The organism is Rothia sp. HMSC068E02 (assembly GCF_001813565.1).
GTDB lineage: Bacteria > Actinomycetota > Actinomycetes > Actinomycetales > Micrococcaceae > Rothia.
The window spans coordinates 518,593-576,263 of record NZ_KV812882.1; the positions used below are offsets into that span (position 1 = coordinate 518,593).

At 62.0% G+C, this 57,671-nt stretch carries 39 protein-coding genes and 4 tRNA genes (1 of these 43 running past the window's edge); 33 read left to right on the plus strand and 10 right to left on the minus strand.

The annotated features are described in order from the left end of the window. Positions 1 to 560: 560 nt before the first annotated feature. The 18 genes from HMPREF2919_RS03815 (at position 561) to HMPREF2919_RS03900 (ending at position 23,681) form a co-directional block, all read left to right on the plus strand. Positions 561 to 632 (plus strand) — tRNA-Gln (locus tag HMPREF2919_RS03815). 22 nt (positions 633 to 654) lie between these two features. Further along, positions 655 to 727 (plus strand) — tRNA-Glu (locus tag HMPREF2919_RS03820). Positions 728 to 1,239: 512 nt separating this feature from the next. After that, positions 1,240 to 1,314 (plus strand) — tRNA-Val (locus HMPREF2919_RS03825). Positions 1,315 to 1,422: 108 nt separating this feature from the next. Continuing rightward, positions 1,423 to 2,271, plus strand: a complete 849-nt coding sequence (locus HMPREF2919_RS03830) for a PD-(D/E)XK nuclease family protein (protein WP_070642970.1) — start codon at positions 1,423 to 1,425, stop codon at positions 2,269 to 2,271. A 341-nt stretch (positions 2,272 to 2,612) separates the two neighbouring features. Continuing rightward, positions 2,613 to 3,200, plus strand: a complete 588-nt coding sequence (gene def, locus HMPREF2919_RS03835; protein WP_070666299.1) for a peptide deformylase — start codon at positions 2,613 to 2,615, stop codon at positions 3,198 to 3,200. 6 nt (positions 3,201 to 3,206) lie between these two features. Then, positions 3,207 to 4,175 (plus strand): methionyl-tRNA formyltransferase, encoded by a 969-nt coding sequence (gene fmt, locus HMPREF2919_RS03840; protein WP_070666302.1) that lies wholly within the window; start codon positions 3,207 to 3,209, stop codon positions 4,173 to 4,175. Beyond that, positions 4,172 to 6,175: an RsmB/NOP family class I SAM-dependent RNA methyltransferase gene (locus HMPREF2919_RS03845; protein ID WP_070666305.1), complete on the plus strand. Its 2,004-nt coding sequence runs from the start codon at positions 4,172 to 4,174 to the stop codon at positions 6,173 to 6,175. Before fmt ends, HMPREF2919_RS03845 begins: the two co-directional genes overlap by 4 nt. Before the next feature lie 54 nt (positions 6,176 to 6,229). Continuing rightward, positions 6,230 to 6,931, plus strand: coding sequence for a ribulose-phosphate 3-epimerase (rpe, locus tag HMPREF2919_RS03850; RefSeq protein WP_070593436.1), 702 nt, complete (start codon positions 6,230 to 6,232; stop codon positions 6,929 to 6,931). A 345-nt stretch (positions 6,932 to 7,276) separates the two neighbouring features. After that, positions 7,277 to 8,350, plus strand: a complete 1,074-nt coding sequence (locus HMPREF2919_RS03855; protein ID WP_070593435.1) for an ABC transporter substrate-binding protein — start codon at positions 7,277 to 7,279, stop codon at positions 8,348 to 8,350. A gap of 126 nt (positions 8,351 to 8,476) precedes the next feature. Continuing rightward, the gene (locus tag HMPREF2919_RS03860) at positions 8,477 to 10,504 is read left to right on the plus strand and encodes a peptidase (protein ID WP_070666308.1); all 2,028 of its coding nucleotides are present in this window, start codon (positions 8,477 to 8,479) and stop codon (positions 10,502 to 10,504) included. Between the two features lie 196 nt (positions 10,505 to 10,700). Then, the gene (locus HMPREF2919_RS03865) at positions 10,701 to 11,747 is read left to right on the plus strand and encodes a plasmid partitioning protein (RefSeq protein ID WP_070666312.1); all 1,047 of its coding nucleotides are present in this window, start codon (positions 10,701 to 10,703) and stop codon (positions 11,745 to 11,747) included. A 145-nt stretch (positions 11,748 to 11,892) separates the two neighbouring features. Then, positions 11,893 to 12,960, plus strand: a complete 1,068-nt coding sequence (locus HMPREF2919_RS03870) for a FecCD family ABC transporter permease (protein WP_080974469.1) — start codon at positions 11,893 to 11,895, stop codon at positions 12,958 to 12,960. Next, entirely contained in the window at positions 12,960 to 14,066 is a 1,107-nt protein-coding gene (locus HMPREF2919_RS03875) for a FecCD family ABC transporter permease (protein WP_049337913.1), read from the plus strand. Before HMPREF2919_RS03870 ends, HMPREF2919_RS03875 begins: the two co-directional genes overlap by 1 nt. Next, positions 14,066 to 14,908 (plus strand): ABC transporter ATP-binding protein, encoded by an 843-nt coding sequence (locus tag HMPREF2919_RS03880; RefSeq protein WP_049349016.1) that lies wholly within the window; start codon positions 14,066 to 14,068, stop codon positions 14,906 to 14,908. The genes HMPREF2919_RS03875 and HMPREF2919_RS03880 overlap by 1 nt, the downstream gene beginning before the upstream one ends. A 575-nt stretch (positions 14,909 to 15,483) precedes the next feature. After that, complete coding sequence (locus HMPREF2919_RS03885; RefSeq protein ID WP_070666314.1) at positions 15,484 to 16,872, plus strand: enterochelin esterase domain-containing protein; 1,389 nt, start codon at positions 15,484 to 15,486, stop codon at positions 16,870 to 16,872. Positions 16,873 to 17,121: 249 nt separating this feature from the next. Next, positions 17,122 to 18,822: a (2,3-dihydroxybenzoyl)adenylate synthase gene (locus HMPREF2919_RS03890; RefSeq protein ID WP_049360349.1), complete on the plus strand. Its 1,701-nt coding sequence runs from the start codon at positions 17,122 to 17,124 to the stop codon at positions 18,820 to 18,822. Positions 18,823 to 18,888: 66 nt separating this feature from the next. Beyond that, complete coding sequence (locus HMPREF2919_RS03895) at positions 18,889 to 19,116, plus strand: phosphopantetheine-binding protein (RefSeq protein ID WP_005507422.1); 228 nt, start codon at positions 18,889 to 18,891, stop codon at positions 19,114 to 19,116. A 242-nt stretch (positions 19,117 to 19,358) separates the two neighbouring features. Then, on the plus strand, positions 19,359 to 23,681 hold the full coding sequence (locus HMPREF2919_RS03900; RefSeq protein ID WP_210395313.1) for a non-ribosomal peptide synthetase: 4,323 nt from the start codon (positions 19,359 to 19,361) through the stop codon (positions 23,679 to 23,681). Between the two features lie 199 nt (positions 23,682 to 23,880). Here HMPREF2919_RS03900 and aceE read toward each other — a convergent pair whose 3' ends face one another. Then, entirely contained in the window at positions 23,881 to 26,613 is a 2,733-nt protein-coding gene (gene aceE / locus HMPREF2919_RS03905) for a pyruvate dehydrogenase (acetyl-transferring), homodimeric type (RefSeq protein ID WP_049352774.1), read from the minus strand. Between the two features lie 480 nt (positions 26,614 to 27,093). On the opposite strand from aceE, the gene HMPREF2919_RS03910 reads away from it, so the two are divergent. Both HMPREF2919_RS03910 and gndA read left to right on the plus strand, forming a co-directional pair. Further along, positions 27,094 to 27,166, plus strand: a tRNA-Val gene (locus HMPREF2919_RS03910). Between the two features lie 196 nt (positions 27,167 to 27,362). Continuing rightward, complete coding sequence (gene gndA / locus HMPREF2919_RS03915; protein ID WP_070666318.1) at positions 27,363 to 28,835, plus strand: NADP-dependent phosphogluconate dehydrogenase; 1,473 nt, start codon at positions 27,363 to 27,365, stop codon at positions 28,833 to 28,835. Positions 28,836 to 29,055: 220 nt separating this feature from the next. Here gndA and epsC read toward each other — a convergent pair whose 3' ends face one another. From epsC to HMPREF2919_RS03950, 7 genes are all read right to left on the minus strand, one after another. Then, positions 29,056 to 29,640 (minus strand): serine O-acetyltransferase EpsC, encoded by a 585-nt coding sequence (gene epsC / locus HMPREF2919_RS03920; protein WP_005505599.1) that lies wholly within the window; start codon positions 29,638 to 29,640, stop codon positions 29,056 to 29,058. A 298-nt stretch (positions 29,641 to 29,938) separates the two neighbouring features. After that, positions 29,939 to 30,874 (minus strand): cysteine synthase A, encoded by a 936-nt coding sequence (gene cysK / locus HMPREF2919_RS03925; RefSeq protein WP_005505601.1) that lies wholly within the window; start codon positions 30,872 to 30,874, stop codon positions 29,939 to 29,941. 400 nt (positions 30,875 to 31,274) lie between these two features. Continuing rightward, entirely contained in the window at positions 31,275 to 32,045 is a 771-nt protein-coding gene (locus HMPREF2919_RS03930) for a DUF6318 family protein (protein ID WP_049356643.1), read from the minus strand. 117 nt (positions 32,046 to 32,162) lie between these two features. Next, entirely contained in the window at positions 32,163 to 33,137 is a 975-nt protein-coding gene (locus HMPREF2919_RS03935) for a DUF6318 family protein (RefSeq protein WP_070666321.1), read from the minus strand. Between the two features lie 106 nt (positions 33,138 to 33,243). Continuing rightward, complete coding sequence (locus tag HMPREF2919_RS03940; protein ID WP_070666324.1) at positions 33,244 to 34,071, minus strand: DUF6318 family protein; 828 nt, start codon at positions 34,069 to 34,071, stop codon at positions 33,244 to 33,246. Between the two features lie 285 nt (positions 34,072 to 34,356). Continuing rightward, positions 34,357 to 35,544 carry a DUF6318 family protein gene (locus HMPREF2919_RS03945; RefSeq protein WP_070666327.1) on the minus strand — a complete coding sequence of 396 codons (1,188 nt, stop codon included), beginning with the start codon at positions 35,542 to 35,544 and terminating at the stop codon, positions 34,357 to 34,359. A gap of 268 nt (positions 35,545 to 35,812) precedes the next feature. Continuing rightward, complete coding sequence (locus tag HMPREF2919_RS03950; RefSeq protein WP_239663294.1) at positions 35,813 to 36,634, minus strand: DUF6318 family protein; 822 nt, start codon at positions 36,632 to 36,634, stop codon at positions 35,813 to 35,815. Positions 36,635 to 37,280: 646 nt separating this feature from the next. On the opposite strand from HMPREF2919_RS03950, the gene HMPREF2919_RS03955 reads away from it, so the two are divergent. Next, positions 37,281 to 39,227: a dynamin family protein gene (locus HMPREF2919_RS03955; RefSeq protein ID WP_049349028.1), complete on the plus strand. Its 1,947-nt coding sequence runs from the start codon at positions 37,281 to 37,283 to the stop codon at positions 39,225 to 39,227. Between the two features lie 47 nt (positions 39,228 to 39,274). After that, positions 39,275 to 41,167 (plus strand): GTPase, encoded by a 1,893-nt coding sequence (locus tag HMPREF2919_RS03960; protein WP_070666330.1) that lies wholly within the window; start codon positions 39,275 to 39,277, stop codon positions 41,165 to 41,167. Positions 41,168 to 41,279: 112 nt separating this feature from the next. Here HMPREF2919_RS03960 and HMPREF2919_RS03965 read toward each other — a convergent pair whose 3' ends face one another. Beyond that, positions 41,280 to 42,176, minus strand: coding sequence for an IclR family transcriptional regulator (locus HMPREF2919_RS03965; RefSeq protein WP_371326255.1), 897 nt, complete (start codon positions 42,174 to 42,176; stop codon positions 41,280 to 41,282). 410 nt (positions 42,177 to 42,586) lie between these two features. Here HMPREF2919_RS03965 and leuC point away from each other — a divergent pair, with 410 nt between their 5' ends. Together leuC and leuD are read left to right on the plus strand one after the other, a co-directional pair. Continuing rightward, complete coding sequence (gene leuC, locus HMPREF2919_RS03970) at positions 42,587 to 44,029, plus strand: 3-isopropylmalate dehydratase large subunit (protein WP_070666333.1); 1,443 nt, start codon at positions 42,587 to 42,589, stop codon at positions 44,027 to 44,029. Between the two features lie 26 nt (positions 44,030 to 44,055). Further along, positions 44,056 to 44,649 carry a 3-isopropylmalate dehydratase small subunit gene (leuD, locus tag HMPREF2919_RS03975; protein ID WP_005505627.1) on the plus strand — a complete coding sequence of 198 codons (594 nt, stop codon included), beginning with the start codon at positions 44,056 to 44,058 and terminating at the stop codon, positions 44,647 to 44,649. Between the two features lie 203 nt (positions 44,650 to 44,852). On the opposite strand, the gene HMPREF2919_RS03980 is transcribed toward leuD, so the two are convergent. Continuing rightward, on the minus strand, positions 44,853 to 46,304 hold the full coding sequence (locus HMPREF2919_RS03980; RefSeq protein ID WP_070666336.1) for a transcriptional initiation protein Tat: 1,452 nt from the start codon (positions 46,302 to 46,304) through the stop codon (positions 44,853 to 44,855). Positions 46,305 to 46,996: 692 nt separating this feature from the next. Between HMPREF2919_RS03980 and murA the strand changes: the two genes are divergently transcribed. The 9 genes from murA to HMPREF2919_RS09020 all read left to right on the plus strand — a co-directional run. After that, positions 46,997 to 48,430: a UDP-N-acetylglucosamine 1-carboxyvinyltransferase gene (gene murA / locus HMPREF2919_RS03985; RefSeq protein ID WP_070666339.1), complete on the plus strand. Its 1,434-nt coding sequence runs from the start codon at positions 46,997 to 46,999 to the stop codon at positions 48,428 to 48,430. Then, the gene (locus HMPREF2919_RS03990; protein ID WP_070599808.1) at positions 48,430 to 49,287 is read left to right on the plus strand and encodes a lysophospholipid acyltransferase family protein; all 858 of its coding nucleotides are present in this window, start codon (positions 48,430 to 48,432) and stop codon (positions 49,285 to 49,287) included. Before murA ends, HMPREF2919_RS03990 begins: the two co-directional genes overlap by 1 nt. 102 nt (positions 49,288 to 49,389) lie before the next feature. Beyond that, the gene (locus HMPREF2919_RS03995; RefSeq protein ID WP_070666342.1) at positions 49,390 to 50,508 is read left to right on the plus strand and encodes an NAD(P)H-dependent glycerol-3-phosphate dehydrogenase; all 1,119 of its coding nucleotides are present in this window, start codon (positions 49,390 to 49,392) and stop codon (positions 50,506 to 50,508) included. Positions 50,509 to 50,649: 141 nt separating this feature from the next. Further along, the gene (locus HMPREF2919_RS04000; RefSeq protein WP_141752172.1) at positions 50,650 to 51,099 is read left to right on the plus strand and encodes a hypothetical protein; all 450 of its coding nucleotides are present in this window, start codon (positions 50,650 to 50,652) and stop codon (positions 51,097 to 51,099) included. Positions 51,100 to 51,214: 115 nt separating this feature from the next. Then, positions 51,215 to 52,333, plus strand: coding sequence for a D-alanine--D-alanine ligase family protein (locus tag HMPREF2919_RS04005; RefSeq protein ID WP_005505639.1), 1,119 nt, complete (start codon positions 51,215 to 51,217; stop codon positions 52,331 to 52,333). A gap of 605 nt (positions 52,334 to 52,938) precedes the next feature. Further along, on the plus strand, positions 52,939 to 54,609 hold the full coding sequence (locus tag HMPREF2919_RS04010; protein WP_246824046.1) for a hypothetical protein: 1,671 nt from the start codon (positions 52,939 to 52,941) through the stop codon (positions 54,607 to 54,609). A 78-nt stretch (positions 54,610 to 54,687) separates the two neighbouring features. Further along, positions 54,688 to 56,055, plus strand: coding sequence for a thiamine-phosphate kinase (locus tag HMPREF2919_RS04015; RefSeq protein WP_070666348.1), 1,368 nt, complete (start codon positions 54,688 to 54,690; stop codon positions 56,053 to 56,055). A 244-nt stretch (positions 56,056 to 56,299) separates the two neighbouring features. Continuing rightward, the gene (locus HMPREF2919_RS04020; protein ID WP_070666351.1) at positions 56,300 to 57,604 is read left to right on the plus strand and encodes a DAK2 domain-containing protein; all 1,305 of its coding nucleotides are present in this window, start codon (positions 56,300 to 56,302) and stop codon (positions 57,602 to 57,604) included. Further along, positions 57,601 to 57,671, plus strand: the 5' end (the start) of a protein-coding gene (locus tag HMPREF2919_RS09020; RefSeq protein ID WP_083311120.1) for an ATP-dependent DNA helicase RecG. The gene runs 3,637 nt beyond the window's last position; 71 of the gene's 3,708 nt are visible here — the first part of the coding sequence; the start codon lies at positions 57,601 to 57,603; its stop codon lies off the right edge, out of view. Before HMPREF2919_RS04020 ends, HMPREF2919_RS09020 begins: the two co-directional genes overlap by 4 nt.

A 57,671-nucleotide genomic window follows, 5' to 3' on the forward strand; every position in this document is an offset into this window, starting at 1 on the left:
TGGATGTCGCGAGTTCAAGTCTCGTCAACCGCTCCGCTCAAGCCCCGAGGTTCGCCTCGGGGCTTTTTTGTTGTCTCTGGGGTTTTATTGTCTCCGGGGTTTTAGTTTTTGGAGGTGCGGGGGGCGGGGTCCTGTGATCTTTCCCGAGGCGGTTGCTTGGGTGGGTTGACTGCCAGACTATCTGACTACCTGGCTACCTGGGTGCTGGCTGCCGGGCTATCTGACGACCTGACTGTCCGGTCATCTGGCTATCGGGAGGCAATACAGGAAAAATCTTCAAAAAAATTTGGGATGCAAAGCGTGCGGGGGAGAGGTTAAAGCCACTCTCTGAGCCCCTTGGAAGCTGCTTTGAGGGGTGAAAATCGGCCCCAAAACCCTCCTTTTGAAGAAATTTAAAAAACTTTTTAACCCCAAAAACCCCGGAAACACGCGGAAGTAGCGGGCATAAAACCGTGAATGTGAGGCGGCTCTCTAGATTTCGGCTTGCACGCCTCCAGAAAGACCCGTATAGTTATTACTCGTTCCGGTGATAAGTCGAAAGGCGAGAAACGGAACGGTAATGGGATATGGTGTAATTGGCAACACGAAGGTTTCTGGTTCCTTTGTTCTAGGTTCGAGTCCTGGTATCCCAGCTAACCTCCTCACGGAGGTTGCGGCCCCATCGTATAGCGGCCTAGTACTCCGCCCTCTCACGGCGGCAACACCGGTTCAAATCCGGTTGGGGTCACACTAGGAATAAAACCTCAGTCTTCTGGCTGAGGGTTTATTTGTTTATCCGGTAAAGACTGGTTTTAGATTCTACGGTGCCGCCGTGAGCCTCTCACGGCGCCGCTCCTTACGTCGCGGCACTCCGGGGCATGATGGATTTCCTCGCGCGCTCGGCATCATGCCCCTCCGTCACCGTTACAAACCGGTTGGGGTCACACTAGGAAAAAAGCCTGGTTTCTTCGGAAGCCAGGCTTTTTTGTTTATCCAGTGAAACCGGACTGAGATTCGGTAATGACTTAGCGACTTCAGCCATGGTTAAAAGCTATCCCTCAAAACGCTAACCCAGCCCCAAAGTCCGTACCTCATGACCAGAGTCCATAAGTCATTACTGAACCTGCAGTCACCTCTGGTGGGATGATCTTTTAGATTCCATGGTGCCGCCGCATACTCCTCGAGAAGGGAACGGGAAGAAAAAAAGGGGAGCGCAAAATTTGACCTTCACGCCAAGCCTCGGTATAGTCTTATCCGTAAGCGTGATTGGCGCAGTGGTAGCGCGCTTCGTTCACACCGAAGAGGTCACTGGTTCGAACCCAGTATCACGCACCAATAACCCCCGTTTCAAGGAACGGGGGTTTTATTATGCCCACCGGTATTTGTGTCCACAAGCAGTACAAACCCAGCCGCGGACACAACCACCCGAGAATGAGGTACCCCGTGACAACACCCGAACTCGCCGCAGCCACCGACTACGGACGCATGTACGCGCGCGTCCGCGGAGGAGAACCCCTCGTCCCCTCCATCACCACCGTCATCGGGCAGCACGCCAACGACCTCAGCGGCTGGCACGGGTACATGGCCGCCAAAGCCGCCCTCGAAGACCAGCGCGCCTACCGCGCCACCGGATCCCACGGCCTCAAATTCGCCATCATCCGCGACGCAGCCAGCGCCTCCGAACGATACCGCGACGCAGCCGCCGCCCGAGGCGACCGCGTCCACAACTACGCCGAAGCCGTCGCCCTACGCGCCATGGGCCGCGAACACAACCTCGACGAAAGCCGCGAACAGCTCATCATCAACGGCGAACAAGCCTACGCCGACCGCTTCGACGAATGGTGGGAAGCCTTCAAGCCCCGCCCCCTCGCCGCCGAAGTCACCATCTGGAACGACACCGTCGGCTACGCGGGAACCCTCGACCTCGTCGCAGAAATCGCAGGCCGAACCTGCATCATCGACTACAAAACCAAAGGCACCGACAAACGCGGCCGCGTCAAAGCACTCGACGAAAAAGTCGTCATGCAGCTCGTAGCCGGACTCAAAGCCGAAGAATCCCTCCTCGACCCCGACGCAGGCACCTGGGAACCCTGGAAATACGGCGACGCACCCGTCCTCATGGGCGTGGCCCTCGGCGAAACGCAGGTGCTGCCGCAGCAGGCAAATCCCGCCGTGCTCGAACGCAACTGGTACAAGTTCTGCGCCCTGCGCCGCGTCTGGGAATTCGACCGCCAGGTCCAAGAATTTGAAGACCCCGCGCTCATGCCTGTAGTACCGCCGCCCGCGGCATAGATGAGTACCCCTGCCCGCGGTATAGGGAAGTGTCGGGCATAGGGGAGAAGCTCAAACCCCTGGGGAAGTGAGCCCAGGGAGGCGAGGCTCAGCCCTCACCCTGCCGCCTCCACCCCCAGCGCCTCGATTCGTTCTAGATTCGCGCTACTGAATCGGCGACAATAGAACAATAGGCAGAACGGCGCCCGCGCACCTGCTGTGAAGAACCCGCTACTGGGAGAACCCTCCTGCCGAGAGAGTCCGCCAGCGCGGTTTCACCCGCGAGGTTCTACCAGCGCAGTTCTGCCGCCATATTGAAATCCGTAAGCACATTCCCGGCACCCCGCCGGCAAAGGAGGACCATGACCATCCTGAGCATCCGCACCGTAGGCGACCCGGTGCTGCGCAGCGTCTGCGACCCCATCACCGTCTTCGACGACGACCTGGCACGACTCATCGACGACATGCTAGAAACCATGTACGACGTGGGCGGCGTGGGCCTTGCCGGCCCGCAGGTTGGCATCTCCAAGCAGATCTTCACCTTCGGCGGCATTGACGACCGCGAAGGCTACATCATCAACCCCGTGCTCGAAGTCGGCGAAGAAGACCAGGAAGGCGGCGAAGGCTGCCTGTCCGTGCCCGGTCAGAAGTCCGCAACCCCGCGAAAGAACTGGGCGCGCGTGACCGGCGTGGACCGCCACGGCGAACCCCTCGTGCTGGAGGGTGAGGGCCTGTTCGCGCGCATGCTACAGCACGAAACCGACCACCTGCACGGCAAGCTGTTCATCGACCGCCTCGTGGGAGAAGACCGCCAGCGCGTGATGCGTGCCCTGCGCGCCGCAGACTACAACAATGTCGCCGCGAAGACCGTGACCGAGCGTGCAACCCGCGTGGGTGGTGCGTTCGGTGCAGGCTCTGCCGGTTCCTCCTTCGGTAGCTTCGGAAAGTAGGCTCACATGCTCAACATTATTTACGCAGGCACCCCCGACGTTGCCGTGCCCCCGCTCGACTACCTGGCGAACTCCGATAAGGTTCGCGTGGTCGGCGTGCTCACCCGCGAAGACGCCCCCGTGGGCCGCAAGCGCGTGCTCACTCCCTCCCCGGTCGCGCAGCGTGCCGAAGAGCTCGGCCTGCCCATCGTGAAAGCAAACCGCTGGAACGACGAAGCCGCCGCAGCCATCGCTGAGCTGAACGCTGACGCAGCCGCCGTGGTCGCCTACGGCGCCCTGCTGCCGCTGCCCGCGCTCGAATCCCTGCGCTACGGCTGGGTCAACCTGCACTTCTCCAAGCTGCCCGCATGGCGCGGCGCCGCCCCCGTGCAGCGCGCCCTCATCGCCGGTGAGCAGGAAATTTTCTCCACCACCTTCCTGCTCGAAGAAGGCCTGGACACCGGCCCCACCTTCGAGCAGGAATCCACCCCCGTAGCCGCCGACGACACCGCAGGCACCGTGCTGATGCGCCTCGCCACCAGCGGCGGCGCACTGCTTGAACGCACCTTCGAACGCCTCGAAGCGGGCGAGAACGGCACCGTGCAGGTCGAGGACGAGTCGGTCAGTTACGCCTCCAAGATGAGCATTGCCGACGGCCGCCTCACCTGGACCGAACCCGCCGAGCAAATCCTGGCACGCTTCCGCGGCGTGACCCCCGAACCCGGTGCATGGTGCGAACTGGGCGAAAACCGCTTCAAGATCGGTGGCCTGGCGGTTGCCGACGAGCGCCTGGTGCAGTCCCTGACCGAGGCGAACGGCGGCCCCCTCGCACCCGGTGCGGTGCGTCTGCACGCAAAGAAGGTACTGGTCGGCACCGGTACCGAACCCCTGATGCTGCAGCAGGTTCAGCCTGCCGGTAAGAAAATGATGGATGCGCCCGCGTGGGCTCGCGGCGCTGGCAAGGACATGGCGGAAGGCCTGGTGGTACTCGCATGAGCAACGAAAAGCGCCCCTACAAGGGAGGACACGGCAAGTCCGGTCACGCTGGCAATGGCAAGCCCGGCAACGGCAAGTTCAGCCAGGGTAGCGGTCAGGGTAAGTTCAATCAGGGCGGCGGTCAGGGTGAGGGCGGTGCGAAGCGTAAGCGTCGTCGCCGCTCCGGCGCTGGCAACGGCTCGAGTTCTGGTGTGAGCGAGCAGAACCGCCAGCAGTCCCAGAATTCCCAGCGCGCTCAGAACCAGCGCTCGCAGAATCAAAGCTCGCAGGGCCGCCCGCAGAAGTGGGACGACAACTCCCGCAGCGAATCGCGTACCGGCCGCCGCTTTGACGGCCTGACCAGCGTCGAACGCGCCGCACGCCGCGCCAAGACCGAGCACGACGACACCAAACGCGGTGGCGGCGGCACCTCCCAGCGCAATAAGAGCGGCCACGAACGCAACCGCCGCTCCATGTCCGCCCGCGAATTCTCCGCGGCGGCACCCTCCGCACGCTCGCGTACCGCAGACACCGCACGCGCAACCGTCTTCGACGTACTGCGCTCCGTGGCGGAATCTGACGCCTACGCGAACCTCGTGCTGCCCAAGGCGATTCGTAGCCACCGCCTCGACCACCGCGACGCAGGCTTTGCAACCGAGCTGACCTACGGCACGCTGCGCCACCAGGGCACCTACGACGCAATCCTCAGCCGCTGCGTAGACCGCCCCATCGAGAAGGTCGGCACCACCACCCTGATTGTGCTGCGCATGGGCGTGCACCAGCTGCTGAACATGCGCGTTCCCGCCCACGCGGCACTGAACCAGAGCGTGTCCCTAGCACGCGAAAAGATCGGTGCGGGCCCGGCAAGCTTCATCAACGCGGTGCTGCGCCGTGTCTCCGAGCGCACCCCCGAAGAGTGGTACGAACTCATCATCGAGGACGCGAAGGACGACACCGAACGCATGGCGCTGCTCGCCTCGCACCCCGGCTGGATTGTGCGTTCCATGCGCCAGGCACTCGTCGCGCACGGCCGCCCCGCCTCCGAAATTGAGCAGCTGCTCGAAGCGGACAACCTCGCCCCCGTGGTGAACCTGGTTGCACTGCCCGGCCTGGGTAGCCTCGACGAGGCACGCGAACAGGGCGCCGTCGACGGCGAGCTGGTTGAAGGTTCGGCGCTGTACGCCTCCGGCGACTTGGCGCGCCTGGAATCCGTGCGTGAAGGCACCGTCCGCGCGCAGGATGCTGGCTCCCAGCTGGTGGCACGCGCGCTCGCCGCAGCACCCCTGGACGGCACCGACACCGCATGGCTCGACCTGTGCGCAGGCCCCGGCGGTAAGGCGGCGCTCCTCGGCGCGCTCGGTATTCAGCGCGGCGCATCCCTGGTCGCCAACGAGGCGGCACCGCACCGCGCGCAGCTCGTGGAATCCTCCATGCGCCCCCTGCCCGAGGACAGCTACACGGTACTCACCGGCGACGGCCGCCAGATCCGCGAAACCCTGCGCAAGAATGCCTCCGACCTGCCCGGATTCATTGAACCCGGTCAGCTTTTCGACCGCGTCATGGTGGATGTGCCCTGCTCCGGTCTGGGTGCCCTGCGCCGCCGCCCCGAGGCGCGTTGGCGCAAGTCCCCGCGCGATATTGCCGAGCTGCTGCCCCTGCAGCGTCAGCTCCTGGACGCAGCCATTGAGGCGACCCGCCCCGGCGGCGTCATCGCCTACGTGACCTGCTCCCCGCACGCGGCAGAAACCCAGAACATTGTTGCCGAGGTGCTCGAAAGCGGCGCGGTCAGCCTGCTCGACTCCGCCGCAGCACTGCGCGAAGTTGCCCTGCACACCGAAGGCGCGAACGGCGAACCCGTGAGCGTGCTGGCGGGGGAGAAGGACCCCGGCCACACCCCCGAGATCAAGGTCAAGAAGGGTGCGCCGGTCGTGAAGGCTTCGGAGAACCCGACCACCGCGCAGCTGTGGCCGCACGTGCACGGAACCGACGCCATGTTCCTCGCCCTGCTGCGTAAGAACTAGCCGCTTCACCGCCTAGCATCACTGGCCATACGGCACGGATTTGAAAGGAACCCCATGGGTATTGCCATTAACCCGTCGATTCTCTCGGCGGATTTCGCGAACCTGCAGCGCGAGCTGGAGCGCATTTCCACCGCAGACGCCGCGCATATTGACGTGATGGACAACCACTTCGTCCCCAACCTCACCTGGGGCCCGCCGGTGGTCAAGCGTCTGCGCGAAATCTCCCCGGTGCCGTTCGATGTGCACCTGATGATTGAGGACGCCGACCGTTGGGCACCCGAATATGCCAGCATGGGCTGCGAATCGGTGACCTTCCACGCGGAGGCGGCTATCGCCCCCATCAAGCTGGCGCGCACCCTGCGTGCTGAGGGTGCGAAGGCGGGTATGGCGCTGCGTCCGGCAACCGCCGTGGAACCCTACCTGGACATGCTCAGCGAACTGGACATGCTGCTGATCATGACCGTGGAACCCGGCTTCGGCGGCCAGGCGTTCCTGGACGTGACCCTGCCGAAGATTGCCCGCGCCGCCAAGGCGATTGAGGGCGCGAACCTGCCGGTGACCGTGCAGGTGGACGGCGGCATCACCGAAGAGACCATCCTGCGTGCCGCGGAGGCGGGCGCAACTTGCTTTGTTGCCGGTAGCTCGGTCTACGGTGTGGACGAGGCGCTCGGCGGTCCGGAGGCGGCAATCGCCTCCCTGCGTGCGGCGGCCGCATCGGTCAAGCGTTCCGGCGCCGGTTGCGGTTGCGGCCACTAGCGGTGCCCCGCCGGTAACAGTGCCCAGTCACTGCCCGCATCTATAAAACCTCAACGCCCCGTTGTGAAGTCTGCGCCCCGTCGCGGCTCTTCGCGGCGGGGCGTTTTGCGTACCAGGCGTTCTCAACCGCCGCAGATTTATAGCAAGGTAACAGCAGGGGAGAGGGCCTGTTTAAATGACATAGTGTCAGCAAGACTATGACAAAGCGTGATATATGTTACCCCGCGCAATTCCGCGGCAAAACCGGGTATCCTGGCGGTCAGAGAAGGCAAACAGAACACATCTTGATGTAACACTCAGATATCTGTAAGGTTAGGTATAGTTTAGTCATATCTAGGGGGAACTATGTCTTTCAACCGAACCGAGCTGACCGACGCCGAAAACCACGGCGCATCGGGCGTTAACCGCCGCGCATTCTTCGGCCTGGCGCTCGCCTCCTCGGCTGCTCTCGCCCTCGCGGCATGCAGCAGCGAGACCACCACGACCACCACTTCCGGCGGTTCCACCTCCGGTGGCAACAGCGGTACCCGCACCATCAAGGACATTGACGAGGAGAACGTAGAAGTTCCCGCCAACCCGCAGAAGGTTATCGTCCTCTCTGAGCCCACCCTCGACGGCCTGCTCGCCCTCGGCGTGACCCCCGTCGGTTCCGTCTCCGGTCGCGGCCAGTCCGGCGTGCCCAACTACCTTGCCGACCGCGCCAAGGGCGTGCAGATTATCGGCACCGTCGCCCAGGTCAACTACGAGCAGATTGGCAACCTTGATCCCGACCTGATTCTGGTCGACTCCACCGGCGTAGACAAGCGCTCTGAGGCCTTCGAAACCCTCAAGAAGATTGCTCCCGTCGTCTACTGCGGCTACGCGGGCGGCGACTGGCGCATCAACTTCCGCAACGTCGCCAACGCTATGAACATGGTCGACAAGGGCGAAGAAGTCATCAAGGCATACGAGTCAAACGCCGCAGCGCTGAAGGATCAGCTCGCCCCCAAGTACGGCGACAAGACCTTCTCCATCGTCCGCTGGGCAGGCAACGGCCCCGCCCTGATCCTCAAGGAACTGCCTGCCGGCCAGGTACTCAACGACCTGGGCCTCAAGCGCCCCGAGGCGCAGGACCGCAACGGCCAGGGCCACTCCGAACCGGTCTCTCTGGAGAACCTGGCAACCATCGACGCGGACTACATGTTCCTCGGCACCCTCGGCGGCGCAAGCCAGAAGAACCCGAACGCACAGGGTACCGCAGGTCTGCAGGGCGCTGAAGAAGCACTGAATAAGGCGAAGGAAACCTCCGGCTTCACCAACCTGAAGGCAGTCAAGGACGACCACGTGATTCTCGTGGACGGCTCCAAGTGGACCTCCACCGGCGGCCCGCTGCTGCTCGAGGGCATTATCGAAGACGTCAAGAAGGCGCTTCCGCTCTAAACGCCCCGCTCTAAATACCCTGTGAAGCAATCACCCGCTGAAGCTTCCGCCACCCTTCCCACCGCGACCTAAAAACCGCGGCGGGAAGGGGATGCACGACCCACCACACCATCCTCAAGGACCACCATGACCGAAACTCGACCCGTGCGCACCGCAGCCCGCTACGGTGCCGTCGTGGCTCTCGCCGGCGCGCTCATCACCCCCGGAGCAGCGCTGACCGGCACCACTCTCGCATTCGCGGATACCCCCGCCGCCACCCAGCAGGAAGCTAAGGCTGCCGTGACCATCTCCACCGAGAAGTGGCGCGAAGGTAAGCTCGTGCTGCGCGGCACCGGCTTTACCAGCACCGCACCCGGTCGCGGCGCAGTGTTCGCAGTGAAGTTCCTCGACGCCCTGCCGGATGAAGCGCACCAGGCGATTAACCCGCTCACCAAGCAGGGCGGCAACTCGCCCGCGAACTTCATGGCAATCGCCAAGGAGGACGGCACCTTCGAGGTTGAGGTCTCCCTGCCGACCCCCGAAAACACTGGTCTGACCGCTGAACAGCTCAAGAACAAGGGCTGGACCGTGGAAGGCACCAGCCACCGTATTCAGGTGCTTTCCGGTTCCCTGGGCGGTACGGATGCGGACGGCAACACCTACGACCGTCGTGCATCTGTGTCGCAGAATATTACGTTGAGCGACCCGGCTCCGAGCCCGGCACCGACCGCGGATCCCTCTGCTACCGCTGAGCCCAGCGCAACTGTAGAGCCTTCTGCGACTGCCGAGCCTACTGCGGAGCCCTCTGCTACCGCTGAGCCTTCTGCGACTGCCGAGCCTACCGCGGATCCCTCTGCTACCGCAGAACCCACCCCGGCACCTACTGCAGACCCCACCCCGGCACCCAGCGAAGACTCGAAAACCTGCACCCCCGCTGACGGCTCCTTCACCCCGCGCCTGAGCATCGAGAACCCCAAGGCGGTTCAGGGCGGCAAGCTGCACCTGACCGGTGACGGCTGGTGCAACCCTGAAGACAAGAAGGCATCCGTTATCGGTCTGAAGATTGACGACGGCAAGGTATCCCGTAACGACGCCACCGCGGTCAACGACAACCGCACCATCTGGGCTGTCATCACCCCCGATGAGAACGGCCATATCGACGCCTGGATTGACCTGCCCACCCGCGACAACGCAGCCTTCAAGAATGACGAAGACGCCGCCAAGTACGCCTCCGGTGAGCACACCCTGCGCCTGCTGACCGGTAGCCTGCGTGAGGGCGACCGATCCGGAACCTACGGCGGCGCCAACAGCCAGGGCGGCATCAACACCACCTTCACCATCGGTGAGTACGCCCCCGTTGATGCACCCGAGCCGGTCAACGCCTCCGAACTGACCGCTGGTAATGGCGTGCAGGTGAGCCGTGACGGCTCCACCGTGACCGTGACCGTGCCGAACGCTGAACCGGGCACCTGGGTGTACGCCGCAACCTACCTCGGCAACTCCCCGCAGACCCTCTACGGCTCCGGCTGGAAGCGCCTGGATGGCAACCGTAGCTTCAGCTACGAAACCAGTGTGAGCATGCCCGCCGCAACCTACCGCGTGGTCGTGCACAACGGCAACCAGGGCGCTGACAATGCGGTGCTCGGTTTTGCTGACATGACCGTGGAACGTGCTGTTACCCCTCGTCAGGACGTTTCCCGCGATGAGCAGGACGCCACCGACCAGCTGGTCGAAGAGCTGAACGAGAACCCCGCAACCGCAACCTCCACGGCACCTGTGCCCATGCGTAACGCGGGCGGCCGCATCAGCACCCGCGCCACCGACGTGGACGCGTCCCTCGCCGCGCTCTCGCAGAGCACCGCCCCGGTCGTGAACCGCGTGCAGGCTAAGGCGAAGGTTCAGAACGCGCAGAAGTCCCTGGCTACCAGCCTGCAGAAGACCGAAGCCAACGCGAAGAAGGCTGCGAAGGCAGCCGCTGGTTCGCAGGGCTCGCAGAACACGCAGGGCTCCCAGAACTCCGCCGCAGGCACCAAGGCTCAGGGCCCGGTCATTGAGGGTACTGAGCTGACCGGCCTGACCAAGTGGGTGGTCAACAACGCCAACAACCTGCTGCTTTCGGCGGCTGGCCTGGTGGTTTTGGCTGCGGCTCTGATTCTGCGCACCTCCAAGAAGTAAGCTCTCTGACCACACATTCACATCGGCACCGGTCCACGCTCCACACTTTTGACCCTGCACCCTTGAACAGGGGCGTGGATCGGGTGCCTCCAACCATTCGGGTCACGACCCGCTGAACTGCACCGACCTACTGAACTTCACCTACACGAACCCGGTAGCGTTCAGCTTCGACCCCGGTAATTTTGAAAGGACCACCATGCGTGCACCTTTTTCGGGAGCCCCGAAGGCATCCCTGACCTCTAAGGCGCTGACCGCCTGTGCTGCCGCAACCCTGGCGCTGGGCTTGGGCGTTGGCACTGCATCCGCTCTGCCTCCGGGCGGTGCGAAGGCATCTACCCCCGGCACCTCTTCGACTGTTTCCTCCTCTGTGAGCGAGCACGGCGTGATTTCCTTTAGCGTGAGCGGCTTCCCCGCAAACACTGTGGTGTCCGTGAAGGTGGACGACGGTAACCTGTGCCCCTCCGATGCGGCACAGGGCGCTTGCGTGGTGCACCAGCAGAAGACCGATGGCAACGGTAACGTCTCCGGTTCCTTCGTTCTGCCGGATGTTGGCGCTGGCACTCACACTCTGCGTTTCCTTGCAACTGGTGAGAAGCGTGACAAGGACGGCAAGTACCTGGGCACCGAGGCGTACAGCAACCGTAGCCCCGAGTTCACCGTGGTGGGTGAGGGCGGTTCGGATAATTCCTCCTCGAACTCTTCGGGTTCTTCCTCGAACCGCGGCTCTTCCAGCTCGAAGAGCAACGGTGGTTCCTCGAACGGCGGCTCGAACTCTAACAACTCAGACTCTGCAGACGAGGCTCAGGGCTCTAACGATTCCAACGAGTCCTCGTCCAATGGTGGTTCGAACGGCTCCTCGAATGGTTCTGCAGGTGGCGCGGCTGAGGCTGAGACCGTGTACACCGACGCTGAGGGCAACACCATCACTAAGGAGGAGTACGACCGCCTGAACGCGGAAGCTGACTCTTCCGGTACCTCCGGTACCTCTGGCTCTTCCGCTGCGCCTGCTGCTTCGGCTTCTGCAAATGCCCAGAAGAAGGCGACCGCTTCGGCGAGCGCATCTTCTTCGTCTTCTGCGCGCGGTACTGCGTCGAACCCGAGCGCTTCGGCTTCGAACTCCGCTAACACCGCATCCACCGTTCAGACCGTGACTTACGGTGCTGCGTTCCCGTGGATTGGCGTGGTGGTTCTGGGCGTAAGCATTGTGGGTGCCGCTGCGCTGCTGCTGACCCGTAAGCGCTAAGACTTAACGTCGGATGCGGGTGGGGGAGTAACCCGCCCGCTCCGGCGTTTCTCTCATTATCTACCGGTGTGCCGGGTGCCCCTCGCGTGGTGTGGGTGCGCTGGGTGCGCCTCCCCGTTTTCTTGTATCGAACATAAGGAGCATAGTGGCCCGCACGAGCTCATTGTCCCGAGATGTTCAGCAGGAGAGTACGTCCCGTCAGGGTTCTGTGATTCAGGGGCAGAAGTTGGGTAAGCGCCTGGCTTTTCTGTTCTTGTTTGCGGTGCTTTTGGTGGGGGCTGTGGCTGCTTCTTTGCTGTTCGGGTCGAATAATCTTCCGCCGGATCAGGTTCTGGCTGTTTTCAATGGCACTGCTTCTGAGCAGGCGCAGACGATTGTGATGGAGCAGCGTATTCCGCGTACCCTGGTGGGTCTTGCGGCGGGTGCGGCGTTGGCTATTGCCGGTTCTCTGATGCAGTCGTTGACTCGTAACCCGTTGGCTGAGCCCGGCCTGATGGGTGTGAATGCCGGTGCTGCGGTGGCTGTGATTGGCTCCGTGGTGGTTTTTGGTGTGATGGGTATTTGGCAGTACATGGTTGCTGCGACGATTGGTGGCGCGTTGGCTGCGGTGCTGGTGTATACGCTGGGTCGTGGTCGTGACGGGTCGATCGTGAAGCTCGCTCTGGCGGGTGTGGCGATTTCTGCGGCGCTGTCGGCGATTGCGCAGGGCCTGATTTTGGCTGATCAGGATGCGTATAACGAGTTCCGTGTGTGGGTTGCCGGTTCACTGGAGGGCCGCGGTATGGATATCGCGTCGACGGTGGGTCCGGTGATTGTACTGGGTATGCTGGTGGCGTTCTTTGTGGCTCCTGCGATTAATGCTCTGAGTATGGGCGAGGAGGCGGCGACCAGCCTCGGCGTGAGCGTGCGTACGACCCAGAACTTGACGTTGCTGGCGGTGACGGTGCTTGCCGGTGCGGCGACTGCTGCGGTGGGTCCGATTGGTTTTGTGGGTTTGGCGGTGCCGTTTGTGGTGCGTGCTTTGCTCGGTAATGATGTGCGCTGGGTGAATTATGGTTCGGCACTGTTGGGTCCGGTGTGGCTGCTGTGTGCTGACGTGTTGGCGCGTGTGCTGGTGGCTCCGCAGGAGACTCAGGTGGGTATTGTGGCGACTCTTGCCGGTGCCCCGGTGTTCTTGTTCTTGATGACTCGTCGTAAGGTGGAGGCTCTCTAATGTCGAATTCTTCCGCTCTTTCGACGGCAACTGCCACCAGCCCCGCTAATCGTTCTGCACGTCGTCGCGGCCGCGATTTGGGCGGCCGCCCGGTGTTGACTGTGCGCGGTCCGCTGAGTGCTCAGGTGCCGTGGCGTGTGCTGATCCTGAATGTGGCGTTGGTGGTGCTGATTGCGGCGCTGGCGTTTTGGGGCATGTTGCAGGGTGACTACAAGATCGCCCCGGAGAAGGTCATTCCGGCGTTGATGGGTGAGGGTAAGCAGATTGCTGTGACTTTCGCTCAGCAGCGTGCGGCGCGTATTGTGGCGGCGCTTCTGGTGGGTGCGGCGCTTGGTCTGTCGGGTGCGATTTTCCAGGTGATTTCGGGTAATGCCCTGGGTTCGCCGGATATTATCGGTTTCACGAATGGTGCCGCGACCGGTGCGCTGTTGCAGATTATTGTCTTCAATTCCGGTCCCGTTGAGGTTGCTCTGGGCGCTGTGGTTGGTGGCTTGGCGACTTCGGTGCTGGTGTGGTTGTTGACGCGCCGTACGGGTTTGCATGGCTTCCGCCTGGTGCTGGTCGGTATTGGTGTGGGTTCGACCCTGGCGGCGTTCAATGCGCTGCTGGTGGTGCGTGCTTCGCTGACTCAGGCGCAGACCGCGGCGTCTTGGCTTGCCGGTTCGCTGAACGACATCACGTGGGAGCGCACCTACGCACTGCTGGGTCTGCTGCTCGTGGTGACTCCGCTGCTGCTGATGCTGGTCCGCCCGCTGGGCGCGATTCGTTTTGGTGACCAGGTGGCATCCGGTTTGGGTGTGAGCGTGAATGCGTACCGTGTGGCGGCTCTGTTTATTGGTGTGCTTCTGGTTTCGCTGGCGACCGCGACGACCGGCCCGATTGCTTTTGTCGCCTTGGCGGCACCGCACATCGCGAAGACCCTGTCTCGCAGTGGCGGGGTGGGTTTCACCTCCGCGGCACTTATGGGTGCGCTCATGGTGCTCGGCTCTGACCTGATTGGCCGATTCGCTGTTCCCGGACGCATCATTCAGGTGGGTGTGGTGACCGGCGCGATTGGCGGCCTGTACCTGATTTACCTGATTTACCTCGAAAGGAAGAAGAGCTAGTGAACGCTAGTGTGACGACCCGCCTTGAAGGCGAGAACATGGTGGTTGCCTACGGTGAGCATACGGTGCTCAACGGGGTAGATTTTCAGGTGCCGGAGGGGGAGCTGACCGTTATCCTGGGCCCGAACGCCTGCGGTAAGTCGACCACCTTGAAGGCTCTTGCCCGCGTGAACCCGCTCAAGGAGGGTGAGGTTCGCCTGGACGGCACCCCGCTGCCGCAGATGAAGTCCCGCGCTATCGCCAAGATCCTGGCGATGCTGCCGCAGACCCCGGAGGCGCCTAGCGGCGTGACCGTGGCGGATGTGGTGGCGCGCGGCCGCTACCCGCACCAGTCGCTGCTGCGTTCCTGGTCTGATGAGGACGAGCGCGCCTGCGTGGAGGCGATGCAGGCGGCGAACGTGCTGGAGCTTGCTGAGCGTCCCATTGAGGCGCTCTCGGGCGGTCAGCGTCAGCGTGTGTGGATTGCCATGACCCTGGCGCAGCAGACCCCGCTGATTCTGCTGGATGAGCCGACCACTTACCTGGATATCACGCACCAGATTGAGGTGCTGAACCTGACGAAGAAATTGCATTCCGAAGGGCGAACGGTAGCCGTGGTTTTGCATGACCTGAACCTCGCTTTCAGGTATGCTACTCATGTTGTGTTAATGAAGCAGGGCCGGATTATCGCTCAGGGCGATCCGCGTGCGATAATTACACCGGAACTCATTCAGGAAGTTTTTGACCTGCAATCGGTCATTATTCCTGATCCATGCACTGGTACCCCTTTGGTTATTCCGAAGGAGAACCAAACAATTCATATTGCCGCTGACGCTATTTCGGCGGCCCGCGAAAGCGAATAGTTTTCGCCCCTAAGCCGCGTGGGAGTTAGCACCAACCGTCTCAGTACGGGTGGAAAAGCTCGGCATTGCGCCAAGCAGCGAACGCTAGGATCTGAGGGACCCAGGATCCCCTGCGCGTAGGGCGCCTACCCGGTGCTCGCCCGTCTTTGACGCATGAACGGATCCGAGCACTGGGTAGGTTCCATTTTGGGAACCCGTAGATGAGGCACCGAGACTGCCGCATGAGACTTTGAAAGTTGCGACTTGAGAGGTTTGATGCACGGTCTCGGTGCCTCATCTCTTTTAACTTCTGGGCTGGGTCTGGGCTGGTCTTAGGTGGGGCTGGGCCGGGTTGCTCTGAGCCGGTCTGGGCGGGGCTGTGCCGGTCTGGGCGGGGCTGCGGCGGCTTCGTGCTTGGGTTTTAGCAGCGTGTGTTCGCTGTCATGAATGTCATCTTTTGGTTCTTTCGTTTTTCCCTTTGGCTGGAGTTTGGGTAAGGGATACCATAGAGTGAGGTAGTAGAGGCTAACTAACAATAATGCGCCTCCTCACCGATTCTCACCGATTGAGTGTTTCCACAGACCAAGGAGGAACCGTTGGGCGAGCACGAACCCACCGCGATCGTTCCCACGCAGAACGCTTCTGAACAAGCTGCTTCCGTGCAGCCGCGTACCGTTGCGCCGGCTGTGCGCCCGGCCCCTCCCAAGATCCCGCGCCCCGTACCGGCACCGCGCGTGGACAGCCCCCTCATCAGCGCCATTATCGCCGATGCGGTCAGCCCCGAAGAGCTGAACGCCCGCATCCTTGAGATCGTCTCCGAAGGCACCCCCATTATCGAGCCGGTGCACCGCGAAGACGGTAGCATCAGTGAGAACGAGCGCATCGTCACCTTCCTGTACCGCAACGAGCAGGCGGAGCAGGTGCTCATGTTCATCAACCGCCTGACCGATGAGAAGAACCTTGACCGTTCCCTTATGGCCCGCATCGAGGGCACTGGCTGGTGGCAGCTGAGCATACAGATGGAAACCACCTGGCGTGCCTCCTACAACTTCTTGCCGGCGCTGCCCGGCGAGCGCCCCGCCTGGTTGGGCGATGACGACCAGGTGCGCCTGCGCGCCGCCCTGGATTCTGGCGAGGGTGACCCGCTGAACCCCGAGACCGTGTGCAACCGTATTGGTCGTTGTATGGGTGTGGTGCAGCTTGAGCATGCGCCGGTGCAGGAGTTCATCCTGACTCAGGAAGAGATTGATGCGCTGCCCGCCCCCGAGTGGATGCAGACCTCTGACGGTCACCAGTATGTGCTCGGCCGCGTGGGTGACCCCGCCCCGGACGCGCCGCTGTTCATCCAGTTCGACGGTGAGATGTGGTTCAGCCAGGGTATGGAGCACACCCTCAACCGCGCCCACGAGGCGGGCCGTATTCCGGCGATGCACGTGTTCTTCCTGCACTCTGGCGGTCGCGAGAACCGCTGGAAGGAGCTGAACGGCGACAACCCGATTGCCGACTACCTGGTAGAGATCGCGTTCCCGCACCTGGAGGCAGTGCACTGCATTAAGACCGCGCCGCAGAACATTGTGATTAACGGTCAGTCGCTGGGCGGGCTGTCCTCCCTGCTGGCGGTGCTGAGCCGCCCGGAGGCGTTTGGCGGCGCGATTGCGCAGTCTTCGTCGCTGTGGCAGCCGCAGGTCATGGACCGCCTGGACGAGCTGGAAGCGGCGGGTGAGATTGACCGCCTGCGTCACCTGCACCTTGAGATTGAGGTGGGGGAGCAGGAGTGGGTTCTGGTGCCTCCTCACCGCGAGCTGAAGGAGCGCCTGGAAAAGCTGGGCCTGAAGAATGTGCGTTGCACGACCTTCAACGGCGGTCACGATTATGCGTGCTGGCGCGGTGCGATTGTGCCGGCGTTGGAACGTATGATCGCTTCTTGCCGTCAGGAGACTGGCGCTGAGCCGGGATCCGCTGAGGATCTACGAGATGCCGCCTAGCGCCCCACGGGTAGAGTCCGCCCCGCATGGTGGGCGTGCGGGGTTCCCGTTAGGGTAAACACCGCCGCGCCCGTATCCTAGAGAAGTGCAGCCTAAGAGAAGTGCAACGCTACCGCGCCGCGAGGGGTGCCGAAGGGTACCCGGCGCAGGTTGCGCACCCGCCCTCATTGACGAGATGGCATCACGCTGCGAACGCACGCAGCACGTGAGCGCTATAGAAACCGCAAACGACACAGAAATCGAGAGAAGATGACCGTAGAACGTAGCCCCCTGGCCCCCACGCCGCTCATCCCCGAGTCTTTTGCCGCGAAGTACCGCGAAGCCGGCTACTGGATTGACCAGACCATCCCCGAGTTCCTGCTGGATACCTGCCGCGCAAAGCCGCACTTCCCGGCGCTGGTGGCGCTCTCGCACGCGCAGCTCGATGAGGACGGCAAGCCTCAGCAGATTCGCCTCTCCTACGGTGAGCTGGAGGCGGCAGGCCGTGCTGCTGCGGCGCGCCTCGTGAAAGCTGGTGTGCAGCCCGGTGACCGCGTGCTGCTGCAGCTGGGCAACACCGCCGAGTACCTGGTGTACCTGCTGGGTATTTTCTGGGCGGCGGCGCTGCCGGTGTTCTGCCTGCCGCAGCACCGCACCACCGAGCTCGTGCACTTTGCGACCCGCACCGACGCTGCGGCGCACGTGTTCTCTTCGCTGACCCCGGGCGCAGATTTCGCCGCCCTGCACGAGGACGTTGCCGCCGAGCTGCGCAAGAACTCCCAGGAGCCGCCGGTTGCTATTGATGTTGCGGAGCCGCTGACCCCGCTGACCGAAGAAGAGCTCGCTGAAGAGTTCGTGCCCGGCGTCATTCAGAACACCGAGAACCTGCGTGCGAGCGAGCAGGTGGCGTTCCTGCAGCTCTCCGGCGGTACGACCGGCATTTCGAAGCTGATTCCTCGCACCCACGCCGCCTACCTGTACTCGGTGCGCGGCTCGGTCGATATCTGCAAGCTGAACAACAACACGACCATGCTCGTGGTGCTGCCCGCCGCGCACAACTTCACGATGAGCTCGCCCGGTATTCTGGGCGTCATGTGCGCCTCCGGCAAGCTGGTGTTTGCGGCGGATCCGTCCCCGCAGACTGCGTTCCACCTCATTGAGATGGAGGGTGTGACCACTTCCGCGCTGGTGCCGCCGCTGGCTCAGGCGTGGGTCGCCTCCGCGGAGAAGCGCGGCGTGTCCCTGCCGTCCCTGCAGACCCTGCAGGTGGGCGGTTCGAAGCTGGCCCCGGCGGTTGCGGGCAAGATTGAGTCGGTGCTCGGTTGCACCGTTCAGCAGGTGTTCGGCATGGCTGAGGGTCTGGTGAACTACACCCGCTCGACCGACCCGATTGAGATGCGTCTGAGGACTCAGGGCTACCCGATCAGCCCCGACGACGAAATCCTGATTGTTGATGATCAGGATCAGCCGGTCAAGCGCGGCGAGAGCGGCCACCTGCTCACCCGCGGCCCGTACACGATTCGCGGCTACTACCTGGAGGAGAACGCAAACCGTTACGGATTCACCGAGGACGGCTTCTACCGCACCGGCGACATTGTGCGACTGGTCGCAGGCAAGTACCTTGAGGTGACCGGCCGCGCGAAGGACCAGATTAACCGCAACGGCGAGAAGATTGCCGTGGACGAAATCGAAGAGCTGGCGCTGACCCACCCCGACGTTTTTGACGCCGTGGTTCTGGGTATCCCGGATGAGACCGTGGGCGAGCGCGTGGGCCTGGTCATTGTGCCGCAGGAAGGCGCCGACCTGGGCGAGAACCCGCGCCGTACGATGCACGAGTTCTTCACCTCGAAGAAGCTCGCCGACTTCAAGATCCCGGAGCGCGTGCAGGTTCTGCAGGAGCTGCCCACCACGAACGTGGGTAAGATTTCTCGCCGCGAGCTGCGCGCCAAGCTTGCCGAAATTTTCGGCTAAACCCTTTGAGCTGATCATTTTCAGCTAAACCGTACGCCCTTATTCCTACCCCTATTGAGGAGAAAAATGTCCGCATTTGAGACCCTGCGCCCCATCATGGAGAAGTACATCGTCGAGCCCGACTCCCTGCAGACCGCTTTTGACGAGCCGACCACCGACCTGTTCTCCCTGGGCATGGATTCTATGGGCGCATTCGCCCTGCTCGACGACCTTGCCGCTGAGGGCGCCGTGATTGAGTTTACCGAGCTGGTGGAGAACCCGACCGTGGAGTTCATCGCCTCCCGCCTGGGCTAAGCGTTACCGCACCCCGAGTGCCCGCCTGCCGCGAATGCAGACGGGCGCCCGGGGTGTTTGCTACTCGCCTCGTTTTTCTGTGCGCCGGTTTTACGCCGTGTTGTGTAGCTGCGTTTGCACTTGTCAGCGCACTTCTGTTAGTGCACTTCTGCCAGCGCGAAACGGCGGGGGAGTAGCCCGACCCTTCACACACACCTCATCCCTAATCCAGATCCCTGATCCAGACCTTGAGAGAGGCCACCATGGGCGTAGCTGATACTACCGCACCCGCTAGCTTCGGGACTGCTTCCGACCTTCGCACCGCCGCGAACCCCTCCGCACAGCACAGCGCTGACAGCCCCTGGCTGCCGCTAACCACTAACGCACGCGGTATCTACTTTGCCGCCGCGATTGACCCCACGAACCCCTGCTACAACACCGCGGAGGTTCTGCAATGCCCCGCAGACACCGACCTCGCTCTGCTGCGCGAGGCTTTTGAACAGCTCTACCGCGAGAACGAGGGCTTCCGCGTGCGCACCCGCATTGCCGATGGTTCCGCATCCCAGCAGATTCTGCCGCTTGAGGTGTTCCTTGAGGGTATTGACCTGCTCGTGGATGAGGACGAGCTGAGCGACACTGCCGAGGCGGGGGAGGAGAACGCCTCTGACCTGCCTGAATCAGCCCTGCCTGACTCTGATTTGCCCGCGCCGGTACGCGCCTGGGCACAGCGCCTGCTTGCCCAGCCTCTCGCCACCGATGAGGGCGTGACCGTGCGCAGCGCAGTGGTGCGTTACGGCGGCTTCCTCTGGGTCTACCACTCCTTCTCCCACGTGGTTGCAGACGGGTTCGCCGCGTTCAACGGCCTCTCCCGCGTGGCGGCGATATACCGCGCCCTGTCCGCCGGTCAGCCGGTTCCGGCAACCCGCCGCATGAGCCTGCAGCAGCTGCTCGATGCCGACGATGCCGCCTCCACCGCCCGTGAAGAAGACGTCGCCTTCTGGGAGGCGAGCGGCGCCCTGGAACAGGAAGATACCTCCCTGGCGGGTCGTACCGCCTCCCCGTCGGCGCAGTCTGTGCGCCTGGCGTTCAGCATTGATGTGCCCACCCAGCAGGCCCTGCTGGATGCGGCAAAGCAGCACGCCGTCTCCTGGCCCGTGCTGGCGACCGCCGCCGTCGGCTCGTACCTGGCGCGTGTGGGCGGCTACCCGCAGGCTTCGTTCGGCGTGCCGCAGATGAACCGCATGTTCGCCCGCACTCTGCCGGAGGCGACCCGCGCCCTGGGCACGGTGAGCGCTCAGACCGGCTGTACCGCGGTGAACGTTCTGCCGGTGCAGGTTGCGGCGACCGGCCCCATCGCGGAGTCCCTGCACTCGGTGAAGGAGCAGTACGCCCGTAACGCCGAGCATCCGCTGGCTCGTCAGGAAGACCTCGAACGTACCGCGCGTAACGCCCAGTCAAGGCTGTTTGGTGCGCAGATTAACGTGGTGCCCTTTGACGCGGTGCTGCCGCTGGCGGCACCCTCCAAGGACGAGTCCGGAACCGCGGTACCGACCGCGCGTATTCACAATATCTCTGCCGGTCCCGTTGCCGACGCGACCTTCACCCTGCGCGGCATGCCCGGCCGCGGCAACAGCATCTCCTGCGAGATTGACATGAACCCGGCGCTCTACACCGCCGAGGAGCTGGAACGTCACGCCGCCCGCCTGAGCGAGTGGCTACCCGCCTACGCGGCGGAGGCGCAGCGCGAGGGCGCTTCCCTGAACAATCTCGGCTTGGCGACCGAGGCTGAACTGGCGACCCTGCGCGAGCTGACCGCCCCGGCGCTTACCGAGCATCCGATGGAGTATAAGACCCTGCTGGGTCGCTTCCGTGACGCGGTGGCGGCGCATCCGCAGGCGCTCGCGGTGCTGGATTCTGCCCCCGCGCCCGGTGAGGTGCTCACCCCTGAGTCGGATCGCGCCTACGCTTTTGACCGTGCCCTCACCTACGCCGAACTGGACGAGCGCGCCCGTGCGCTTGCCGCGCAGCTGCTGGACTGGGGTGTTCGCCCTTCCGACGCAGTGGGTCTGCGTGTGCACCGCGGCGCCGAGCAGTACGTGGCGCTGTACGCCCTGCTGTACGCTGGCGCCACCTACGTTCCGGTGCTTCCTGATCTGCCCGCCGAGCGTGTGGGCGTGATGATGGAGGACGCCGAGTGCTCCCTGCTTCTGCACGGCCCCGGTCTGCAGCCGCTGAGCGCGGAAGAGCTGAACCCGCAGGAACCGCAGCGTCACGCGAACCTGCCCCAGCATACTCTGCCCCTACTGAGCGATGAGGAACCCAACGGGGAACACTCCTCAGCACCCGCCGCAGAGGAGCTTCCGGGCATGAAAACCGGCCTGGACGAGGACGCTTACGTGCTCTTCACCTCCGGCTCCACGGGCAGGCCTAAGGGCGTTGCCATCAGCCACCGCGCGATTGATAACCGCCTGCGCTGGCAGCAGCACCAGATTCCGGTGGGGGAGGGCGACCGCGTTCTGCACAAGACTCCCATCTCCTTTGACGTGCACGTGTGGGAGCTGTACTGGCCTCTCGCCGAGGGTGCCGCCGTGGTCATTGCCGCCCCGGAGGGTCACCGCGACCCCGCCTACCTGGCGCGCGTGATTGCCGAGCAGTCCGTCACGGCGGTGCACTTTGTGCCGACCATGCTGTCGGCGCTGACCTCTTCGCCGGCGGCGCGCCGCATCCTGGCTGATGCCGGCTTCGGTCAGGACCGAGAGCAGCCCCTGCGCTACGTGGTCTGCTCGGGTGAGGCGCTGCAGAAGGACCAGGTGCAGGCTGCGGGCGAGGTTCTGGGCGTGTACCCGCTGAACCTCTACGGCCCGACCGAGGCGGCGGTGGACGTGACCTTCTGGGAGACGTCCAACGACCCGCAGCGCGAGAGCGTGCCCATTGGCGAGCCGGTCTGGAACACCGGCACCCTGATTCTTGACCCGACCGGCCACCCCGTGCCGGTGGGCGTGACGGGTGAGTTGCACCTGTCGGGTGTGCAGCTGGCGCGCGGCTACAAGAACAACCCGCAGGCGACCGCGGCGGCTTTCGTGGAGCAGGCTCCCGCCGGTGCGCTCGCGCTGCTGAATGGTGAGAGTCAGCGCCTGTACCGCACGGGCGATTTGGCGTGCTGGGAGATTCTTCCCGATGGTCGCGCCGTCATTGGCTACCGCGGCCGCACGGACTACCAGATTAAGGTGCGCGGTCAGCGCTTGGAACTGGGCGATATTGAGATGGCTCTTGCCGCGGTTGAGGGCGTGAGCGCTTCGGTGGCTCTGCTGTACCGCGGTCTGCGTGAGCCTGCCCTGGCGGCGGTGCTGGAGGTCGGCGACGTGCCCGCTGAACGTGCCGAGCAGCTGGTGGAGGCGGCGCGCGAGCATTGTGCGCAGGTTCTGCCGGACTACATGGTGCCGACCCTGTGGCATACTCTACCTGCTCTGCCGGTGAGCCCCTCCGGTAAGGCTGATCGCAAGCTGTTGGCGTCCCTGGACCTGACCCCTCAGACTTCTGATGCTGAGGGTCCGCACGGCCTGCTGGAGCAGCAGCTGTGCTCGATTATTGCCGGTGTGCTGGGTCGTGAGCGTTTCGGCGTGGATGAGGATTTCTTTGCCTCGGGTGGTCATTCGCTGGCGGCTCTTGAGGTGATTGCCGCGGTTGAGGAGCAGCTGGGTCTGAGCGTGAGCATTGGTGCGCTTTTTGCGCATCCGACCGTGCAGGCTTTGGCGGCGTCTATTGCGGGCGAGCGTGGCGAGGGTGCGGAGTTCGCGCCGGTTCTGCCGCTGCGAGAACAACCTACCGCGCATGACGCTACCGATGCCCCCGCGCCGCTGTTTATCCTGCCGCCTGCGGGTGGTTTGGGCTGGTGCTATGCGGGGTACCTTTCGCATCTTCCGGCTCAGCAGGGTGTGTATGCTGTGCAGGCTGAGGCGTTCTCTGACCCGCAGGCTGGGTTTGCGTCGAGCCTGCAGGAGTTGGCTGAGGGCTACCTGGCACAGATTGAGAAGACCCTGGCGGAGCGTTCGCTGCCGCGTCGTTTTGCCCTGATGGGCTGGTCTGTGGGCGGTACTGCCGCGGTGCAGGTTGCGGCGTTGGCGCAGGCTGCGGGTGCGCAGGTTGAGCGTGTCATCCTGTTGGATGCGTATCCTTCGGAGCAGTGGCAGGGCGTGCCTGCGCCGGATGAGCAGGAGAGCTTCCGTGCGCTGCTGCGTATGGGCGGTTTGCCGGAGCCTGCGGCTGGTGAGCAGCTTGACCTGCCGGGTACCCTGGAACGCCTGCAGAGGGCAGGCTCGGCGATGGGTTACCTACCGGAGGAGAAGTTGGGCGTGTGCTTGGGTAGTATGCGTGCTTCGGCGGCGTTGATGCGTGGTGCTGAGCAGGCGTTCTTTGATGGTGACGTGTTGCTGGTGGGTGTGCCGCATGAGGATCAGCCGTACCTGGATGCGGCGGGTTGGGCGGCGCATGCGTCGTCGTTCCGTTCGGTGCTGCTGGAGGGTACGCACCCTGATTTGGTGAATCCGGCGCGTTTGGCGGAGGTGACCGGCCACTTCGCCGGCTAGACGCACCAGGCAACCAAAACTCCGGTCACGTCTGATTTATTACATGAGAAACGCATAGTCAACGAGCATATCGACAGGAATCAGCTCGGGTATCCTGCACCCCTTCACAGTTAAAACACGAATGCCCCCGGTTGATGAATCATCAACCGGGGGCATCGTTTAGCGTCTAACGCAGAACCGGGGTTCTACAGCTAAATGCTTAGTGCTGCTCCAGCTCGGAGTTAGCGTTCACGTTGAGCAGGTCGTACTTAGCGAATGCCTTCGCGGGAACGTCTGCTGCAACCTCGCCGCGCTTTGCCAGCATCTGCAGGGTGCGGACAACAACCGACTCTGCATCGATGTGGAAGAAGCGACGTGCACCCGGGCGGGTGTCTGCGAAGCCGAAGCCGTCAGCACCCAGGGTTGCGAAGTCGTTCGGAACGAACTGGCGGATCTGGTCGGGAACATCCGAAGCGAAGTCGGTGGTCGCGACGATCGGGCCAGCAGCGCCAGCCAGCTTCTGGGTCACGTAAGGAACGCGAGCGGGCTGGTTCGGGTTCAGCAGAGCCTCTTCCTCAGCGGCAATACCGTCGCGGCGCAGCTCGGTCCACGAGGTGACAGACCAGACGTCTGCGGAGACGCCCCAGTCCTCAGCCAGCAGCTGCTGAGCCTTCTCAGCCCACGGAACAGCAACGCCGGATGCCAGCAGCTGTGCCTTGGGGCCGGAGGTCAGCGGGGACTCGCTAATCTTGTGGATACCCTTGATGATGCCCTCAACGTCAACGTTTGCCGGCTCAGCAGGCTGGTGAATCGGCTCGTTGTACACGGTCAGGTAGTACATGACGTTGTGGTCTTCGTCCTTGGTACCGTACATCTGCTCGATACCGCGCTCCACGATGTGAGCGATCTCGTAGCCGTAAGCCGGGTCGTAGATCTTGAACGCCGGGTTGGTGGACGCCAGAATCGGGGAGTGGCCATCGTTGTGCTGCAGACCCTCACCGGACAGGGTGGTACGACCTGCGGTTGCACCGATGACGAAGCCGCGGCACAGCTGGTCGGCAGCAGCCCAGAAGCCGTCGCCAGTGCGCTGGAAGCCGAACATCGAGTAGAAGATGTAAATCGGGATCATCGGCTCGCCGTGGGTGTCGTAGGAGGAGCCCAGTGCGATGAACGCAGCGGTTGCGCCTGCCTCGTTAATACCCACGTGAACGATCTGGCCCTCGGGGGACTCGGTGTAGGTGAGCATGAGCTGGTGGTCAACGGGCACGTAGTTCTGACCGTTGGGGTTGTACAGCTTAGCCGAGGGGAAGAAGGAGTCCATACCGAAGGTACGTGCCTCATCGGGGGTGATGGGAGCGATACGGTGACCGAAGCCCTTCACGCGCATGAGGTCCTTCATCAGGCGGACGAACGCCATGGTGGTAGCAGCGGTCTGCTTGCCGGAGCCCTTCTTGGTCTGTGCGTAGACCTTGGACTCGGGCAGGATAATCTCAGGCTGGGTGTTTGCACGGCCGGGGATGTAACCGCCGAGTTCCTTACGGCGTGCGTGCATGTACTGCAGTGCCGGGTGGCTTGCCTCGGGCACGTAGTACGGCGGGTTGTACAGATCCTTCTCCAGCTCCTCGTCGGAGATGGGGATGTTCAGGTGGTCACGGAAGCCCTTCAGTGCTTCCATGGTGAACTTCTTGATCTGGTGGGTGGAGTTACGTGCCTCGAAGTAGGGGCCGAGCTCCGCACCCTTAATGGACTGTGCCAGGATGACGGTGGGCTTGCCCTTGGTCTCCATAGCTTCCTTGTAGGCTGCGTAGAGCTTCTTGTCGTCGTGGCCACCCAGGCGCAGGTTGAAGATCTGCTCGTCGGTCAGGTCTGCAACCAGTTCCTTGGTCTCGGGGTACTTGCCGAAGAAGTGCTCGCGGATGTAGCCACCGTCTTCGCCACGGAAGGTCTGGTAGTCACCGTCGAGGGTCTCGTTCATCAGCTGGATGAGCTTGCCGCTCTTGTCCTTCTTGAGCAGCTCGTCGTAGTCGGAGCCCCACAGGACCTTGATGACGTGCCAGCCTGCGCCGCGGAAGAATGCCTCGAGCTCCTGAACGATCTTGCCGTTACCGCGAACGGGGCCGTCCAGACGCTGCAGGTTGCAGTTGACGACGAAGGTCAGGTTGTCCAGGTGCTCGTTTGCAGCCAGCTGCAGTGCACCACGCGACTCGGGCTCGTCCATTTCGCCGTCGCCCAGGAATGCCCAGACGTGCTGCTCGGAGGTGTCCTTGATCTTGTGGTTGTGCAGGTACTTGTTGAAGGATGCCTGGTGGATTGCGTTCAGGGGGCCCAGACCCATGGAAACGGTCGGGAACTGCCAGAACTCGGGCATGCAACGGGGGTGCGGGTACGAAGGAATACCGTTTGCGCCCTTGGTCTTCTCCTGGCGGAAGCCGTCCATCTGCTCTTCGGTCAGGACGCCCTCAACGAATGCGCGGGAGTAGACACCGGGGGAGGAGTGACCCTGGAAGAAGACCTGGTCACCGCCACCGGGGTGGTTACGGCCGCGGAAGAAGTGGTTCTGGCCCATTTCGTAGAGGTCAGCCACACCTGCGAAGGTGGAGATGTGACCGCCAACGCCGATGCCCTTCTTCTGGGCACGCTGAACCATGATTGCTGCGTTCCAACGAATCCATGCGCGGTACTGGCGCTCGAGTTCCTCATCACCGGGGTACTCGGGCTGCTGGTCGACGGGGATGGTGTTGATGTAGTCGGTCTTGACCAGAGTCGGGACCTTAACACCCTTTGCGCCAGCCTCCTTGAGCAGTGCGCGAAGGATGTACTCTGCACGCTCGGTGCCGTGAGTCTTGATAAGGTCCTCGAGGGACTCGGCCCACTCCTGGGTCTCTTCTACGTCGATGTCCTTGAAGCCATCGAGAAGGGTGCTCAGGGAGTGCTCGTTCGGTACGTTAGCCAAACTAATCCAACCTCTCTTCTGTGCGGTTGTGAGATCGCCCGCCGCGCGTTGTTGCGTTGTCGAACAATCTTTGTGTTTAAGCGCTATAGGTCTGTAAGACCCACTTCGCTTCTTATCTCTACTATCTTAGACCTAAAGGTGCCTCTCTTGGTCTCAAATGGGGGTTTTTGTGATGTGGGTTTCGCATTGTGACTATCTGAGTGGAAAAAATGCGCATCAAAAGTACTAGTTAGGGTCTTTTTGCACCTAAATGGCGCGGAATGGCGGGGTTGGCGGAATGGCGCGGAATGAGAGGGTGTGGCTTGTTTCTGAGGGGGAGGGTAGCTGTGGCTTGGTGTGGCTTGATGTTGGGTGCGGTGGGAAAATGAAAAAAATATTGAGACATAGAACACGTGTTCTGGATTTGCGTGGCACCTCAAAAGCCCGTATAGTTGTTTCTTGTGTTCGTCACTGGAATGGAAACGAAACAGTGAGAACTACGGGTCTTTAGCTCAGCTGGTAGAGCGCCACGTTTACACCGTGGATGTCATCGGTTCGATCCCGGTAGGACCCACCGATTACCCCGGTACCGCACGGTACCGGGGTTTTTGTTTACCCTCAGCGGTTTACCCACCCGGGCCGTATTCCCCCGCGAGTATCCCGATGCGTGTCCCGGTGCATTTCTCCAAGAGTGAGAAGAACAGTCCATCAGGGTATAAAAGTACACTCTACCTGTATATAGCCTGTCCTCAGCGCGTATCCTTATATACATGACTGAAAACAAGAAGGCACAGATTGGTGTCACCGGCCTTGCTGTCATGGGCGCAAACCTCGCCCGCAACCTGGCACGTAACGGCTACACCGTGGCACTGCACAACCGTTCCGTAGAGAAGACCGACGCACTGCTGGCTGAGCACGGCGCAGACGGCGACTTCATCCGCACCGAGTCCCTGCAGGAACTCGTTGACTCCCTCGAGTCTCCCCGCCGCATCCTGATTATGGTCAAGGCGGGCGCACCCGTCGACGCAGTGATCGAGCAGCTCATCCCCATGCTCGATGAGGGCGACATCATCATCGACGGCGGTAACTCCCACTTCCCCGACACCATCCGTCGCGAGCACGCCCTGGCTGAAAAGGGCCTGCACTTCGTAGGCGTTGGCGTCTCCGGCGGTGAAGAGGGCGCTCTCTGGGGCCCCTCCATGATGCCCGGCGGCTCCGCAGAGTCCTACAAGCACCTGGGCCCGCTGCTTGAAAAGATTGCAGCGAAGGCACCGCAGGACGGCGCACCCTGCTGCGCATGGATCTCCACCGACGGTGCGGGTCACTTCGTGAAGATGGTCCACAACGGCATCGAGTACGCCGACATGCAGGTGATCGGCGAAGCTTACGACATTCTGCGCTCCATTGCAGGCATTGAGCCGGCACAGCAGGCAGAAATCTTCAAGACCTGGAACGAAGGCGACCTGAGCTCCTACCTGATCGAAATCACCGCAGAGGTGCTCGCACAGGTAGACGCAAAGACCGGCAAGCCCCTGGTCGACGTTATCGTTGACGCAGCGGGCCAGAAGGGTACCGGCCTGTGGACCGCTAAGGCTGGCCTGGACCTCGGTTCCCCCGTCTCCGCTATCGCAGAGTCCGTGTTCGCACGCGCCCTCTCCTCCTCCGAGCGTGAACAGCGCGAGCAGGCACAGCGCGAACTGCCCGCAGGCCTAATCGCAACCACCGGTATCGGTGCAGGCGACCCCGAGTTCGTTGAGGACGTGCGCCGCGCACTCTTCGCCTCCAAGCTCGTTGCGTACGCACAGGGCATGGACCTGCTCACCCGCGCAGGCAAGGAATACGGCTGGGACCTGAAGCTGGACACCATCGCATCGCTGTGGCGTGCAGGCTGCATCATCCGCGCCGAGCTGCTGGGCGACATCATGGCTGCCTACGCAGGCGAAGCACCCGCGAACATGCTGCTGGCACCCGCCTTCAAGAACCTCATGGAGGAGCTCGTTCCTTCCTGGCGTCGCGTGGTGGCTAAGGCAACCGCACTGGGCATCCCCGTGCCGGTGTTCGCATCCGCACTGTCCTACTACGACGGCCTGCGCCGCGACCGCCTGCCCGCATCCCTGATTCAGGGTCAGCGTGACTTCTTCGGTGCACACACCTACGGTCGTATTGACGAAGAGGGCGCATTCCACACCATGTGGAGCGGTGACCGTTCCGAGGTGAACGCAGCGGACATTCACGTTCACTAAGCTCACGTAGCTGAATACGTCAAAGCCCGCCTTCGGCTGGATGAGAATCCGGTCGAAGGCGGGCTTTCGTTATGTCTTGATGGGGCACCCCCGAGATGCCTCAGGGGTATCTTGAGGGGCGTATAGCAGGGGAGAAGACCTGCGGAGCCCGGTGAGGAGCTTGGAGCCTCATGAGGAGCCGCCAGGTGCGCCTCTACGGGGTCAAAACGCTTGCCAAGCGCTAAATCCACATGGCGGGGTCAATGTACTCCACAGCGTCCACCAGCGGCTTCTTCTTCTCCGGGGTACGCGGGCGGTGCTTCGCCGGAATGCCGGTAATAATCGAATCGGCGGGGTGATCGTTGACGACCACGGCGTTCGCACCAATAGCGCTATCGGCACCAATCTCCACCGGGCCCAGCACCTTAGCACCTGCACCAATGGTCACACGGTCACCAATGGTGGGGTGACGCTTCACCTTCTCCAGGGAGCGACCGCCCAAGGTCACGCCGTGGTACAGCATCACGTCGTCACCAACCTCAGCGGTCTCACCAATGACAATGCCCATGCCGTGATCAATGAAGAAACGGCGGCCAATGGTCGCACCGGGGTGAATCTCCACACCGGTCAGAAAACGAGCAAACTGCGAGAGAGTACGAGCCAGAGCCTTCGTCTCATCCTTCTGCCAGAGCTTATGGGTCAGACGGTGAACCCAAATCGCGTGCATACCCGAATAGTTCAGCGCAATCTCGACAGCGCCGCGCGCAGCAGGGTCGTGCTGGCGGACGTTCTCAATATCTTCACGCAGACGCGCAATAAAACTCATGGGTTCCCTTTCCCTCATCGGTCGTGCTCTGTGTATGCGACCTTTCCAAAGGTACCAACAACGGTGCTCATTCACCTATTCCCGAACTCTGTCGTCGTCATAGTGAGTGCTCTCTTTAACATCTCGGTCACAATTGCGTGCGGAACGTAATATTCGGGCTCGGGCGGGTCTCAGCGGGGGAGTATCGCGGGAAAACGCAAACGCTCCGCCCCGGCATGCAACCGGGACGGAGCGTCGAACACTGCGTACTGTTCTAGATGGCGGCCTCACGGGGAGGGGTGCCGAAGACTGGGGTCTATTAGCCGCGGATATCCTCGTAGAGAGCGGTAGAGATGTAACGCTCACCGAAGTCGGGAACGATAGCCACGATCAGCTTGTCCTTGTTCTCAGACTTCTTAGCCTCCTCCAGGGCAGCCCACACAGCCGCACCGGAAGAAATACCGCCCAGAATACCTTCCTGGGTAGCCAGCAGGCGGGAGGTGCGCATAGCGTCCTCAGCGCTGACCGGAGTTACCGAATCGTAGATGCCGCGGTCCAGGGTGTCGGGAACGAAGTTAGCGCCCAGGCCCTGAATCTTGTGGGGGCCAACGCGACCCTCGGAGAGCAGCGGGGAGTCCTTCGGCTCAACCGCAACAACCTTCACGTTCGGGTTCTGCTCCTTCAGGTACTTACCGGTACCGGAGATGGTGCCGCCGGTGCCAATACCCGCCACAAAAATGTCGACCTTACCGTCGGTTGCTTCCCAAATCTCGGGGCCGGTGGTGTTGTAGTGAATGGTGGGGTTCGCCTCGTTGGAGAACTGGGACGCCAGGATAGCGTTCTCGGTGGTCGCAACGATTTCCTTAGCCTTCTCCACAGCGCCGCGCATACCCTCGGTACCGGGGGTCAGCACAATCTGAGCACCGTAAGCGCGCAGCAGCACGCGACGCTCAGCGGACATGGTCTCCGGCATGGTCAGGATGACGCGGTAACCGCGAGCAGCACCCACCATAGCCAGCGCAATACCGGTGTTACCGGAAGTGCCCTCAACAATGGTGCCGCCGGGCTTCAGCGCACCCGACTTCTCAGCAGCGTCAATGATGGCGCGGCCGATGCGGTCCTTAACCGAACCAGCGGGGTTGTAGAACTCAAGCTTGACCGCTACGTTACCGGGAAGACCTTCGTCCAGTCGGTTCAGCTTAACCAGGGGGGTCTGGCCGGTTGCTTCAACAATGCTGTTGAGAATCTTTGCCATGGGGTGCTCCTTCATGAGCTTGGGGGAGGCCAGCCGCGACGGGGTCTCCGCAATGAATAATCGGTTACGTGGCAACTCTACTACTCACCGGCAGTAGGTTTAAACCTGCGGTCACAGTTCGTAATAATGCCAGAGAAAAACCTCAAGGAACGAGGTTCAGAAAGAGGGTACAGAAAAGCGCCGCACAAACCCTTTCTCGACAAAGGACGATGAATGTGCGGCGCTCTCTAGAAACATTATGTAGCCCAAAAGACAACCTCTGTATATAAGAGTAGTGGTGAACTCCGTTCACCGCAAGCTGGAGCCACAAATTTTATTGCCATCAATGGAAAAAACAGTAAAAACCGCATCCTGAGACGGCACAACGCTAAAAGCGGGGGAGAAAACCAGCCTCAGAGGACTAGTTGATGTCCATGTGAAGATCCCACTTGTTGTTCAAGTAGCGACCAACAGCCTCACCAAACATCTTCACGTGACGCTTATCAGCCGCCACAGTCTGCTCCTTGCCGTCCTTGAACAGCTTCTCACCTAGATCAACATTCAGAGTCACGGTCCAGTTGTACGCGCCCTGCGCCAGAACCGGCTGCTTAGTACCAATAGTCAAGGTAGCGGTCGGGTTCACGTACCAGGTCTTCTTCTCGTCAATACCTGCCTTAGTGGAATCCGCGTACTTCTTCATCGCCGCCAGGGTCTCCTGGTCGGTGCTGACCTCGTTCATGTAGTGCATATCGCCGGTACGCAGCAGGTACTCAAACGCCGCACCGAAGTACGCCAGAGCCGCCGCGAAGCCAGCCACCGAATTCTGGTGCATAGCCTCCGGAACAATCGGGGAAGGAACATTCTGCGGCGGGTGCTCAGCGTTACCCGGCTGGTACTCGCCGTGATCCTCCATCTTCTCCAGCTTCGCTACGCCACTGTAATCCTTATTGTCGTTAGGCAGCGGAGAGCTCGTCGCAGTAGCCGACGCAGAAGCAGAAGGGGAAGCAGACGCCGATGCAGAAGCAGAGGGCGAAGCGGTAGCAGACTCAGAAGCAGCAGCAGAAGCGCTCTCAGAGCCAGAAGCGGAAGCAGACGCCTCAGAAGTAGCCTTAGAGCCACAAGCCGCCAGCAAAGCCATGGAGCTGACGCCCAGTACACCCAGCGCCGCGCGGCGGGTCAGGTTCTCGGACATAGTGATACCTTTCAGTCAGTCGGTGATTGCAACCAGTTTAGCCGCAAACCCAACAGGATACAGAGTTGAGTGGACGAAGCGTGAGAAGCGCCTCGCAGATAAAAGCGTTATGACGAACTATGACGCCGCAGAGGTGGCGGACGCCTCAGTAGAAGCTTCAGCAGAAGCCGAAACAGACTCGGAAGCAGATGCTGCACCGGATGCCGCCGCGCTCGCGGTAGAAGCGCCCTGAGCAGCGCCGCCCTGGACCGTGGCACCGTACGCCACGCTCAGCTCCCACATCTTCGAATCAGCGTGATAGCGGCCGCGGAAATCGCACTCCTGAATCGTCACTCGAGAAGCCGGACCCGCAGCAGTCGCAGAGGCAGAGGTGCTCGGGGACGCCGCATCAGACACCAGCGCATCCTCAGACGGCTCAGTAGGCTCAGCAGAGGCAGAAGCGCTCTCCGAGGCAACCACCGGCTGGATCTTGCCCTCAGCCACCGCCTCCGTACCGAAGTCCAGAGTGTACTTGCCCTTAAACAGCAGATTGCCATCACTCATAATGGACGGCTGCGCACTCGAAAGCGCATAGGAAGCCGACGGATTCACATACCAGGAACCCTTCTCCACACCCGCAAGAATAGAAGCCGACAGGGCATCCACCTCAGAGCGAGTCTTCGACGACAGCTGAATACCGGTCGAGAACGCATCCGTGCTACCGGTCTTCACCAGATAATCCATAGCCGCCGCAAAATAAGCAATCGCCTCATGAAAACCCGTCACCGTATTCGCCGACAGAGCATCAGTCACCTTCGGCTTCGGAGCATTACGCGGCGGATGATCCACCGTACCCTGCTCATAATTCAGCGCACCATCATAGTGGGTGTACTCCACCAAACCCGAATAGTTCTTACCATCATCACTGTACCCATTCGGGTTAGCGCTCGACTTCGAACCATTCAGGCTACCACCCTGAGAACCCGACTGCTGGCTAGAGCTACCCGAGCCGCACGCGCTCAACAGCGCCGCAGAACCGGCAACCGCAGAAACGCCCACACCCAGGCGCAGCAGAGAACGGCGAGAGAAAGAAGACTGAGAAAAAGAAGACATAAGAGAAAAACCTTGAATCCAGGAAAGCTCGTTACTACCAGAGTAAAACAAATCATGCCCTAACCCGAGTGCGAGTTAGGGCATGATGCCTCATCCATCTGAGGGCTTAAAGGTTGTCACCATTAGAATTGCCGCCATTACCGGAGTTACCGGAATTGCCAGCATTACCGCCGTTAGCGCCACCATTCTTAGGCTGAGCCGAAGCCTGTGCCTCATACTCATCCTGAATAGTCAAAGTCCAATCATTATCGTGGCGCACACCGGTAATCACCAGGCCGCGCTCAGTACGGCGCACCTTCTCGGACATCTCCGCGGGAGCACCGTCAATCACCACGGTCGGACCCAAATCAATCACCAGATCAAAGGTCCACTGCACGCTCTTCTTCACCAGCGCAGGAACCGCAGTGAACGCAGACATAGTCACCTTCGGCGACACAAACCAATCACGATTCTGCGAGCTCTCATTCGACTCATCCATAAACGACGAGAACGAAGCAACGAACTTCTCATCAGCCTTCGACTCACGCAACGGAGCCGCATCACCGGTCAGCACCAGGTAGTTAATCGCCGCATACACGAACGCAATCGAATCGTATAGACCCTGCACCGAGTTCTCCGAAGCGCTCGCCGGACGCTTGGGGAACGGCACGTTCTGCGCGGGAGCAGACTCGGTCGCCGGAATGAAATCACCCTTCTTCTCGTAGTTATCGAAGGTTACCTCGCCGCTAAAGTCAGCGCGCGCAGAAGCAGAGGGGGAAACCTGAGGGGTATCCGCATCAGCGTCCTCGCTGGTGGAAGAAGAGCCACCGCACGCAACCAGTAGGGCGCTCAAAGACACGCCCGCAACGCCCGCACCCGCGTAACGCAGAGCAGAACGGCGGCTGATGCCGGTAGTGGAACTGGGAAGCCCGGAGGTCATGGGGAAAAGCGCCACGGAGTACCTTTCGAGTGAGAATCTCAGGTGAGAGACGAGTGAGAGTGCGCCTCGACGAGCGGATATCACACGCGGACATCCCTCTAGAGACAGTCCTAAGTATAACGCGCCCCCGCCTTCACACCCGTGCGTACCAGCGCTCAAAGGAGCGTGATATGCCGCCCATCAGCGAACTTACCGCCGCCAGTGAACTCAGTGGAACCAGCGGGAGTATCGCACCGGATGGGGTGAAAGAGGGGACGCGTTCATCGTCTATAGGGGGAGGGGCTACTCGGTCTCTAGGGGCTACTGGGCGCCCTCACCGGGAACACCGGCAGGTGCCTCAGCGCCGCCAGCAGCACCGCCCGCATCGGGGGCACCGGGCGCTACGGTCGGCTGAGCCGTCGCAGCTGCAGGCTGAGTTGCCACAGGCTGCGCGGTAGCCGCAGGCGCCTGGGTAGCGGCAGGCTGAGGAGCCTGAGCCGCGCCACCCTGACCAGCAGAACCCTGACCGGCGCCACCATTCTGGGAGCCAGTGTACTGACGGGAACCGCCCTGACCTGCACCATTCTGGGCGGCAGGAGCCTGCGCACCACCGTTCTGTGCGGCACCATTCTGAGCAGTGCCCTGAGCCGCGCCGTTACCCGAAGTATTCGCGCCGGTATGTGCGCCAGCATTAGCTGCCACAGTGCTGTCATCAGTCACCGTCGGGGTATAGGTCGAGGAAGGATGCGCACGCGGAGTCTGCGTCGGCTTCGGGGTCAATGCGGGATCGTACTGCTGAGGCGCAATCACCAACCAGCGCTTCGCCTCCTCATCGTACTCAGCGTAGAGAGCCTTAATCTCCTGTGCCTCAGTGTCTTCCAGAGGCTTGGTCGTATTGGTCGCCTTCTCAACCTGCATACCGTGCGCCTGAGTTACGGTGCACGCCCACGCATACTTAGTGCCGCGGGTCGTCGGCTGCTTATCGGTCAGGCGGAACGTCCACTCGCCGCCCACCAGCCAGTTCGTGCCGGGCGCATAGAAGGCGCGCAGCTTCTCCAGCGCCGCACGGTCGGTAGAGTTCTGAGCCTGAACCACCTGCAGAGCAGGACCGGGGTCACCGGTCATGCGGGCATAGTTCACCGCCGCCGCAAAATACGCGAAAGTGGCGCGCAGACCGCGGGCGTTCTTGTCGTACATACTCTCATCCTCAATCGGGATGGGCACGGCACTCGCCTTAGAATCAACGCTTGCCGGGCCGGCAGTCGGCTCAATCGTGTACACCTGACCGGTTTCCGGGTCGGTGCTACTCATCGGGGCTGCACCGTTACCCGCAATGTACTTAGTCCACTTCAGCTCGCCCGACAGATTGTCGTAGGCACCCGCAATCGAAGCGGAAGCAGTGGGGGAGGCAGTCGCCTCCGCAGTCTTTTTGGAACCGCAAGCGGCAAGCATCGCACCCAGGGCGGCGGTGCCCGTAAGCGCAATAAAGTGGCGGCGGCTGTGAATCATAGTGATCCCCTTGAATGTGCTGTGATGCGGAAGTATCGGTGATAAGTGAAGAGCTCACGCTCCAATTCTCAGCCTAACATCACGCCCCTACAGGAGGGCGCGAAGCAGTCACCCGCAGGGCGAGTAGACGCGTATTGAGGCAAAAATGGGCGGACCTCATCTAGCCCTAGCCTATAGATTTCACGCGTGGCACACAAATAAAAGCCCTCATCCGTGCCTCATATCACCCAATATGACGGGTTCTTTGAGGCACGGATGTAAAGAAGCTTTAGGCTGAGCCTCGAATATAACGAGCCGCCTTAGAAGGGGTGCCCTCATTCGGGGTCGGGTGCGCACTCGGAATATTCGCGGACGGTTCAGCGGTAGCCGCAGGGGTGGCGGTAGCACTCGGGGAAGACTTCGGATCCTCCAGCATCTGCCAGCCCTCTTCACCAAAGTAGACGTAAGCATCCGCCTTCTGATTGCTGCCGTAGATACCGGTGAGCTGCTCACGCTGACGGGTCTCATGGTTGAACAAGAACGCGTTCTCGTCCACCTTCAGGGTCGCCTTCCAGCAGTAGACGTCCTGCTCGGTAGCGGGCACCGGCTGCGGGGAGCTCAGGTTAATGCACATGGGGTGGTTGTTCTTAGAGACCAGCCAGCCAATGTTGTAGCGGTAGATATCGCGGTACATCTGCGCCATGTTGCTAAAGTGCTCCTGGCCGGGCAGACCCATGAAAGGGTCGGTATCGCCGGTGAGGAGCATGTAGTTCTGCGCCGCACCCCAGTACTGCAGAAAGGCGTGCAGGCCCTCGACGGTGCGCTCTTTAGCCTCCGGGGGCATGGTGGGGCGGGGGACATTGACGGCTCGATGGCTCAGGGTGCCGTTTGAGAAATTTCCGGAACGCTCAAAGAACTGATCCGGCAGAAGAGCCGGTCCGCGACCGTCCAGGGCGGATGCGGGCAGGGGCTCGGCGTACGTAATGCTGCGCGTGGTGGTCGCAGATTTGGTCTGGGAGCTCTGAGGAGCAGCCTTAGTAGGGGAAGGGTTAGCGAGTGGTTGAGGGCGAGAAACTGCGCTGGGGCTGCAAGCGCTTGCGAGTGCGCTCAATGCTGCTCCGGAAGAAAGAGCAAGAAGATGGCGCCGTGACAGCGAACCGAACATACGCAACCTTTCGCAAGAGTAAAGATGGGCAGACAGTATGCGGGTAGCTCGGATGCAGTGAACCTCAACGGCAGTAAATTGTGAATGTAGTTGCGTGAGGGTTCGGTGAGCATTCCCGGTGGGTATCGCATACCGCGGTGAGTACGGATGCGATACGAAGGGCAGGTCAGAAACCTCCTGGGGATTCGGTGTGGATTATGACCTGCCTGTATGTCGTGCTCAACGATTCTAAGCGTACTTTCAGGTTCAAAATGACCATATCTGCGCTTGAGCGTAAAAAGTTATCAAATCTTAATATTTGCCCGTTTTATGCGGGTTATAAAACGTACCAATGTGTTCCGGGTAACCGCATTGAAATGTACTGATTTCCTGCGGAAAATCAAGGATTTTCTCACCTGCTCTTCTTATGAATAAATCATAAATTGGAGTTGTTGCACCCTGTGTGCAAGTAGTATCTCAACCTCTTCAGGTTGTCCAAACACCTATCAAAAACACCTCAATATGAGCCCCCAAACAACCCGCAACCGCAACGCGCCCACCGCAACGCCTACACATGGCATGAAGCAGGTGCACCCTATGGGACAATAGCGCTGTGACTACCACCGACTATGCGCAGCTCAAAGCAGCTCGCGAACTGCTCACTCGAATCCCCCTCCCGCTCGACGTAGAAGCCGGCGAAACCCCCGGCACCCCCTACACCGTCACCCACGACGGTACCGCCGAGCACGGCACCGCCACCGCGCGCACCCTGCTCGCCGCCATGGCACGCCAACTCGACGACTACATCCTGCCGCGCAGCGCCAGCGTCGATAACCCCCTCACCATCGTGGTCGGAGGCTCCACTGGCGCCGGCAAATCCACCCTCGTCAACACCCTGCTCGGCGAACCGCTCACCCAGTCCGGCGCGATTCGACCCACCACCCGCCACCCCGTACTCCTGCACCGCGCAGAAGACGAAGCGGCGCTATCACCCGAACGCTTCCTGCCCACCCTGCCGCGCACCCGCACCTCCGGCATGAACGCCGGATCGCAGGCACTACCCGGCCTCGACCCGAAGATCGCGCGCGCCCTCATTCCTATTACTACCTCGGCGCTACCGCAGGGCATCGCGCTCATCGACGCACCCGATATCGACTCCGTCTCCGAGGAAAACCGCACCCTCGCCAAGGAACTGCTCTCCGCCGCTGACCTGTGGCTCTTTGTCACCACCGCCAACCGCTACGCCGACGCCGTGCCCTGGGAACTGCTCCACGAAGCAGCCGCACGCTCCATCGCCATCGCCGTGGTGCTCAACCGCGTGCCCGAAGGCGACGAAGAAGCCATCGAAAACGACCTGCGACGCATGCTCGACGAGGCGGGAATCCACGCCGTACTGATTCACACCGTCACCGAACAGCCCCGCGACGCAAGCGGCATGCTCGCCCCCGTCAGCCTCGCCCCGCTGACCCTGTGGATCCGCGAACTTGGCGCCGACGCACCCGCCCGCGCCGCCATCGCCCGGCAGACCCTCGCCGGTGCCGTCGAAACCCTCGCCGGAAACCTGCAGGTGCTCGCCGCCGAACAGGCACGCCAGCAGGCGGCGCACCAGTCGCTTGCCACCATCGTCGCCGAAGAATACGAGGACGCGCTGACCACCATCGACGGCGCCCTCTCCGACGGCTCCCTGCTACGCGGCGAAGTGCTCTCGCGCTGGCACGACTTCGTGGGAACCGGCGACTTCTTCCGCTCCCTCGACAGCACCATCGGTCGCCTGCGCGACCGCGTCGGCTCCGCCCTGCGAGGCCAGCCCGCCGCCGCCCAGAAGGTAGAAGACGCCCTCGAAAGCGGCATCCACGCCGTCGTGCTGGATGCGGCCGCCCGCGCCTCCGAAAATACCCGCACCCGCTGGCGTGCCAGCCGCGCCGGACGCTCCCTGCTGGCGCGCCTTGATGCGCCGCAGGCTGTTTCTGTTGCGCCGCAGACGGCCTCCGCCGCGCCCGAACAGAACGTAGGCGCAAACGGCGAGGCAAAGGGCAACGAAGCGAAGGGGGAAGTGCAGTCCGCCGAGGACATCTTCTCCGCAGCCGTTGCCGAACAGATTCGCCTCTGGCAGGGATCCGTCCTCGAAATGATCCGCGAAGAAGGAGCCGACAAGCGCAAACGCGCCCGCTTCCTCTCCCTGGGCGTGAACGCCACCGCCGTGATGCTCATGGTTGCCGCGTTCAGCCTCACCGGCGGCATCACCGGTATTGAGGCGGGTATCGCCGGCGGTAGCGGAGTGGTCGGCACCAAACTGCTCGAGTCCATCTTCGGTGAAGACGCGGTGCGCCGCATGGCAACCCGCGCCCGCACCGACCTGCTCGAACGCATGTCGGGGCTGCTCACTGAGCACGCTCAGCCCTTCACCGCCGTACTGGAAGAAACCGACCCGCAGGCTGATGCCGAGGACATTCACCGCGCCGCTGAGCAGGTGCAGGCAATCGCCGCAGAAATGAGCACCCAGAGTCAAACCACACAGCGCCAAGCCGCAGCCCACACTAACGGCACGGTTGCTCGCTAAACCACTCCGGACAGGCACCCCGCACCACAGACGAAGAAAAACGCACTATGACTACCCCCGAGAAGAAACTCGAGAACGCCGAGCGCAATACTACTGAGCGCAACACCGAGCGAGGCGCCACCCCCGCCGTGGCAACCTCGCCCTTCGCGCGCTCCGTCGCATCCCTCAAGGACGCCATTAGCTACGGCGAAGGACGAGTCCCCGAAACCGTGCTGCTCGACGCCGCCGCAACCCTCGAACGCCTCAGCCAACGCCGCGAACTCTCCACCGAACACACCGTCATCGGCTTCTTCGGCGCGACCGGCAGCGGCAAATCCACGCTCTTCAACGCCATCGCCGGGCAGAACATTGCCCTCTCCGCGCCCACACGCCCGACCACCTCCACCGTGCAGGCGGCAATCTGGGAAGCAGAAGGCAGCGAAGAGCTACTTGACTGGCTCGGCATTGACAAGCGCGTTTACCCGCAAACTCAGGCGCTCGCCGCAGAAGGAGAAGCAAGCGACGGCAACGGGGCAGGTAAACACAATAAAGCCGGGGGCGCGGCGGCACCCAACGCCGTCACCGAACCGGCACCCGGACTCTTCAACCGCATCCGCCGAGCCGTCGGCGGACGCGGCGAAATGCGCACCCGCACCGGCGGCCTCATCCTGCTGGACATGCCCGACTTCGACTCGGTCACCACCACCAACCGCGACCTCGCCGCCCGCATGATGCGCTACGTAGACGTACTCGTCTGGGTGGTCGACCCCCAAAAGTACGCCGACGCCGTCATCCACCGCGACTTCATGGTGCCGCTTGCCGCATCCGGCGCGCAGGCGCTCTGCGTGCTCAACCAGGCGGACAAACTCGCACCCGCCGAGGTGCCCGCCGTGCTCGCATCCCTCACCCGCCTGCTCCAGGCCGAGGGCACCGAAGCGCACCTGCTCTCCGCACCCATCGCCGTCTCCGCACGAACCGGTGACGGCGTCGACGTGCTCCGTGACCTGCTTGCACAGGTAGCCGCCGCCAAGAGCCTATCCCTACAGCGAACCGACGCGCAGCTGCACGCCACCGCCTCCCAGCTGCGCACCTACGCAGGGGGGGAGGGGACCGTACTCGCCGGAGCCTACGCCCTCGACGCGGAGCAGAAGCTCGTGAAGGCATGCTACGCATCCAGCCAGGCAGAGCAGGTTTTGCAGGCGGCAACCGCCTCCTACCGCCGTACTGCGGGTCAGCACACCGGCTGGATCCTCACCCGCTGGATGAGCCGCTTGAAGGCTGACCCCTTGCGCCGTCTGCACCTGGGGCAGCAAGAGGAAACGAAGAGCACGTCTAAGGCCGAGAAGTCCGCGGGCATGCTCGGTTCCGATATCGAGAACGCACCCGAGCTGGTGGCATCCTCGCTACCCCCGCTGAGCGCCGCGCAGAAGGCAGGCATGGCAAACGCCGTGCGCCAATACAGCAAGCAGATGGCGGCCCGCATCGACGAACCGTGGAAGCGCAGCATTAAGGAAGCCGCCCTCTCCCGCGAGGCGGAGCTACCCGAACTGCTCGAACGCGACATGGTGCGTATCGACTACGGTCTGGGCCGCACCCGCGCCCCCTGGGTCATCTTCAACGCCCTGCAGTGGATCGCGCTACTGAGCGCCCTGGCGGGTGTCGGCTGGCTGACCCTCATCTCCGGCATGGCGTACCTGCAGATTCAACTGCCGCCCGCCCCGACCCCCGAAGGCTCCCCGGTGCCCCTGCCGACCCTGCTTCTGCTGCTGGGTATCCTGCTTGGTATTGCCTCGGCGGGTGTGGGCAGGTTGCTCACCGCCATGGGCTCACGCTACTACGCACGTAAGTTGCGGGGTCGCCTGCAGACCGGCGTAGAGAAGGCGGTGCAGTCCTGCGTGGTCGCACCGGTACAGCAGGAAGCTAAGCGCCTCACCTCCTACCGCAAGGCGCTGGACATTTAGCGAACTAGTATCTGAGAAGCCGCATCAGGCTGAGAGCGCACAAAAGAATCCCTCCCTACCTCAATCGAGGCGGGGAGGGATCCTTTTCGTTAAATCTACACGCTACTGAAGCTTAGTCCTCTTCAGTACTCTCAGCGCAGGGAGCCTGCTGGGATGCCGCGAGCTCGCGCAGACCGTCCGTAATCGCCTGAGCAGCCTTAACGACCAGCTCGGGGTAGTTGCGGTTCGGCTGGCGGGTCATGCGGTCAATCGGGCCTGAGATAGACACTGCCGCAATCACCTTGCCACCGGGCGCACGCACCGGAGCAGAGACCGAGGCGGTACCGCGCTCGCGCTCACCCACGGACTGCGCCCAACCGATGCGGCGCACAGCCGCGAGCATGGCGGCACTGAAGTGGGCGTCGCGCAGGCCTTCAACAATGCGGTTCTGGTCTTCCCAAGCCAGCAGAACCTGGGCGGCGGAACCAGCCTGCATGGACAGCTGGGTGCCGACCGGGATGGATTCGTGCATGCCGGTGGGGCGTGCCGCGGTTGCCGCGCATACACGCCAGTCGCCCTGGCGGCGGTACAGCTGGGTGGACTCGTCAGCTTCGAGGCTGAGCTTCTGCAGAATCGGGTCTGCCACGGTGATGAGCTCATCGGAAATGGTGGCGGACGCGAGTTCGGTCAGGCGGGGTCCGAGCATGAAGCGTCCCTGCACGTCGCGGGCTACGAGGCGGTGGTGAGCCAGCGCCACGGCGAGGCGGTGCGCGGTGGGGCGTGCCAGACCGGTTGCCTTGACGAGGTCGCCCAGAGATACGGGTCCTGCCTCGAGGCAATCAAGAATGAGGGTCGCCTTGTCGAGCACGCCAACGCCGGAGGAGCCGTGGGAGTTTACCTCTACCATCTGCTCGTCGGCGGCCATGTGTTCGGGCGGCTTGACGGGGTCGACAATCGGTGCGTTGTGGTATGTGGATGCGTTGGGGTGACGCATTCCGTGTGCGTTAAAACGTGAGGCGGAAGGAGTCATTCTTATATTCTATCTCAGAATATGAAAGATACCCCGGACTTCATGGACTCTTTGAGATGCAGAGCTGAAGATGGAATCACCCCCTACGGGATAAATTGTGAACTTTTCATAATAAGTGTTTGTGTGGGTTTATGGGTGAAAATATGCGAAAAGACGCAGAAAAATGCGAATAATCTCGCAAAATTACCCTGGAGTCATAGAGTAAACCCACATAAAAACACTCGCTAGTTCGGGGTGTTTCTAGGCCGTCTCACAGGCTAAGAATCCGTGAAAAAATATGCGACACGCCGCAGGGAAATACCGATTTGAGGGTCCCATCGGGTACATAATCCGCCCCTCAACTCCGCAAACTTGCGGCACGCACCACACCGAACGCATCCACCGTAGGAACGCATCAAGCAGGAGAAAGCATGACTAGCGAACAGAACGCAACCACCGCGGGCACCCGTCCGCGCACCCTGGCAGAAAAAGTCTGGGACGCACACGTCGTCGTCCCCGGTGAAAACGGCAAGCCCGACCTGCTCTACATCGACCTGCAGCTACTGCACGAAGTGACCTCCCCCCAGGCATTCGAAGGCCTGCGCATCGAGAACCGCCCCCTGCGCCGCCTCGACCTGACCATCGCCACCGAGGATCACAACACCCCCACCGACAACATCTTCGGCACCATCGCCGACCTGACCAGCCGCACCCAGATCGAGACCCTGCGCCGCAACGCCAAGGAATTCGGCGTGCGCATCCACTCCCTCGGCGACGAGGAACAGGGCATCGTGCACGTGGTCGGCCCGCAGCTGGGTCTGACCATGCCCGGCATGACCATCGTCTGCGGTGATTCCCACACCTCCACCCACGGTGCGTTCGGCGCTCTCGCGTTCGGCATCGGCACCTCCGAGGTGGAACACGTCATGGCGACCCAGACCCTGCCCCTGGCACGCTTCAAGACCATGGCAATCAACGTTGAAGGCACCCTCAAGCCCGGCGTGACCGCAAAGGACATCATCCTCGCTGTCATCGCGCAGATTGGCACCGGCGGCGGTCAGGGCTACGTGCTCGAATACCGCGGCTCCGCAATCCGCTCCCTCTCCATGGAGGGCCGCATGACCATGTGCAACATGTCCATCGAGGCGGGCGCACGCGCCGGCATGGTCGCCCCCGACGAGATCACCTTCGAGTACATCAAGGGTCGCCAGCACGCACCCAAGGGTGAAGAGTGGGACAAGGCAGTCGAGTACTGGAAGAGCCTGCCCACCGACGAAGGCGCCGTCTTCGACAAGGAAATCTTCATTAACGCTGACGAGCTCGAACCCTTCGTCACCTGGGGCACCAACCCCGGTCAGGGTATTCCGCTGAGCCACGCCGTTCCCTCCCCGGACGACTTCGAGGACGAGAACGACAAGGTTGCAGCAGAACGCGCCCTCGAATACATGGGCCTGGAGGCGGGCACCCCCATGAAGGACATCCCCGTGGACGTTGTCTTCCTGGGTTCCTGCACCAACTCCCGCATCGAGGACCTGCGCGCCGCAGCCGACATCGTGCGCGGCCGCACCATCGCCGAGAACGTACGCATGATGGTCGTGCCCGGCTCCCAGAAGGTCCGCGCGCAGGCAGAAGCAGAGGGCCTGGACAAGGTCTTCAAGGACTTCGGTGCCGACTGGCGCTTTGCCGGATGCTCCATGTGCCTGGGCATGAACCCCGACCAGCTGGCACCCGGTGAGCGTTGCGCCTCCACCTCGAACCGTAACTTTGAAGGTCGCCAGGGTAAGGGTGGCCGCACCCACCTGGTCTCCCCGGTGGTTGCTGCCGCAACCGCTGTGCGCGGTACCCTGTCCGCCCCGTCCGACGTCGTGGCCTAGCACGCCGCTATAGCTAAGGAGCCATTATGGAACCCATTATTAAGCACACCGGCATTGGCGTGCCGCTGCGTTCTTCGAATGTTGACACCGACCAGATCATTCCCGCCGTCTACCTCAAGCGAGTGACCAAGACCGGCTTTGATGATGCCCTCTTCGCGAACTGGCGTAAGGATCCCGAGTTCATCCTGAACCAGGAGCCTTACAAGCATGGTAGCGTGCTGGTTGCGGGCCCGGACTTCGGTACCGGTTCTTCCCGTGAGCACGCGGTGTGGGCGCTGCGCGACTACGGTTTCAAGGTCGTTATCTCCGCTCGTTTTGCTGATATTTTCCGCGGCAACTCGGGTAAGCAGGGCCTGGTCACCGCGCAGGTTGCACAGGACGATATCGAGCTGATCTGGAAGGCGCTGGAGCACGAGCCCGGCACCGAAATCACCGTTGACCTGGAGTCCAAGACCGTAACCGTGGGTGCGCTGGTTGTTCCCTTCGAGATTGACGACTACGTGCGCTGGCGCCTCATGGAGGGCCTGGACGACATCGGTCTGACCCTGCAGAACCTCGAGGCTATCGAGGCGTACGAGGCGAAGCGCCCCTCGTGGATGCCCCGCACCCAGGAACTCTAAATAGGGGGAGCTCTAAGCCGAGCGCTCTAAGCCCTAGACATCTCTAGATAAAGCTCGAAGGCGGCGACTGAATCAGTCGCCTCCTTCGAGCTTTTCTGTGCCTTGAGCTTTTCTAGGCTCTCAGGCTTTCCGCTAAAACCTTGGTACACATACAAATGTGCCTCCCCGGAGTATTCTTCCGGGGAGGCACATTTATTGACTATCTAGAGCGCACCCTCGGTAATGGGGGTGTTCAGGGTTGCGTTCTCGGTGCAGCTGTACAGTGCCGCCGAACCGGGGGAGCGCACGCCCGCGGTCGGGTTTGCGTTCTGCGCGGTGGCAAGAGCGAAATCGGAAACCACCTCGTGGTTGATGTAGCTGCCGCCCGCGCCGCCGCCGCTGCTCAGGGCGCTGAGCGAGTAGATGTTGCCTTCGTTCTCAAACTGCACCTGGCGGCCGAAAACGCCCTCGTAGTATAAGCCAACGGTCCAGATGTTCAGTCCTGCGCCACCGCCGCCGTAGCCGGCGCCACCACCGGATGCTACGGAGGTGAGGGAGAGCTTGCCCTGGGTTCGGGAAAGCAGTGCGCCCGAGCCGCCCTTACCGCGGTAAGAGCCGGTTGCGTTCGCACCGCCGGTGCCCTTTTCTCCCTCATGCACGGAGTCGCCCCCGTAGAGGTAGTAGCGCGGGAAATCGTACGACTCAAACCAGGGGGTAGACATGGGCATGAGCTTCAGCTCGTTGTTCTCGTCGAGGATGCCGATCATTGCCTCGCCGAGGGTGCCCGCCACGCCGGAGCGGCCGGCGGTACCGCCGGTGACCATGAAGCGCATGTCGAGGGTCTTGTCGTCCTCGTCGAGGGGCTTGAATTCCTGGTAGGGGCTTGCCATGAGCATGCCGCCCTGGCCGGGGTTGTCGGTGCCCAGGTCGCCGCCTGCGCTACCGCCTGCGGTGCTATTGGCATCGCGGTGTTCCATGGCGATACGCAGTGCCGGGTTCAGCTGATCCTTGGGTTGCGCGTCAAAGATGCGCTGGTGGGTAGTGAGGGTGCCCAGCTGTGCGCCACCGCCGCCAGCGCCGGCAACGGCTACGACGGTGACTGCGCCGTCGCGGACGAGCTCGACCGCGGAGGAGCCGCCGCCGGACGCGCCGTACACGTAGCCGCTATCGGTGTCCACTACCTGCGCTGCGCCGGTTGCGGTGCTGGAGCCGGTGGAGTCGCCGCCGGCTGCGTAGCCTTCGCCACCGAGTGCGGGCTCCGCGCCGGCTGCGGAGCCGACGCCGCCGTTACCCGCCCAGACGCGCAGGATGTCGCCGGACTTGACCGCAAGAACACCGCTGAGCTGTGCACCGGCACCGCCGCCAGCCAGGGCCGCGTTCGTGACGTCGGTCAGGTATCGGGGAGTAAAGGAAGATGCGGCACCGCCAGCACCTCCCACGAGGTCGAATCGTACTCGTCCAACGCCTTCAGGGACGAGCCATTCGGTGTATGCGCCAGCCTTGTCGTCGAAGCCGGTTGCGGTCGGCTTGAGGGTCAGAGCGGGGGAGCAGGTGGGCTCGCCGCTTGCCGCCCATGCAGGGACGGTTGCGCTGGCGAGGATAACGGGGGCACTCCATGCCGTACCCTGTACGAGGCGACGGCGCGAAATGCGTGATGCAGTGTTGTGATGTGTCATATTTGGGGTCCTCCGGTAGTTCGCGGATGCAGCCGCGAAGCGACCTGTGGTTGGTTGCGATGGGCCCTGGTTTTTAGTTGACTTTCGAATATTTACGGTGATGTTGAAGTGAATTTTTGAAGTTGAAGTGAATCAGGAAGCCGAACCGTTTTGGTTGGGTACCATCGCAAAGGTTTATGCAGTGAATGCACGCCACGCACCCTCCTGTGAGGCTCTGTACTGCGCGGGTGCAAGGTCGGTGCCGGCGCCGATGCCGCAGTTGAGAGCTGGTGGGTTTCTCCTTGAGAGCGGAGGCGCCAATCAGTGGGCACGAGTGTGCACGTTATTGTAGGGGTGAGGTTGCTCTCAAGTTCAAATTCGGACGTTAAAAAGACGAAACTAACGTCAAATTTCGGCGAAGAAACAGAAAATGTTTGCATTAGTGTGAATATTTGTGTATCTTTTTGTTTTTTCTGGCTCTGAATCTGAGGGGGTCAGAGCGGTTTTTCACATACACAACAGAGCAAAATCTCAGTCACAAGTTCCAAAGGCTCTTCAGTGTTTGGAGCACCTTTACGCAGGGCTTAGAATAATGATGAATATATGCGCCCGTTTCGCCCTGCTACCGGCAGGGGCGCGGCACGACAGAACGCGGCGCATCGGCACACTGTTAAAGTTCGGCCTAAACCAGCCGACTCCACAAAGGATTTTTAATGACTGAGAACATCAGCAAGCTTCGCATTGAAGGTGGCACTCCGCTCGTTGGTGAGGTTCACGTTCGAGGCGCCAAGAACCTGGTGCCCAAGGCGATGGTCGCAGCACTGCACGGTTCGACCCCCTCGACCCTGCGTAACGTCCCTGACCTGAGCGATGTCGAAATCGTTACCACCCTCGTGGAGCTGCACGGTGCAAAGGTCGACTACGACCGCGAAGCTGGTGTTCTGACCCTCAACCCCGCACAGGATGCAACCACCGCCGCAAAGAACGCAGAGGAGATTCAGCTCTTCGGTGGTAACTCCCGCATCCCGATTCTGATGGTGGGCCCGCTGCTACACACCCTCGGTACCGCACGCATCCCCAACCTGGGCGGCTGCAAGATCGGTGACCGCCCCATCGACTACCACATGTCTGCGCTGCGCAAGTTCGGCGCAGTCGTTGAGAAGGACGACGAAACCGGCACCACCTTGATTGTTCCCGAAGAGGGTCTGAAGGGCGCAGAGATTGTGCTGAACTACCCCTCCGTGGGTGCTACCGAGCAGGTTCTGCTTACCGGTGTGCGCGCTAAGGGTAAGACCATCCTGCGCAATGCAGCGATTGAGCCCGAAATTATTGACCTGATTGCTGTTCTGCAGAAGATGGGCGCCATCATCTTCATTAACGAGGACCGCACCATCGTCATTGAGGGCGTGGACGAGCTGACCGGCTACGATCACACGTCCCTGCCCGACCGTAACGAGTCCGCTTCCTGGGCTTCTGCAGCTCTGGCTACCGGCGGCGACATTTTCGTGCGCGGCGCAGATCAGAAGGATATGACCGCGTTCCTGAACCAGTTCCGCAAGATGGGTGGCCTGTACGAGGTGACCGCCGAAGGTATCCGCTTCACCCACCCGGCTCAGCGCACCCCCGGTGCTCAGCTGAAGCCCATCGTCTTTGAGACCAACGTGCACCCCGGCTTCATGACCGACTGGCAGCAGCCCCTTGTCGTGGCGCTGACCCAGGCTAAGGGCGCATCCATCGTGCACGAGACCGTGTACGAGGAGCGTTTCGGCTTCACCAACGCCCTGAAGCAGATGGGCGCAGATATTGTCGTCATGCGTGATTGCGTGGGCGGCGCACCCTGCCGTTTCGAGGGTAAGGGCTACGGCCACTCCGCTATTATTTCTGGTCCCACCCCGCTGACCGGTGCCGACATTGAGGTTCCGGACCTGCGCGGCGGCTTCTCCCACATCATTGCTGCTCTGGCCGCTAAGGGCACCTCTCACGTGAGTGGTGTTGAGCTGATTGCTCGCGGCTACGAGAACTTTGAGGAGAAGCTCAAGAGCCTGGGTGCCAACTTTGAGGTGCTGGCACGCAAGGCGTCGAAGGCTCCCAAGCCCGATGCGGCAATCGTCGTTGTTGAGCCCGAGGAAGTTGAGGTTCAGGACTAGTGAGCGGACAGCAGGGAAAGCAGGCTCTGCCTGAGATTGAGCCCACCGCCTCCGGCGATGCTCTGTACAAGGTGCTCGGTAACGCTGCGCGCGGGCTGTACATGCTCATCGCACGCGTTGAGATTGCCGGCCGTGAGAACCTGCCCTCCAGCGGCGGGTACATTATCGTGGCAAACCACACCACCGAGCTTGACCCGGTGACCGTGGCTTTCCCTGCTTTCGTTGAGGGCGCCCTGCCGCGCTTCTTGGCGAAGGATTCGCTCTTCCGTGCACCCGTGCTCGGCTACATTATGCGCAAGCTCGCGCATATTCCCGTGGTTCGCGGTTCGGTGGATGCGCGTAAGTCCCTGATTACTGCCCGCAAGATTGTTGAGGCTGGCGGTGCCGTCATAATTTTCCCGGAGGGCACCACCACCCACGATCCGCAACTGTGGCCCATGCAGGCGCGTACCGGTGCGGCTCGTCTGGCTCTTGCGACCGGCGCGCCCGTCTTCCCGGTGGCGCACTGGGGGGATGAGCAGATTCTCGGTTACGTGGATGAGCCTGGCGAGGACGGCCGCATCAAGGAGAAGCGTAAGATTTCGCTGTTCCCGCGCAAGACCGTCCGCGTGAAGGTTGGCAAGGCACTGGATATTGCCTCCCTCGTTGAGGATGCCAGCCCCGATGCTAAGCACACCCGCACCGAACTGGGCGTGGTCACCGACGCCATGCTGGATGCTATTACCGCCGAGCTGGAGCAAATCCGCGGCGAGAAGGCTCCTGAGGGGCGTTGGAATCCGCGCACTAAGCGTCGTGAAGCCCCCGGCACCCCCTCCGGTCCGGTCGGTGGCGCACTCGGCGAACCGGACGAAAAGTAGTATTCCCGCTGGGAATCATATGAGAGCCACCGATAGGTGCCCGACCGGGCGCCTTCGGTGGCTCACCCAAGGACCTCGCAAGGAAGAGAAGCAGGTGTTTTCGTGACCTTCTTTGGACGCACCCCCGCATCAAGCCCTGAATTTACCCCTCCGGCAACCGTACAGTCTATTGCGGTGCTCGGCGCCGGTAGCTGGGGCACCGCTTTCGCTAAGATCGCGGCGGACGCTGCCCGCGAGCGCGGCGATGACACCCGCGTGACCCTCATCGGTCGTGATGAGCAGGCGATGGCTGAGTGCGAGCGAACCCGCGAGAACGCCCGCTATTTTCCGGGAATGAAGCTGCCGGATAACATGCACTTCACGGCGGATGCCCCCGCGGCGCTGACCGGCGCCGATATTGTGGTTCTTGCCTTGCCCGCGCAGGTTCTGCGTTCGCAGTTGCAGAGCTTCGCCCGCTATATTGAGCCGAACGCCATGCTGGTGTCTTTGGCGAAGGGCCTGGAGACCGGTACGGGTCTGCGCATGTCGCAGGTCATTACCGAGGAGCTGGAAGAATCCATGGCTCTGCGCGGTGCTGATCTGCGCGCGATCGGCCATATTCCGCACCGCGTGTGCGTGTTGTCGGGCCCGAACCTGGCGAAGGAAATCATGGGGGAGGAGCCTACCGCCTCCGTGGTTGCGGCTCGTACCCTGCCGGTGGCTGAGGCTGTTGCTCACGCGATTGCGTGCGGTTACTTCCGCCCTTACACCAACACGGATGTGGTTGGTACTGAAATTGGTGGCCTGGTGAAGAACGTGATTGCCCTTTGCGTGGGTATTTGCGAAGGCCGCAATTATGGCGATAACTCGAAGGCGTCCATTATGACGCGCGGTCTGGCGGAGATTACCCGCCTGGCGGTGGCGTTGGGCGGCGAGGCTGCGACGATGAGCGGTCTTGCCGGTATGGGCGACTTGATTGCGACCTGCTCTTCGCCGCTGTCTCGTAACCACACGGCGGGCCGCCTGCTGGCTCAGGGTGTTACCCCTGACCGCCTGCACGAGCACATGAGCCAGACGGCTGAGTCGATTAAGTCGGCACCGGTGGTGGCTGAGCTGGCTCGTCGCCACGGCGTGGAGATGCCCATTGTTGAGGCTGTGGTGGCTGTGCTTTCGGGCCGTATTGGCATTGAGGAGTTGGCGCCTCAGCTGCTGGGGCGTTCCCTTAAACATGAAGGGCATTAAGAGCACGCAATGAACCTGAGCTCGGTAACCACCGCTGTGTTGGGCTCCGCAGGGTATGGGGCGCTGTGTGCTGCAGCTACAGGGTCGGTAGCTCAAAAAACCGAGTGCGATCGCCCGGTATACCTGTGGGAACCCGCCGATATGGGAGAAACCGCGCACCAGCTTCCGGTGACTTACACCACCGATATATACGAGGCTCTTGAGAGCGCCGATATTGTGGTGGTTCCCTGGGGCGAACAGGCTGATTCGTGCCCCGAGGAGATGACGGGGGTCATGGCATTCCGCCGATGGGCATACCTGCTGCCTCAAACCGCTATAGTGCTCGCAGCCGCAGGTTCTGCCGAGGACACCATGAACGTGTCTGAATATCTGCGGCAGATACTGCACACTGAGTTTCCAACGCGGCGTGAACGTGTGGCGGTGCTAACTATTACCGCTCATCATCTGGCGGGTACAGGTGTGATGGAACCGGTAAAAACTCACCCCAGGCGCCCCCGCACCGCCACTCTCACCACCGACGATGCGCACATGCATCAGCTGATTACCGCCTTATTTGATGGGCCTGTGCTGCGTATTCACCGTGCGCCATGACCCCGGTATCTGCGGTTACCGCAGCTTGGGTACTAGTGTCAGAAAGGCCCGTAAGAGACGATACAATGGGCTGTAAGTGGGGCGGGTACGCCCCGAAACGAACAGGGAGAAATATATGACCGAGAAGAAGACCGTCGCCCTGCTGTGCGGTGGCCGCTCCTCCGAGCACCCGATTTCGCTCATTACCGCTGCCGGCGTTCTGGGCGCTATTGACCGCACCGCCTATGACGTCATCACTATCGGTATTACCCGTGACGGCCGCTGGTACCTGACCGATGAGCAGCAGCTTGCCGAGCTGACCGCTGGCACTCGCGGTACCGCAGAGTTCCCCGAGGGTACCCAGCAGGTGTTCCTGCCGATGGGTGCCGGCGATTCCCGCCTGACCCTGGTGGACGCTGAGGGTAACGTTACTCGCACCGCACCGGTGGACGTTGTGTTCCCGCTGCTGCACGGCCCCTTCGGCGAGGACGGCACCGTGCAGGGTCTGCTGGAAATGGCTGACCTGCACTATGTGGGTTGCGGTGTGACCGCATCCGCTGTGGGCATGGATAAGCACTTCATGAAGGTTGCTTTCGAGTCCGCTGGCCTGGAGGTCGGCCCCTACGAGGTTGTCACCAACCGCCAGTGGGAGCACGAGGACCGCGAGCAGATCCTGGAGCGCGTGCTGAAGCTGGGCTTCCCCATGTTCGTGAAGCCGACCCGCGCAGGTTCTTCCTTCGGTATTACCAAGGTGGATTCGGTGGAGGAGCTCGTGCCCGCGATTGAAGAGGCACGCCGCCACGACCCGAAGATCATCATTGAGGCGGGTATTGTGGGCCGCGAAATCGAGTGCGCTGTGCTCGATGGCCACCACGGCGAGATGCCGCGCGCATCCTACCCTGGCGAGATTGAGGTTGTGGATCAGGACCACGGCTTCTACGACTTTGAGGCAAAGTACGTTTCTGAGTCTTCCGCTGTGACCGTGTGCCCGGCGAACCTGCCGCAGGACGTGCAGGATCGCCTGCGTGAGCTGGCTGTGAAGGCATTCCTGGCGCTGGATGGCGAGGGTCTGTCTCGTGCGGACTTCTTCTACACCGAGGATGGCCGCCTGGTCATCAACGAGGTGAACACCATGCCCGGCTTCACCCCGATTTCGATGTACAAGACCATGTGGGAGAACACCGGTATCTCTTACACTGATCTGATTAGCGAGCTGCTGACCCTGGCGATGGAACGCCCCCTGGGTCTGCGCTAGTTCTTGGGCATGCTGTCGTTTTGACTGCGCTCAGTTATTGAATACGTAACGGCGGGGGAGTAGCCCCTGTTGTAAGGCGCCTCGGTGCGGATTCTTGAGGGATTCGCGCCGGGGCGCTTTTTGCGCGGTGGGCAAGTTAATGCCTTTGTGGGAAGGGTAATTGGTACGTATTGAGCCCCAAAAGCTTATGAGAATCGCTCGTTTTTCACTCATGAGAAAAATCACTTATATTCGCCTCGGGGTCGCTTGGGCGGTGGAGTGCAAGTTTTAAAGTGGTATTGATAAGGCAAAACGTAATTCTGCTCACAAGTGCATGAAATGATGCTTCTGGGTAATGAAAAGATACTGTTGATGGTCGTTGCACATCTTGAAGCTCAAAGATTGGTATGAAAGCGCTAAAATGAGTAATGAAGAAAAAGCCGATTCGGTAGAATAGATGAAGGTATATCCAATCTGCCCTAGCGATTGGGTATCTATTCACTCACAACGTATCAGAAAGTCAAGGACAACCTTTGGGAAAACGAAACCGTAAGGTGGTCTCTGCGAGTCTGGCGACAGCACTGGTTGCTTCCGGAAGCCCATACGTAGCCTCATTTGCTCAAGATGTGCAGGAGGCAGCGTCACAGCTTCCGCCGAACCCTGTCGGCACCGCAGAACAAACCCAAGACCCCGCCGCGACCGCGGCATCCTCCTCCCAGACGGCAGTACCCACGCTCGCAACCGTGAGCGCATGGCCCACCGCTCAGGGAGATAAACAGGGGGACAATAAGACTGACAACGCGCAGGCAGAGCCCACCGCTCAGCCTAGCGCTTCTTCGAGCGCTCAGCCCACCGCTAGTGCTGAGCCTTCCGCAAGTGCTACGCCCAGCCCGGATGCGACTCCTACCCCGAACGCTACCGCGCAGCCCACTGCCGAGCCCACCGCTTCAGCTAGTGCGACTGCAAACCCGAGTGCTACAGCGAGTCCTAGCGTAGAGCCCTCTAAGGATGCGACCGCTGAACCTACCGCTACGCCGACCGTAGCTCCTAGCGCAAGTGCCGAACCGAGTGTTGCTCCTACCGCAACTCCGACGGCTGAGCCGACTGTAGCTCCGACTGCGGAGCCTACGGTCCAGCCGACGGCAGAACCTACTGTCGCTCCCACTCCGGAACCGACCGTTGCGCCTACTGTGGAGCCCACCGCAGAACCCACCAAGGATGCAACTCCTGAGCCTACTAAGGATCCGACCCCTGAGCCTACGGTAGAGCCCACCCCTGAACCTACTCCCGAGCCGACGAAGGATGTAACTCCCGAGCCGACCCCGGAGCCTACTCAGGACCCCACACCGGAACCGAATCCGGAGCCCGCTCCTGAACCGACCAAGGACGTAACTCCCGAACCGACCCCGGAGCCGACTGAGGACCCCACTCCGGAACCGAACCCGGAGCCGACCCAGGATCCCGTCCCGGTTCCCGAGCCGACTAAGGACGTAACTCCCGAGCCGACCCAGGAGCCCTCTCAGGTTCCGGTCGTCCCGGCCCCGGTTCAGGATCCGACTCAGGAGCCCTCCAAGGAAGCTAAGCAGGAGCCGACTAACGAGCCGACCAAGGACGCGGTCATCCCCGTGATTCCGGTAGCTCCCGTAGCTCCGGTAGAGGATAACAAGGACAGCTCGGACTCCAAATCGGTTACCCCGATCGAGACCGAACCTGTTGCTCCGATTCCTCCGGCGAACAACCCGGTGACCGTCCCCGGCAATCGTCAGGAAGTCTCTGGGGAAGATGTCATCATCTCCATTGAGCTTCCGCGACCGGGCAACTCCTCTGAATCCTCAAGTTCCTCTTCGGGATCTTCGAGCTCTTCACCGAGCAAGGCACCGAGCGACAGGCTTGATGGCGACGATGACGATCCGTTGCGTTCCGGCGGTACCACCCTTGGACGAATTGCAGCCAATAACGGCTCGAATGACTCCATCCCGGGTGCGGCAGACTGGGTTGCTGGATACCTCTCGCGCAATAAGACCGACGAGGACCACTCCCACGAGGTAAGCCCCTCGAGCTCCTCAAGCTCGGTATCGGCTTCGAAGTCGCCTAGCTCCTCCACCTCGGCTAGCGCCAGCCGCTCCGCAAAGAGCGTGGCAAAGGCTGACGGCGCGAACGCCGCCCAGGAGCAGGCCGTGAAGAATGCGGACGCGGACGATTCCGGACTTTCCGGCATTGCACCGCTGATCCTCTTCTCACTCATCGGTCTGGTGCTGATTGCTCTGGCAATCCGCTACTTCAGCCGCGGAGCATAAGGCGAACATAACGCGTAAGAATACGCGATAATAGAGGATGTGAATCCTCAGACTTTTAGCGAAACGCGGGACAACCCCATGCGAGAGACACCTCTCTCAAAGCTGGGGGAGTCCCGCGTTCTGCGCGCTTTCATGCCGATTATCAACGCCCACAACGAGCAGGTTGCCGCAGCGGCACGCCAGGCGGGGCGCAGCGAACCCCTCGAGGTGGGTCCCGGTGACGACTGTGCCGTCCTCGCCGCGCCCGCGCCCGGTCAGCGTACCGTGGTCACCACCGACACTCTCGTTGAGGACCAAGACTTTATGAACCTCTGGCCCGGCGGTATCGCACGGGCGGGCGAAGACGGTGAGTTCAATCTGGAACCCGCCCGCAGTAGCGGCTACGATGTGGGGCGCAAAGCCGCGACCCAGAACCTCGCCGACGTTGCCGCTATGGGTGCGCGCCCGGCGAGCCTCTTCATCTCCTTGAGCCTGCCCGGTAGCACTCCTTACGGCTGGATTGACGGCTTCGCCCACGGCATTGTGGACGGAATCAACGCCTGCGGAGCCACCGAATGCGTGATTGGCGGCGGCGATATTGGCGACTCCACCGAAATGTCGGTGACCGTTACCGCCCTCGGCTACACGGACCGCGCCGTGCTACGCTCCGGCGCGCGCCCCGGTGACACTATCGCCCTGGCGGGGCGTACCGCCTGGTCCGATGCCGGTCTGCGCCTGCTGCTCAACCCGCTCTCCCTGCCCGCCACGGCACTGCTGCGTGCCATCGCCGCAGGCCAGGAAGTCGAAGCGGCGCTGGATGCGGTGGGACAGGCGTGGGAAAAGAAGCATGTTGAGAAGCAAGCTGAAGGTACTGGTGCTCTTCCTGCTGGCGCTCTTCCCGAGGGGCTCATCGAGCTTGTCCGCACCCTCACCCCCGAAGATGCCGCGCACATGATTGCGGTCTGCGAGCGCGCCGTCGAATCACAGCACCACCCGGTCAGCCCCATCCCCGCCGGTGATGTGGCGCGCCAGCATCAGGCAAGCTCCATGCTGGATCTTTCTGACGGACTCGTCAAGGACGCCGGGCGAGTTGCTGCCGCCTCCGGGGTGCAGATGCGCCTCGACCGCGCTGCCGTGGATGCGTTCGCCGAGCCGCTACTACCGCTGGCACGCCTACTACTGGCGATTGGTGAGCGCAACGAGGCGGGGGAGAGCCCCGCATCCCTGGCGCGCACCTTTGTGCTGGTCGGTGGAGAAGACCACGGCCTGCTGGCGACCTTCCCCGGTGAAGTACCCGAAGAGTTCGTGCCCCTGGGCACCTGCGTGGCGGACGCCCCGGAGCGCGGTCTGAGCGCCGAACTCTACGGTGCCGAGCGCCGCCACAATGCGGTGACCGGCGCGGCGGTCGTCATGGACGGCCGATCCCTGGACGGCATGGGCTGGGAACACTACGGGGCTTCCGCATAGGAGTTCCATCGAGTGCCGCGAGGTGCGTGCGGTTTGTAAGTTTAGTCCGGGCTTTCATCCTCCGTGCTTTCATCCCGCGGGATAGATGACCGGCAATACCGTACATTTAACCGAAATTACCTAGAATAGAAGTACGAAACAGGTTAGATTCAGCCCGTGCTGCGGGCAGTGCAGAACATCGAGAACTAGCTGAGAATTCAGCCGAGAACCACGCGAAACTGACGAAACCGACGAGGAGGGTAGCGTGAACGCAGAACAGAACCAGCGCACCGAAGAGCGCGAGATTTACCGCCGCGCCTGCGTGCGCGCCTACCGCTTCGGCGTAGCGTGGTCCACCGCCGCCCGCACCACCATCGAACGCTACCGCGAGGCGCTCAATGAGCTCAACGGGTTCCCCGTGCCCGATAAGGATACAGGCTCCAATATTGCCCACACCCTGCTGACCCTGACCGAGGAGTTTGAGCGGGGCATGGAGCAGGTTCTGCCCGGTGAAATTCTTTCTAGTGAGGTTCTTCCCGCGGGCGAAATTCTTGGCGGGGAGGGCACCTCTGACGAGGAAACCCTCGCCCACCTGTGGATTCAGTTGGGTGGAATCTACGAGCACGCGATTATGCGCGCATCCCGTGTGGCACGCGGCAACTCGGGTACCCTGCTCTGCGCCTGGGCGCTGGAGGCGGTGCGTAGCTACTGGTTCCTGCCCGGAAACCTCGCTCGGGAGCTTGGCGACGCAGCCGATGAGCTGCCGCTCGTGCGCGCCCTGGAAGCAGACTACGAGCGTGTGCTGGCTGGCGGTTCCCTGCCGAAGCACCGCGAAGTGAAGCTGGAGTACGCCCACGCGGAGGCGCGCGCGATGGCGTTCGCGGCTGAGCGTATTCGCGCCAGCGTGGGGGAGCAGATGGTGCCCTCCACGATGCTGTCGGTCATGGTGGAGCTCGCCCGCCTGGACGCGCACTATGATACGGATGCCGCTGACGAGGTGCTCAAAGAGCGTCGACGTGCGCTGATGCGTGCCGCCCTGGAACGTACCGCGCAGTTCCCGCCCTCACCCGAGCTTGCAGGTTTCGTGGATGCTGGCGCGCTCGGCTTCTACCTTGCCGTGGTGCACTCCAACCCGCGTTGGGAGGGCGCGATCCTGAACGAGGCGCAGGTGGAGTCCATGCTGCGTGCTCCCTCTGCCGGTGTGACTTCTGTAGCCGGTTCTGCGGCACGAGTGGGTTCTGAACAGGCGGGCGCTGAACCTGCCGAGCACGCAGAAGGTGGGCACGCAGAACACGCGGAGCAGAGCGGCTGGGAGCTCATGGGTACGCTGACCTGCGAGCCCCTCGCCCTGGCGCAGTTGCGCCCCGAACTTGAAGCCATGGGTGACAGTCTGCTCATTACGCCCCTGGACATGGCGGCTGGACTCTGGGCGCTGCACGTGCATGTGCCCGACATCGACCCCGCCCGCGAGCTGATTATGGGCTACGGGCAGTGGGCGGATGAGCGTATTTCCTCCCTGACGGATGGTCGTCACGCCGACCACGCGTGCGGTGCGGAGGGCGGCGTATGAGCCCCGCCCGACGTTCCGTGAACCCACAGCAGGAAGCCCTGGATTTGGGGCTTCCCGAGCCTGCGCC

Coding starts and splice junctions, on each gene's coding strand:
- def (WP_070666299.1), top strand. CDS start 2,613: ATGACCATCCTGAGCATCCGCACCGTAGGCGACCCGGTGCTGCGCAGC.
- fmt (WP_070666302.1), top strand. CDS start 3,207: ATGCTCAACATTATTTACGCAGGCACCCCCGACGTTGCCGTGCCCCCG.
- HMPREF2919_RS03845 (WP_070666305.1), top strand. CDS start 4,172: ATGAGCAACGAAAAGCGCCCCTACAAGGGAGGACACGGCAAGTCCGGT.
- rpe (WP_070593436.1), top strand. CDS start 6,230: ATGGGTATTGCCATTAACCCGTCGATTCTCTCGGCGGATTTCGCGAAC.
- HMPREF2919_RS03855 (WP_070593435.1), top strand. CDS start 7,277: ATGTCTTTCAACCGAACCGAGCTGACCGACGCCGAAAACCACGGCGCA.
- HMPREF2919_RS03860 (WP_070666308.1), top strand. CDS start 8,477: ATGACCGAAACTCGACCCGTGCGCACCGCAGCCCGCTACGGTGCCGTC.
- HMPREF2919_RS03865 (WP_070666312.1), top strand. CDS start 10,701: ATGCGTGCACCTTTTTCGGGAGCCCCGAAGGCATCCCTGACCTCTAAG.
- HMPREF2919_RS03875 (WP_049337913.1), top strand. CDS start 12,960: ATGTCGAATTCTTCCGCTCTTTCGACGGCAACTGCCACCAGCCCCGCT.
- HMPREF2919_RS03890 (WP_049360349.1), top strand. CDS start 17,122: ATGACCGTAGAACGTAGCCCCCTGGCCCCCACGCCGCTCATCCCCGAG.
- HMPREF2919_RS03895 (WP_005507422.1), top strand. CDS start 18,889: ATGTCCGCATTTGAGACCCTGCGCCCCATCATGGAGAAGTACATCGTC.
- HMPREF2919_RS03900 (WP_210395313.1), top strand. CDS start 19,359: ATGGGCGTAGCTGATACTACCGCACCCGCTAGCTTCGGGACTGCTTCC.
- gndA (WP_070666318.1), top strand. CDS start 27,363: ATGACTGAAAACAAGAAGGCACAGATTGGTGTCACCGGCCTTGCTGTC.
- epsC (WP_005505599.1), bottom strand. CDS start 29,640: ATGAGTTTTATTGCGCGTCTGCGTGAAGATATTGAGAACGTCCGCCAG.
- cysK (WP_005505601.1), bottom strand. CDS start 30,874: ATGGCAAAGATTCTCAACAGCATTGTTGAAGCAACCGGCCAGACCCCC.
- HMPREF2919_RS03930 (WP_049356643.1), bottom strand. CDS start 32,045: ATGTCCGAGAACCTGACCCGCCGCGCGGCGCTGGGTGTACTGGGCGTC.
- HMPREF2919_RS03935 (WP_070666321.1), bottom strand. CDS start 33,137: ATGTCTTCTTTTTCTCAGTCTTCTTTCTCTCGCCGTTCTCTGCTGCGC.
- HMPREF2919_RS03945 (WP_070666327.1), bottom strand. CDS start 35,544: ATGATTCACAGCCGCCGCCACTTTATTGCGCTTACGGGCACCGCCGCC.
- HMPREF2919_RS03960 (WP_070666330.1), top strand. CDS start 39,275: ATGACTACCCCCGAGAAGAAACTCGAGAACGCCGAGCGCAATACTACT.
- HMPREF2919_RS03965 (WP_371326255.1), bottom strand. CDS start 42,176: ATGACTCCTTCCGCCTCACGTTTTAACGCACACGGAATGCGTCACCCC.
- leuC (WP_070666333.1), top strand. CDS start 42,587: ATGACTAGCGAACAGAACGCAACCACCGCGGGCACCCGTCCGCGCACC.
- leuD (WP_005505627.1), top strand. CDS start 44,056: ATGGAACCCATTATTAAGCACACCGGCATTGGCGTGCCGCTGCGTTCT.
- HMPREF2919_RS03980 (WP_070666336.1), bottom strand. CDS start 46,304: ATGACACATCACAACACTGCATCACGCATTTCGCGCCGTCGCCTCGTA.
- murA (WP_070666339.1), top strand. CDS start 46,997: ATGACTGAGAACATCAGCAAGCTTCGCATTGAAGGTGGCACTCCGCTC.
- HMPREF2919_RS04000 (WP_141752172.1), top strand. CDS start 50,650: ATGGGAGAAACCGCGCACCAGCTTCCGGTGACTTACACCACCGATATA.
- HMPREF2919_RS04005 (WP_005505639.1), top strand. CDS start 51,215: ATGACCGAGAAGAAGACCGTCGCCCTGCTGTGCGGTGGCCGCTCCTCC.
- HMPREF2919_RS04015 (WP_070666348.1), top strand. CDS start 54,688: ATGCGAGAGACACCTCTCTCAAAGCTGGGGGAGTCCCGCGTTCTGCGC.